This is a genomic window from Bilifractor sp. HCP3S3_D3, assembly GCF_052063915.1.
Classification (GTDB): Bacteria; Bacillota; Clostridia; order Lachnospirales; family Lachnospiraceae; genus Bilifractor.
This window is the reverse complement of sequence record NZ_JBQHWP010000017.1, coordinates 1-57,671: the sequence shown is the minus strand read 5'-3', so window position 1 is coordinate 57,671 and position 57,671 is coordinate 1. Positions and strand designations below refer to the sequence as shown.

General features: G+C 50.1%; 43 protein-coding genes and 2 pseudogenes (1 of these 45 running past the window's edge). 40 read left to right on the top strand and 5 right to left on the bottom strand.

Features of this window, described 5'->3' with window-relative positions; genetic code table 11:
- The 3 genes from ACTNDI_RS10740 to ACTNDI_RS10730 all read left to right on the top strand — a co-directional run.
- Nucleotides 1-951: the 3' portion of an acyl-CoA dehydratase activase gene (locus ACTNDI_RS10740; RefSeq protein WP_441100986.1), read on the top strand. Its footprint begins 786 nt before the window's first position; 951 of the gene's 1,737 nt are visible here — the last part of the coding sequence; its start codon lies off the left edge, out of view; the stop codon is at nt 949-951.
- 295 nt (nt 952-1,246) lie between these two features.
- On the top strand, nt 1,247-1,645 hold the full coding sequence (locus ACTNDI_RS10735; RefSeq protein ID WP_441100985.1) for a hypothetical protein: 399 nt from the start codon (nt 1,247-1,249) through the stop codon (nt 1,643-1,645).
- 338 nt (nt 1,646-1,983) lie between these two features.
- Complete coding sequence (locus ACTNDI_RS10730) at nt 1,984-2,841, top strand: tyrosine recombinase (protein WP_441100984.1); 858 nt, start codon at nt 1,984-1,986, stop codon at nt 2,839-2,841.
- A gap of 285 nt (nt 2,842-3,126) precedes the next feature.
- Here ACTNDI_RS10730 and ACTNDI_RS10725 read toward each other — a convergent pair whose 3' ends face one another.
- Nucleotides 3,127-4,161, bottom strand: coding sequence for a 3-deoxy-7-phosphoheptulonate synthase (locus tag ACTNDI_RS10725; RefSeq protein WP_441100983.1), 1,035 nt, complete (start codon nt 4,159-4,161; stop codon nt 3,127-3,129).
- A gap of 461 nt (nt 4,162-4,622) precedes the next feature.
- Between ACTNDI_RS10725 and ACTNDI_RS10720 the strand changes: the two are divergent.
- The 7 genes and pseudogenes from ACTNDI_RS10720 to ppdK all read left to right on the top strand — a co-directional run.
- Nucleotides 4,623-5,033 (top strand): annotated as a pseudogene (locus ACTNDI_RS10720) (RrF2 family transcriptional regulator); the annotation flags it as partial.
- Between the two features lie 169 nt (nt 5,034-5,202).
- The gene (gene nifS / locus ACTNDI_RS10715; protein ID WP_441100982.1) at nt 5,203-6,441 is read left to right on the top strand and encodes a cysteine desulfurase NifS; all 1,239 of its coding nucleotides are present in this window, start codon (nt 5,203-5,205) and stop codon (nt 6,439-6,441) included.
- Nucleotides 6,438-7,526, top strand: coding sequence for a tRNA 2-thiouridine(34) synthase MnmA (gene mnmA, locus ACTNDI_RS10710; RefSeq protein WP_441100981.1), 1,089 nt, complete (start codon nt 6,438-6,440; stop codon nt 7,524-7,526). Before nifS ends, mnmA begins: the two co-directional genes overlap by 4 nt.
- Nucleotides 7,527-7,658: 132 nt before the next feature.
- Entirely contained in the window at nt 7,659-8,672 is a 1,014-nt protein-coding gene (gap, locus tag ACTNDI_RS10705) for a type I glyceraldehyde-3-phosphate dehydrogenase (protein ID WP_441100980.1), read from the top strand.
- A gap of 283 nt (nt 8,673-8,955) precedes the next feature.
- A complete protein-coding gene (locus tag ACTNDI_RS10700) occupies nt 8,956-10,167 on the top strand; it encodes a phosphoglycerate kinase (RefSeq protein ID WP_441100979.1) in 1,212 nt (403 codons plus the stop codon).
- A 167-nt stretch (nt 10,168-10,334) separates the two neighbouring features.
- Entirely contained in the window at nt 10,335-11,087 is a 753-nt protein-coding gene (gene tpiA / locus ACTNDI_RS10695; protein ID WP_441100978.1) for a triose-phosphate isomerase, read from the top strand.
- Between the two features lie 235 nt (nt 11,088-11,322).
- Nucleotides 11,323-13,956 (top strand): pyruvate, phosphate dikinase, encoded by a 2,634-nt coding sequence (gene ppdK / locus ACTNDI_RS10690; protein WP_441100977.1) that lies wholly within the window; start codon nt 11,323-11,325, stop codon nt 13,954-13,956.
- 194 nt (nt 13,957-14,150) lie between these two features.
- Here ppdK and guaA read toward each other — a convergent pair whose 3' ends face one another.
- Together guaA and ACTNDI_RS10680 are read right to left on the bottom strand one after the other, a co-directional pair.
- Nucleotides 14,151-15,707 carry a glutamine-hydrolyzing GMP synthase gene (gene guaA, locus ACTNDI_RS10685; RefSeq protein ID WP_441100976.1) on the bottom strand — a complete coding sequence of 519 codons (1,557 nt, stop codon included), beginning with the start codon at nt 15,705-15,707 and terminating at the stop codon, nt 14,151-14,153.
- 572 nt (nt 15,708-16,279) lie between these two features.
- The gene (locus ACTNDI_RS10680) at nt 16,280-17,143 is read right to left on the bottom strand and encodes a helix-turn-helix domain-containing protein (RefSeq protein WP_441100975.1); all 864 of its coding nucleotides are present in this window, start codon (nt 17,141-17,143) and stop codon (nt 16,280-16,282) included.
- A 194-nt stretch (nt 17,144-17,337) separates the two neighbouring features.
- Between ACTNDI_RS10680 and ACTNDI_RS10675 the strand changes: the two genes are divergently transcribed.
- The 4 genes and pseudogenes from ACTNDI_RS10675 to ACTNDI_RS10660 all read left to right on the top strand — a co-directional run bounded on the left by ACTNDI_RS10675 (nt 17,338) and on the right by ACTNDI_RS10660 (nt 24,785).
- Nucleotides 17,338-20,376 carry a glycoside hydrolase family 2 TIM barrel-domain containing protein gene (locus ACTNDI_RS10675; RefSeq protein ID WP_441100974.1) on the top strand — a complete coding sequence of 1,013 codons (3,039 nt, stop codon included), beginning with the start codon at nt 17,338-17,340 and terminating at the stop codon, nt 20,374-20,376.
- A 166-nt stretch (nt 20,377-20,542) separates the two neighbouring features.
- Complete coding sequence (locus ACTNDI_RS10670) at nt 20,543-21,907, top strand: MFS transporter (RefSeq protein WP_441100973.1); 1,365 nt, start codon at nt 20,543-20,545, stop codon at nt 21,905-21,907.
- 99 nt (nt 21,908-22,006) lie between these two features.
- Nucleotides 22,007-22,210, top strand: a pseudogene (locus tag ACTNDI_RS10665) (helix-turn-helix domain-containing protein); the annotation flags it as partial.
- Nucleotides 22,211-22,436: 226 nt separating this feature from the next.
- Nucleotides 22,437-24,785, top strand: coding sequence for a hypothetical protein (locus ACTNDI_RS10660; protein ID WP_441100972.1), 2,349 nt, complete (start codon nt 22,437-22,439; stop codon nt 24,783-24,785).
- Nucleotides 24,786-24,921: 136 nt separating this feature from the next.
- Here the strand turns inward: ACTNDI_RS10660 and ACTNDI_RS10655 are convergent, their stop codons facing one another.
- Nucleotides 24,922-25,578, bottom strand: a complete 657-nt coding sequence (locus tag ACTNDI_RS10655; protein ID WP_441100971.1) for an SOS response-associated peptidase — start codon at nt 25,576-25,578, stop codon at nt 24,922-24,924.
- Nucleotides 25,579-25,817: 239 nt separating this feature from the next.
- Between ACTNDI_RS10655 and ACTNDI_RS10650 the strand changes: the two genes are divergently transcribed.
- The 5 genes from ACTNDI_RS10650 to ACTNDI_RS10630 all read left to right on the top strand — a co-directional run bounded on the left by ACTNDI_RS10650 (nt 25,818) and on the right by ACTNDI_RS10630 (nt 33,032).
- Nucleotides 25,818-27,566, top strand: a complete 1,749-nt coding sequence (locus tag ACTNDI_RS10650; RefSeq protein ID WP_441100970.1) for a TerB N-terminal domain-containing protein — start codon at nt 25,818-25,820, stop codon at nt 27,564-27,566.
- Nucleotides 27,563-28,894 (top strand): ATP-binding protein, encoded by a 1,332-nt coding sequence (locus ACTNDI_RS10645; RefSeq protein ID WP_441100969.1) that lies wholly within the window; start codon nt 27,563-27,565, stop codon nt 28,892-28,894. The genes ACTNDI_RS10650 and ACTNDI_RS10645 overlap by 4 nt, the downstream gene beginning before the upstream one ends.
- A gap of 13 nt (nt 28,895-28,907) precedes the next feature.
- Nucleotides 28,908-31,220: a DEAD/DEAH box helicase gene (locus tag ACTNDI_RS10640; protein WP_441100968.1), complete on the top strand. Its 2,313-nt coding sequence runs from the start codon at nt 28,908-28,910 to the stop codon at nt 31,218-31,220.
- Nucleotides 31,221-31,225: 5 nt separating this feature from the next.
- On the top strand, nt 31,226-31,447 hold the full coding sequence (locus tag ACTNDI_RS10635) for a hypothetical protein (RefSeq protein ID WP_441100967.1): 222 nt from the start codon (nt 31,226-31,228) through the stop codon (nt 31,445-31,447).
- A gap of 151 nt (nt 31,448-31,598) precedes the next feature.
- Nucleotides 31,599-33,032 (top strand): MATE family efflux transporter, encoded by a 1,434-nt coding sequence (locus tag ACTNDI_RS10630; RefSeq protein WP_441100966.1) that lies wholly within the window; start codon nt 31,599-31,601, stop codon nt 33,030-33,032.
- Nucleotides 33,033-33,214: 182 nt separating this feature from the next.
- Here ACTNDI_RS10630 and ACTNDI_RS10625 read toward each other — a convergent pair whose 3' ends face one another.
- Nucleotides 33,215-33,739, bottom strand: a complete 525-nt coding sequence (locus ACTNDI_RS10625; RefSeq protein WP_441100965.1) for a nitroreductase family protein — start codon at nt 33,737-33,739, stop codon at nt 33,215-33,217.
- 366 nt (nt 33,740-34,105) lie between these two features.
- On the opposite strand from ACTNDI_RS10625, the gene thiD reads away from it, so the two are divergent.
- The 21 genes from thiD to ACTNDI_RS10520 form a co-directional block, all read left to right on the top strand.
- On the top strand, nt 34,106-34,912 hold the full coding sequence (thiD, locus tag ACTNDI_RS10620) for a bifunctional hydroxymethylpyrimidine kinase/phosphomethylpyrimidine kinase (RefSeq protein WP_441100964.1): 807 nt from the start codon (nt 34,106-34,108) through the stop codon (nt 34,910-34,912).
- A 353-nt stretch (nt 34,913-35,265) separates the two neighbouring features.
- Nucleotides 35,266-35,517 carry a glyoxalase gene (locus ACTNDI_RS10615; protein WP_441100963.1) on the top strand — a complete coding sequence of 84 codons (252 nt, stop codon included), beginning with the start codon at nt 35,266-35,268 and terminating at the stop codon, nt 35,515-35,517.
- Between the two features lie 301 nt (nt 35,518-35,818).
- Complete coding sequence (gene tnpA / locus ACTNDI_RS10610; RefSeq protein WP_441100962.1) at nt 35,819-36,235, top strand: IS200/IS605 family transposase; 417 nt, start codon at nt 35,819-35,821, stop codon at nt 36,233-36,235.
- Nucleotides 36,216-37,355, top strand: coding sequence for an RNA-guided endonuclease InsQ/TnpB family protein (locus tag ACTNDI_RS10605; protein WP_441100961.1), 1,140 nt, complete (start codon nt 36,216-36,218; stop codon nt 37,353-37,355). The genes tnpA (ACTNDI_RS10610) and ACTNDI_RS10605 overlap by 20 nt, the downstream gene beginning before the upstream one ends.
- A 159-nt stretch (nt 37,356-37,514) precedes the next feature.
- Nucleotides 37,515-37,790 (top strand): hypothetical protein, encoded by a 276-nt coding sequence (locus tag ACTNDI_RS10600; RefSeq protein ID WP_441100960.1) that lies wholly within the window; start codon nt 37,515-37,517, stop codon nt 37,788-37,790.
- A 123-nt stretch (nt 37,791-37,913) separates the two neighbouring features.
- Nucleotides 37,914-38,870, top strand: a complete 957-nt coding sequence (locus ACTNDI_RS10595; protein ID WP_441100959.1) for a DMT family transporter — start codon at nt 37,914-37,916, stop codon at nt 38,868-38,870.
- A gap of 561 nt (nt 38,871-39,431) precedes the next feature.
- Nucleotides 39,432-40,958, top strand: coding sequence for a UDP-N-acetylmuramoyl-L-alanyl-D-glutamate--2,6-diaminopimelate ligase (locus tag ACTNDI_RS10590; protein WP_441100958.1), 1,527 nt, complete (start codon nt 39,432-39,434; stop codon nt 40,956-40,958).
- A gap of 25 nt (nt 40,959-40,983) precedes the next feature.
- Nucleotides 40,984-43,218: a replication restart helicase PriA gene (gene priA / locus ACTNDI_RS10585; protein WP_441100957.1), complete on the top strand. Its 2,235-nt coding sequence runs from the start codon at nt 40,984-40,986 to the stop codon at nt 43,216-43,218.
- A gap of 242 nt (nt 43,219-43,460) precedes the next feature.
- Nucleotides 43,461-43,970 carry a peptide deformylase gene (gene def / locus ACTNDI_RS10580; RefSeq protein ID WP_441100956.1) on the top strand — a complete coding sequence of 170 codons (510 nt, stop codon included), beginning with the start codon at nt 43,461-43,463 and terminating at the stop codon, nt 43,968-43,970.
- A gap of 73 nt (nt 43,971-44,043) precedes the next feature.
- Complete coding sequence (gene fmt / locus ACTNDI_RS10575; protein WP_441100955.1) at nt 44,044-44,982, top strand: methionyl-tRNA formyltransferase; 939 nt, start codon at nt 44,044-44,046, stop codon at nt 44,980-44,982.
- A gap of 201 nt (nt 44,983-45,183) precedes the next feature.
- A complete protein-coding gene (locus ACTNDI_RS10570) occupies nt 45,184-45,891 on the top strand; it encodes a zinc metallopeptidase (RefSeq protein WP_441100954.1) in 708 nt (235 codons plus the stop codon).
- Nucleotides 45,884-47,407 (top strand): 16S rRNA (cytosine(967)-C(5))-methyltransferase RsmB, encoded by a 1,524-nt coding sequence (rsmB, locus tag ACTNDI_RS10565; protein WP_441100953.1) that lies wholly within the window; start codon nt 45,884-45,886, stop codon nt 47,405-47,407. The genes ACTNDI_RS10570 and rsmB overlap by 8 nt, the downstream gene beginning before the upstream one ends.
- Nucleotides 47,408-48,478 carry a 23S rRNA (adenine(2503)-C(2))-methyltransferase RlmN gene (gene rlmN, locus ACTNDI_RS10560; RefSeq protein ID WP_441100952.1) on the top strand — a complete coding sequence of 357 codons (1,071 nt, stop codon included), beginning with the start codon at nt 47,408-47,410 and terminating at the stop codon, nt 48,476-48,478. It abuts the gene before it with no gap.
- Nucleotides 48,479-48,480: 2 nt separating this feature from the next.
- The gene (locus tag ACTNDI_RS10555; RefSeq protein ID WP_441100951.1) at nt 48,481-49,203 is read left to right on the top strand and encodes a Stp1/IreP family PP2C-type Ser/Thr phosphatase; all 723 of its coding nucleotides are present in this window, start codon (nt 48,481-48,483) and stop codon (nt 49,201-49,203) included.
- 25 nt (nt 49,204-49,228) lie between these two features.
- Complete coding sequence (gene pknB / locus ACTNDI_RS10550) at nt 49,229-51,334, top strand: Stk1 family PASTA domain-containing Ser/Thr kinase (protein WP_441100950.1); 2,106 nt, start codon at nt 49,229-49,231, stop codon at nt 51,332-51,334.
- 105 nt (nt 51,335-51,439) lie between these two features.
- On the top strand, nt 51,440-52,321 hold the full coding sequence (gene rsgA, locus ACTNDI_RS10545) for a ribosome small subunit-dependent GTPase A (protein WP_441100949.1): 882 nt from the start codon (nt 51,440-51,442) through the stop codon (nt 52,319-52,321).
- 1 nt (nt 52,322) lies between these two features.
- Nucleotides 52,323-53,006, top strand: a complete 684-nt coding sequence (gene rpe / locus ACTNDI_RS10540) for a ribulose-phosphate 3-epimerase (RefSeq protein ID WP_441100948.1) — start codon at nt 52,323-52,325, stop codon at nt 53,004-53,006.
- A 263-nt stretch (nt 53,007-53,269) separates the two neighbouring features.
- Entirely contained in the window at nt 53,270-53,965 is a 696-nt protein-coding gene (locus ACTNDI_RS10535; RefSeq protein WP_441100947.1) for a thiamine diphosphokinase, read from the top strand.
- On the top strand, nt 53,965-55,806 hold the full coding sequence (locus ACTNDI_RS10530; protein ID WP_441100946.1) for an InlB B-repeat-containing protein: 1,842 nt from the start codon (nt 53,965-53,967) through the stop codon (nt 55,804-55,806). The genes ACTNDI_RS10535 and ACTNDI_RS10530 overlap by 1 nt, the downstream gene beginning before the upstream one ends.
- A 200-nt stretch (nt 55,807-56,006) precedes the next feature.
- Nucleotides 56,007-56,408 (top strand): IS200/IS605 family transposase, encoded by a 402-nt coding sequence (gene tnpA / locus ACTNDI_RS10525; RefSeq protein WP_441100991.1) that lies wholly within the window; start codon nt 56,007-56,009, stop codon nt 56,406-56,408.
- Nucleotides 56,409-57,671: hypothetical protein (locus ACTNDI_RS10520; RefSeq protein ID WP_441100945.1), on the top strand; the 1,263-nt coding region annotated here is incomplete at its 3' end.

Sequence of the window (57,671 nt, the reverse complement as noted above, 5' to 3'; positions counted from 1 at the left end):
ATGAAGTTCTGTGATTATTACGGCTTTGAATATGCCGCACTTAAGAAGAATTCGGAGAAACCGATCCTGAAGATCGAGACTGACGGAACCGGGCAGAACAGCGGACAGATTTCTACCAGGCTTGAAGCTTTTGCAGAGAGCCTTCATCTGAAGACAGAGAGGAAGAGTATGAGCGGTACGGGAAATTATACGGCGGGAGTGGACAGCGGCTCGTCCAGCACGGACGCCGTTATACTGGACCAGAACGGAAAGATCGCGGGGTGGGCGATTGTGAGCACCGGGGCAGGCGCTTCATCCGGAGCAAAGAAGGCACTGGACGAGGCTCTTCGGAAGGCGCATCTGAGCCGGGAGGATCTGCGCGGCATCGTCTCTACAGGATACGGAAGGGAGACTATCGGAATCGGTGACGCTTCCGTCACAGAAATCACCTGCCATGCCAGGGGCGCGCATTATCTGGATCCGGAGGTCCGCACGGTTATCGATATCGGCGGGCAGGATTCCAAGGTCATCCGGATCGACGAAAACGGAACGGTTCAAAGCTTTGTGATGAATGATAAATGTGCTGCGGGAACCGGGAGATTTCTGGAGATGATGGCAAAAACCATGGAGCTTTCCATGGAGGACATGAGCAGAATCGGATTGAAGTGGAAGAATGAAACACAGATTTCCAGTATGTGCACCGTGTTTGCCGAATCCGAGGTAGTATCGCTGATCGCCCGCAATACAGCAACCGCTGACATCATTCACGGGCTGAATGTCTCGGTGGCGAACCGGACCGCCGGCCTTGTAAAACGCGTGCACGGGGAAGGCGCGTACATGATGACGGGAGGCGTTGCGCGAAACCGGGGAATTGTAGAGGCTCTGAGCGGGCGGATCGATGAGAAAATCCGCGTATCGGAATATGCGCAGCTCTGCGGAGCCATTGGTGCCGCCCTGATTGCGGCAGAATAATTCTGCAACTATGGGAGAATATCAGATACACGCGCAGCTCTGGTGATCTGCGAGGTATTTTTTTTAAAGGTGGCAAAAAGGAACGAAACGTTTTACAATATTAACAGCAGGGATATAAGCTTAGAAGCAGCGAAGCAGCGAAGCGGCGAAGTGTTGAGGTGTTGAAGTGTCGAAGCGGCGAAGTGACGCGCGGCTTATACCGTTTGCGCCCATCCCGCGGAGCATGGCGGCTTACCATGCATTGCAATAGCGATGCAGCATAAAATGATTTAGAATTAATCGGAGGTGTTTATCCATGGATATGAGCAGGGGCTCGAAATTTAAGGACGGGATACGGATCGCGGCTGCCGCGTACCTGATCTATCTCGGTGTAAAGGTAATCAGTGATGTGATGAAGGGAGCGACCGAAGGCCGCCAGATCCTTTTTGTGATCTTCGGAATCGTGTTTATTGCTGTCGGAATCTGGATCGGACTTTGGTCGGTGAAAAGCCTGTTAAAGGAGGCGGGAAAATCAGACGGTGGATCCGGGACGGAGGAAAATGACCGCAATATAGAGAAGTCGGAATCTGTAACCGCGAAGAAAGATCCGGAGCGGATCGAAGCGGACGCAGCAATGCCGGAGCATGGTGAATCAGAGCGGGTGGAACAGAAAGACGCTGAATCAGAGCAGTCGGATAAAAATCGTACAGAATAAGGGCACGTGCGGAGCGACGGCGGGCATACTGAGGCCGGCGAGTATAAGAACAGATGTTTCGACAAATCATATGGGAGAGGAAGTCCGCGTCGGATGTGCTATGTAGTTTTCGCACAAGAAAATAATAAAATTTTTGTGAAAAAATAATGTGGCACAAGATATGGTAGACATAACGAAACGGCGTGCGTACATCTGGTGCGAAGGCACGGGAAAAGCTGTGTTTGTGCCTGTTTCAGCGGTTTTCCGTGTTTGCATTTAAAATAATTTTTGCGTATAATTGATTTATTTTGAAGGGTGAATTGCTTTTATAATATTTTAAAACAGAAGGTTGAAGTATTATGATAAATGCAATTCAGGAAAGTGCGATAGAGGAATATATTTCGTATCTGCACAATGAGAGAGAGACCTCCTATAATACAGAGATCTCTTACGAAAGAGACTTGAAGAAAGCGGCGGATTATTTCTCGGAAAACGAGATCTGTGATTTCTGTCTGGTAACGGAGGTGAATCTGCATTCGTACCTGCTCTATCTGGAGGAAAATCATAAATCAGCCGCCACCGTATCGCGAAGCATTGCTTCGCTTCGCTCCTTTTTTCAGTACCTGGTGCGCAGCCGGAGAATCCAGAAGGATCCGACGGAGAATCTGAAACCGCCGAAGGTGGAGAAGAAGGCGCCGGAGATACTGACTGTTGATGAGGTTGACCGGCTGCTTGCGCTTCCGGACCGCAGAACGGCGAAAGGAATGCGCGACAGGGCTATGCTTCAGCTTCTTTATACGACCGGGATGCGTGTGAGCGAGCTGGTTCACCTGAAGATGGGGGATGTGGACCTGGAATTCGGTTATCTCACATGCAGTGATCATGACAGAGAGAGAAGAATACCGCTGGAGCAGGGAACGAGGATTATTGTCGAGGAGTATCTGGATTCCGCCCGTATGGAGCTGCTGAAAGGAAAGGAAAGCGAGTACCTGTTCTGCAATTGCTCCGGCACGCCGATGAGCCGGCAGGGATTCTGGAAGGTTTTGAAGAGCTATGCGTCGGGGGCGGGAATTGAAAAGGATATCACACCGCATACGATGCGTCATTCCTTTGCGGCGCACCAGCTCCAGAAGGGAACGGACCTGAAAAGGGTCCAGCAGATGCTCGGACATGCCGATATTTCAACGACACAGATCTATTCCAGAATCATCGGCTAGAGTATGCCGGTTAATTTTCAAATCGATACGTGAAATTCTTGAAGGGGAACAGGGAGGAAGGAACTGCCGAGGCAGTTCCTTCCTCCCTGTTCCCTGTAAAAAACTTCCGGAGGCACAGGAGATTCTGTGTATCGGGAGCAGAAGAGCCCGTCCATCAGGCACAGGAGATTCTGCGTATCGGGGCGGGGCAGAAGCTTCCGCCCTCCGGGCATAAGACATCCCTCCGGACAGAACCAGGAATGCCGCTTTCTCACCGGGATTCCGTCATATCTGCGCGAGGCATATTCAGCATAAAGCTGCGACTTCGTAAATCAGTCTTTCGGTTTCGTCCCAGCCGAGGCAGGGATCGGTGATCGATTTTCCGTAGACGTGTTTATCTGTTCCGATTGGCTGACATCCGGGTTCGAGATAGCTTTCGATCATCAGGCCCTTCACCAGCTCGCGCACACGTGGATCATACTTTCTGCTGTTCAGAACCTCCCTTGTGATTCTGGGCTGCTGGTCGTATTTTTTACCGGAATTTGAGTGGTTCGTGTCTACGATCACCGCGGGGTTCGCCAGAGTCGTTTCATTATAGAGTCTGAGAAGAAGTTCAAGGTCCTCGAAATGATAATTCGGAACGGACTCACCGTGTTTATTTGTCGCGCCGCGGAGAACACAGTGCGCCAGGGGATTGCCGTCCGTCTTGCATTCGGAGTTTCTGAAGATAAAGGTATGTCCGTGCTGTGCCGCGATGCAGGAGTTGATCATGACGGACATGTCGCCGCTGGTAGGGTTCTTCATTCCGACGGGGATTTCAATGCCGGAGGCTGTCAGACGATGCTGCTGGTTTTCTACGGACCTTGCGCCGATTGCGACATACGAGAGAATATCATCCACGTAGGACCAGTTCGCGGGGTAGAGCATTTCATCGGCAGCAGTCAGACCGGTCTGCTCCATGGAGTGGATGTGAATGTTGCGGACAGCGATCAGACCGGCTTCAAGATCCGGTTTGCCCTCCGGATCCGGCTGGTGCATGATGCCTTTATAACCCATGCCGGTGGTTCTGGGTTTATTGGTGTAGATTCTGGGGATCAGAAGCAGACGGTCTGCAACCTTGTCCTGAATCTTTGCCAGGCGCTCGGTATATTCCAGAACAGAATCTTCGCTGTCTGCAGAGCAGGGACCGATGATCAGGAGAAATTTATCGGATTCGCCGGTGAAAATTCTGCGGATTTCGTCGTCCCGGGCTGCCTTGATCTTCTTCAGATTCGCAGATACCGGAACCCGTTCCTTAAGTTCCTCTGGAGTGGGAAGGTTTTCCATAAATGTAAAGCTCATAGTGTCTTCCTTTCGCCGGCAGAGAGCTGCCGTTACAATGAAAACCAGCATAAAAAACTGGCCTCACAGAAATTATCTATAAAAGAAAATAGAAATTATCCATGAGAAGCAACTTAAAACAAAAACATAATACACCAAGCCGGCTGTGATGTCGAACAAATCTGAACCATTGCTTTTCATGCGGGAGAATATGATTCACTGCTGCTGATACGGAGGAGTCTGCAGCGCGGTGCTGTTGCCGATGCTGTTACAGGGGAATGCTCAGCGGCTGGGCTGCTACAGGGGAATGCTCAGGGATGTTGCCGAGGAATGATCCGCGGCTTGACGCAGGGCGCAGGCAATGCTATTCTAAGGACAAAAAACTGTAGTGTTTTAGTAGGCTTTTATATTCGCGGAGCCCAGCCTGCGGGGCATGGGCCTGTATATGAAAATAGTATCAGACAGGGTTTGGTGATTTATATATGAAATTATCGACGAGAGGGCGTTACGGACTGCGTGCGTTGATCGATCTTGCGTCCCACGAGGATGAGGGCGCGGTCTCCACACAGAGCATCGCTCAGAGACAGAACATATCCGAAAGTTATCTGGAGCAGCTGATTCGCATGTTGAAAAAAGGCGGGCTCGTCCTGAGTGTCCGCGGAGCGGGCGGCGGGTACCGGCTGGCAAAGAGGGCATCCGAGATCTCGGTCGGCGACATCCTGCGGTGCCTTGAGGGAAGTCTTGACGCGGTGGAATGCCCGGCAATTGAGGGAAGTGACTGCGACAGCGCAAATGCGTGCGTATCCAAGTTTGTATGGAAGAGGATCAATGACGCTATAGCACAGGCGGTCGATTCCGTATGGCTGTCTGAGCTGGTAGAGGAAAGCCATAAGCTGCAGACGGCGCAGGCAGAGGAAAGCCACAGGCAGCAGTCGACACAGATTAAGAAAAGCCACAAGCTGCAGACGGCGCAGAAGGAAAATAAGGGCAATTCAGCCGCTCGGGACGGCGATGAAATCAACGCACGGATCATACGCGAGATTCAGAATCGGGGGCTTTGATATGATATATCTGGACAATGCTGCGACAACGAGGACAGATCCTGAGGTAGCAGAGGAGATGCTGCCATTTTTTTCCGAGGATTACGGGAATCCCTCCGGGATTTACGGGATCGCGCAGAAAAGCCGGGCAGCAGTGACTGAAGCGAGAGAAAGAACAGCTCATGTACTGGGGTGCAGAGCGGATGAGATCTATTTTACATCCTGTGGAAGTGAGTCAGACAACTGGGCGCTGAAGGCAGCGTTTGAGGCATATAAGGACAAGGGGAGACACATCATCACGACGAAGATCGAGCATCCCGCAATCCTGAATACCTGTGAGTATCTGGAGAGAGAGCGGGGAGCAGAGATTACCAGACTGGATGTGGGCCCCGACGGGATGGTGGATCCTCGTGAACTGGAGAAATCGATCCGGCCGGATACGATCCTGATCTCTGTCATGACGGCCAACAATGAGATCGGAACCATTGAGCCGATACGTGAAATCGGTGAAATCGCCCGGCGGCACGGCGTGCTTTTCCATACCGACGCGGTACAGGCATTCGGACAGATTCCGCTGAATGCGGATGAACTGAACATCGACATGCTGAGTGCCAGCGCACACAAATTTAATGGCCCGAAGGGAGCCGGTTTTCTGTATATCCGGAAGGAAGTCGGAATCCGGTCCTTCCTGCACGGCGGCGCGCAGGAGCATAACCGAAGGGCCGGGACAGAAAATGTGCCGGGCATTGTGGGACTCGGAGCGGCGGCGAAAAAGGCGGAGGAAAATCTCGTTCAGAAGATGGAGAAGGAAACCCATCTCAGGGATTATCTGATCCGCAGAATCCGGGAGGAGATACCGAACGTAAAGCTGAACGGCCCGGATCCGGAATCGGCACTGGACGGAGATACACGAACTTCGGCGGGACGGCTTCCGAACAATGTGAATTTTAGCTTTGAATTTGTAGAGGGAGAATCCCTTCTGATCATGCTTGATATGAGACAGATCTGCGCGTCCAGCGGCTCCGCCTGTTCCTCCGGTTCCCTGAGTCCGTCTCATGTACTGAAGGCCATCGGGCTTTCCGACAGCCTCGCGCATGGCGCTTTGCGGCTGACGCTGTCCGCGGAGACAACGAAGGAAGAACTCGACACTACCGTTGAGGCAATACGGGAAATTGTGGAGAGACTGCGCGGTATGTCGCCAAGGTATGAGGCGTACCGGAACGGAACGCTGCAGGCGGAGACGGAGACAGGAAGAAAATGAGCAATAGAAAAACAGTAGTAGTCGGTATGTCGGGCGGTGTGGATTCGTCCACCGCGGCATATCTGCTGAAGGAAGAGGGATACAATGTAATCGGAGTCACAATGCAGATCTGGCAGGAGGAAAATGAGTGCCAGATGCAGGCAGAGGGCGGGTGCTGCGGCATCAGCGCTGTTGAGGACGCAAGAAGAGTGGCAGAGGTTCTGGACATACCTTATTATGTCATGAATTTCAGGGATGTATTCCAGGAAAAGGTGATCAATTATTTTACCGCGGAATATCTCGCGGGGAGAACACCGAATCCGTGCATCGCCTGTAATCGTTACGTGAAATGGGAATCGCTTCTGAAGCGCAGTCTGGAGATCGGGGCGGACTTCATAGCAACAGGTCACTATGCCAGAATCCGCCATCTGGACAACGGCAGGTACGCGATCGCGAATTCTGTGACCGCCGCGAAGGATCAGACGTACGCGCTTTACGGGCTTACGCAGGAGCAGCTGTCGCGAACCCTCATGCCGATCGGCGATTACAGCAAACCCGAGGTGCGGAAAATCGCGGAACGTGCCGGCCTTCCGGTTGCCCATAAGCACGACAGTCAGGAAATCTGCTTTGTGCCGGACGGGGACTATGCCGCCTTTATCGAAAGAGATACCGGAAGGAGGATGCCGGAAGGCAATTTTGTCACGAAGGACGGAAGAGTGCTGGGGCATCACCGCGGAATTACTCACTACACCATCGGCCAGCGGAGAGGCCTGGATCTTCCGATGGGCGAAAGAGTGTTCGTGACAGAAATTCGTCCGGAGACAAATGAGGTCGTCATCGGTACCGGCAGCGATGTTTTTACGGATACGCTGAAAGCAGATCATCTGACCTTCATGGGGATTGAAGATCTCCCAATGGGAGAAGAGGAACATTTCCTGGCAAAAATCCGGTACAACCACAGGGGAACCGGCTGCCTCGTAAAAAGAACGGGCGAGGACGAGATTACCTGCGTGTTCGATGAACCCGTCCGCGCCGTGACACCCGGACAGGCACTGGTCTATTATCGGGACGGCTATGTTGCGGGAGGAGGCATCATCGGGAAATGATGATGAATCCGAACAAATTCGGCCGCAGACAGGCAAAAGTACTTGAATTTTAGAGGTATATTCGTTATTATATATCCGAGGTTGTTAAACTTTAAACATAACAAACAACATTTTTTAGGAGGAAATTAAATTATGGCAGTAAGAGTTGCGATTAATGGTTTTGGACGTATTGGCCGTCTTGCATTCCGTCAGATGTTCCAGGCAGAGGGATATGAGGTAGTTGCGATCAACGATCTTACAAGCCCGGAGATGCTCGCATACCTTCTGAAATATGACACAACGCATGGCCGTTACAACGGAACCGTAGAAGCAGCAGACAACGCAATCATCGTAAACGGCAAGAAGATCACAATCTATGCCGAGAAGAACGCTGCAGATCTTCCTTGGAAAGAGCTTGATATCGACGTAGTTCTGGAGTGCACCGGATTCTACACATCCAAAGAGAAATCCATGGCACACATCAATGCAGGTGCAAAGCATGTAGTTATCTCCGCACCGGCAGGAAATGACCTGAAGACTATCGTTTACAACGTAAACCATAAGACAATCACAGCAGATGACCAGATCATCTCCGCTGCATCCTGCACAACCAACTGCCTCGCTCCTATGGCAAAGGCTCTGAATGACCTCGCTCCGATCGAGTCCGGATTCATGACCACCGTTCATGCTTACACCGGTGATCAGATGATCCTTGACGGACCGCAGAGAAAGGGCAACCTTCGCAGATCCAGAGCTGGCGCTCAGAACATCGTTCCGGCATCTTCAGGAGCTGCAAAGGCCATCGGAAGCGTTCTTCCGGAGCTGAACGGCAAGCTGAACGGCGCTGCACAGCGTGTTCCGGTAGCTACCGGTTCCACCACAATCCTTGACGCTGTAGTTGACGCTGAGGTTACCGCTGATCAGGTTAACGCACAGATGAAGAAAGAGGAGACTGAGTCCTTCGCATACAACACCGATGAGATCGTTTCTTCCGATATCATCAACAGCACTGCAGGATCCATCTTCGACGCTACCCAGACAAAGGTTCTTCCGATGGGCAACGGCAAGACTCTGGTACAGGTTGTTTCCTGGTATGATAACGAGAATTCTTACACAAGCCAGATGGTTCGTACAATCAAATACTTCGGTTCTCTTCTGAACAAGTAATTGAATTGACAGAATCTGACGCGATTGAATCATACAAAATATCCTCATAGAGGATTTTGTATGCCATATGCGTAAGACCTGAACGGGTCCGGTCTATAAAGGACCGGGCCCGTTTACTTTTTCGCGGAACCGGAACGCCGCCAGGAACAATCCGCGCGATATAATACGCATAACCGTGCGATGCGATTATCTGTAATACGCATGACCGTGCGATGTGTTTATCTGTAATATGCATATCCGGTGTCCGGCAACGCAGAAACATCTAGATAAAAGGAGAAAAATCATGGCATTAAACAAGAAAACAGTTGATGACATCAACGTAAAAGGCAAGAGAGTCCTGGTTCGCTGCGACTTCAACGTACCGCTGAAGGACGGAAAGATCACAGACGAGAACCGTCTGGTAGCAGCGCTTCCCACCATCAAGAAGCTGATTGCTGACGGCGGAAAGATCATTCTCTGCTCTCACCTTGGAAAGGTAAAGACAGAGGAAGACAAAAAGACAAAGACACTCGCTCCGGTAGCTGCACGTCTGTCTGAGCTTCTCGGCCAGGAAGTCAAATTCGTTCCGAGCCCGGTTGTCGTTGATGACAATGTCAGAGCGGCTGTAAACGAGATGAAGGACGGAGACGTGATTCTTCTTGAGAACACACGTTTCCGCAAGGAAGAGACGAAGAATGAGGATGCATTCTCCAAGGATCTTGCTTCTCTCGCGGATGTATTCGTAAACGACGCGTTCGGAACCGCACACCGTGCGCACTGCTCCAACGTAGGCGTCACAAAGTACATTGACACCTGTGTGGTAGGATATCTGATGGAGAAGGAGATCGCATTCCTCGGCAACGCCGTTGAGAATCCGGTTCGTCCGTTCGTGGCGATCCTCGGCGGAGCAAAGGTAGCGGACAAGCTGAACGTTATCAACAACCTGCTGGAGAAATGTGATACCCTGATCATTGGCGGCGGAATGGCTTACACCTTCCTGAAGGCAAAGGGGTATGAGGTTGGAAAATCTCTTCTTGACGAGACAAAGATCGACTACTGCAAGGAGATGATGGACAAAGCTGAGAAGCTTGGCAAGAAGCTCCTGCTTCCGATTGACACTGTAGTAATCAGCGAGTTCCCGGATCCGATCGATGCACCGATTGACACAGAGGTTGTCGACGCGGACAAGATCCCGGCAGACAAAGAGGGCGCTGATATCGGACCGAAGACCATCGCTCTGTACAGCGATGCAGTGAAGTCCGCTAAGACCGTTGTATGGAACGGACCGATGGGCGTATTCGAGAACCCGATTCTGGCAGCAGGCACAAAGGCAGTCGCAGCAGCACTTGCCGAGACCGATGCCACCACAATCATCGGCGGCGGTGACTCCGCGGCGGCAGTCAACCAGCTCGGATACGGCGACAAGATGAGCCACATTTCTACCGGCGGCGGCGCTTCTCTTGAGTTCCTCGAGGGCAAGGAGCTTCCGGGCGTAGCAGCGGCAAACGACAAGTAAGTAAGGTATAAGCTCTTCGAAAACGCGGACAGGATCGTCACGCGCGGAGCGTGTGTAAGAAAATGTAGGATTGCCAGAGTGCGAAGCACGAAGCAATCCGCAGCTTACACGGTTTACGACAGAATGCAAATAGAAAATACAGATTTTCATACAAGGAGGCCACTACAATGGCAAGAAGAATTCTGGCAGCAGGCAACTGGAAGATGAACAAGACACCTTCCGAGACGAAGGCACTTATTGCGGAGATGAGAAAGACATGCGCTTCCGACAGCGTAGATGTTCTGCTCTGCGTACCGGCAATTGACATCCCGGCGGCAGTAGAAGCAGCCGCAGGCTCCAATATCCAGATCGGCGCAGAGAACATGTATTTCGAGGAGAGCGGCGCATACACCGGAGAAATCTCTCCGGCTATGCTTGTTGACGCAGGCGCGAAATATGTGATTCTCGGACATTCTGAGAGAAGAGACTACTTCGGTGAGACATCCGAGGATGTCAACAAGAAGATGAAGAAGGCCTTCGAGCACAATCTGATCCCGGTTATGTGCTGCGGCGAGTCTCTGACACAGAGAGAGCAGGGCATTACCATGGACTGGATCCGTCAGCAGGTTAAGGTTGGTTTCCAGGATCTGACTGCAGATCAGGCAAAGACGGCAATCATCGCATATGAGCCGATTTGGGCGATCGGAACCGGAAAGACCGCTACATCCGATCAGGCAGAGGAAGTCTGCAAGGGAATCCGTGACCTGATTCGTGAGCTCTACGGAGCAGAGGTCGCAGAGGAGATCCGTATCCTTTACGGCGGTTCTGTAAAGCCGGCAAATGCAGCAGAGCTTTTCGCAAAAGAGGACATCGACGGAGGCCTCGTCGGCGGCGCTTCCCTGAAACCGGATTTCGGCGATATCGTTAATTACAGCAAGTAATATCCTCTGCGCAAGTCGTGGAAAATCAAGGACGGGCAAACGTCTTCGAAACGATATCATTGAATACGCGGACACTGCGCAGGCAGTGGAAAATTAAGGACGGGCAAACGGGCAGGAGCGGGTTTTCAACCTTGACTACCTGCTGTTTGCCATGTAAAATATATTCGTTAAGTAATGCCCCGCAAGCGGGGCATAAGGTTACATTATCATCAATATTTTAGGAGGAAATAAGTAAATGGCTAGAAAATGGGTCTACCTGTTCAGCGAAGGCAATAAAGACATGCGTGAGCTGCTCGGTGGTAAAGGCGCTAACCTTGCTGAGATGACAAATCTGGGACTTCCGGTTCCGCAGGGATTTACCATTACTACAGAAGCTTGTACCCAGTACTATGAGGACGGCCGTCAGATCAATGACGAGATCCTCGGACAGATCAGAGAGTACATGGGCAAGATGGAAGAGATCACCGGCAAGAAGTTCGGCGATATCGAGAATCCGCTGCTTGTATCCGTTCGTTCCGGAGCTCGCGCATCTATGCCGGGTATGATGGACACCATCCTGAACCTGGGTCTGAATGAGCAGGTTGTTGAGACAATGGCCAAAAAGTCCGGAAATCCTCGCTGGGCATGGGACTGCTACAGAAGATTCATCCAGATGTTCTCTGATGTAGTTATGGAAGTTCCGAAGAGCCTCTTTGAGAAGCTCATCGACAAGAAGAAAGCTGAGAAGGGAGTTAAGGACGATGTAGATCTGACCACAGAGGATCTGCAGGATCTTGTAAAGCAGTACAAGGTGCTTTACAACGAGAAGATCGGCAAGGACTTCCCGACAGACGCAAAAGAGCAGCTGGTTGAGGCAGTAAAGGCTGTATTCCGTTCCTGGGACAACCCGCGTGCAAACGTATACCGTCGTGACAACGATATCCCGTATTCCTGGGGAACCGCTGTTAACGTACAGATGATGGCATTCGGTAACATGGGACCGACTTCCGGATCCGGTGTTGCATTCTCCCGTGATCCTGCAACCGGTGAGAACGCATTCTACGCTGAGGTTCTGATGAATGCTCAGGGTGAGGATGTCGTTTCCGGTGCACGTACACCTATGAAGATCGACGAGATCAAGGTAAAGCTGCCGAAGATCTACGACGAGCTGATCGCCATCTCCAACAAGCTGGAAGATCACTACAGAGATATGCAGGACATGGAGTTCACCATCGAGGATGGAAAGCTTTATATGCTGCAGTGCCGTAACGGTAAGAGAACCGCAAAGGCAGCTCTGAAGATTGCCTGCGACCTTGTTGCTGAGGGCAAGATCGACAAGAAGAAAGCGGTTCTTGACGTTGATCCGCGTAACCTGGATACCCTGCTTCACGGTTCCTTCTCCAAGTCCGTTGTAAAGAACGCGACACAGATCGGCAAGGGACTTCCGGCTGCTCCGGGTGCTGCTTGCGGTAAGATTGTCTTCACCGCTGAGGAAGCAAAGAACGCTGCAAAGGACGGCGAGAAGGTCGTTCTGGTTCGTCTTGAGACCTCTCCTGAGGATATCGAGGGAATGAAGGCTGCTCAGGGTATTCTGACCGCTCGTGGCGGAATGACCTCCCATGCAGCAGTAGTAGCACGTGGCATGGGCGCATGCTGCGTAGCAGGATGCTCTGATATCTCCTTCGCTGAGGACGGAAAGTCCTTTACCCTTGGCGGAAAGACCTATCATGAGGGAGATGTGATTTCCTTCGACGGTTCCACCGGAAACATCTATGACGGCGCTCTTGAGGTTCAGGAAGGCGCAGTTGAGGATGAGGATTTCGCAAAGCTGATGTCCTGGGCTGATGAGTTCAGAACCATGAAGGTTCGTACAAATGCTGATACCCCGACTGACGCAAAGAAGGCTCGTGAGCTTGGCGCTGAGGGAATCGGTCTGTGCCGTACAGAGCATATGTTCTTCGCAGGCAACAGAATTGATGCCATCCGTGAGATGATCGTCGCTGACAACAAAGAGGATCGTGAGAAAGCTCTTGACAAGATTCTTCCGCTTCAGCAGGGCGACTTCGAGCAGCTCTTCGAGGCCATGGAGGGAGACCCGGTTACCATTCGTTTCCTGGATCCGCCGCTTCATGAGTTCGTTCCGAAGACAGAAGAGGACATCAAGAAGGTTGCAGATGACACAGGCAAGACTGTAGATCAGGTTAAGGCTGTAATCGCAGGACTGGTTGAGGCGAACCCGATGATGGGACATCGTGGATGCCGTCTGCCGATCACCTATCCGGAAATCGCAGTAATGCAGACAAAGGCTGTTATCCGCGCTGCCATCAAGGTTCAGAACGCGCACAAAGACTGGACCATTGAGCCGGAGATCGAGGTTCCGCTTGTTGGAATCGTAAAAGAGATGAAGTTCGTCAAGGACATCATCGTTAAGACTGCTGATGCTGAGATCAAGGCAGCAGGATCTGATATGAAGTACAAAGTCGGCACCATGATCGAGATCCCGAGAGCCGCTCTGACCGCTGACGAGATCGCAAAGGAAGCTGAGTTCTTCTGCTTCGGTACAAACGATCTGACACAGATGACATTCGGATTCTCCCGTGATGATGCAGGTAAGTTCCTTGAGTCTTATTATGACAATAAGATCCTTGAGAACGATCCGTTCGCAAAACTGGATCAGGATGGCGTCGGCAAGCTGATGAAGATGGCTGTAAAGCTTGGCCGTGAGACCAACCCGAAGCTTCCGATCGGTATCTGCGGCGAGCATGGCGGAGATCCGTCTTCCGTTGAGTTCTGCAACGAGATCGGTCTCGACTATGTATCCTGCTCACCGTTCCGTGTTCCGATTGCGCGTCTTGCAGCAGCACAGGCTGCCATCAAGCAGGCAAAGTAATCCGGTCTTTCACAGACTTTTAATTGAATCAAACCGGGTCTCTGCGATACGCAGAGACCCATAGCGTCCAAAAGCAGGGGCTGCTGCACTACGTGAGTAGTGCGGCAGCCCCTTAATATATGCGTCAGGCGTACAGAACAGAAAATCCCGGGAAGCCAGTAAATGAATGGCTTCCCGGGATTTATCTCGTTCTGTTATTCAAATTCGATGGTCCCCGGCGGCTTTGAGGTGATGTCATAGAATACTCTGTTGACGTGATTCACTTCGTTTACAATCCGGTTCGTTACTTTTTTCAATACCTCATACGGAATTTCCACGGCGTCGGCGGTCATGAAATCTACAGTGCTGACTGCGCGAAGGGCAATAGCATAGTCGTAGGTCCGCTCATCCCCCATGACACCGACCGATCTCATATTGGTCAGAGCGGCGAAGTACTGACTGGCGACCTTATTCATTCCGGCCTTGTCCATTTCTTCGCGGTAGATTGCGTCAGCCTCCTGAACAATCTGTACCTTCTCAGGCGTTACTTCTCCGATGATACGAATACCTAATCCCGGTCCGGGGAAGGGCTGTCTCATAACGAGTTCCTCCGGGATTCCGAGATGGAGGCCGACCTTCCGGACCTCATCCTTGAAGAGGTCGCGGAGCGGTTCAACGATCTCCTTGAAATCGACATACTCCGGAAGACCTCCGACATTGTGATGAGATTTGATCGTCGCAGATTCACCGCCCAGACCGGATTCCACAACATCCGGGTAGATTGTTCCCTGGACAAGGTAATCGACCTTTCCGATCTTTTTTGCTTCCGCCTCGAAGACACGGATGAAATCTTCTCCGATGATCTTACGCTTTCTCTCCGGCTCTGTCACGCCCTTGAGATCAGCAAAGAAGCGATCTCCGGCATTCACGCGTACAAAGTTCAGATCATAGGGGCCGTCAGGGCCGAAGACCTTCGATACCAGATCTCCCTCATCCTTCCGAAGCAGTCCGTGGTCCACGAACACGCAGGTCAGATTCCTTCCGATTGCCTTCGACAGCAGAACAGCAGCCACAGAGGAATCGACTCCGCCGGACAGGCCGCACAGAACCTTTCCGTCTCCAATCTTCTCGCGAAGCTCCCGGATCGTCTTCTCTGCGAAGTCATCCATTTTCCAGGTGCCTTTGCAGCCGCATACGTTCCATACGAAATTGCGAAGCATCTCTTTTCCGAACTGGCTGTGGAGCACCTCCGGATGATACTGAAAAGCATAGAGCTTTTTCGAGGTGTTCTGAACAGCAGCATACGGACAGTTCGCGGTATGTGCGATCACTTCAAAGCCGTCGGCGATTCTTGTGATATAGTCGTTGTGACTCATCCAGACAATGCTCTTCTCCGGAACCCCTGCAAATACAGGGGAATCCGGCCGGTCGATGATAAGTCCGGTTTTCCCGTATTCCCGCTCGGGCGCCTTCTGCACGTCGCCGCCCAGAACATACATCATGAGCTGTGCTCCGTAACAGAGTCCGAGAATCGGAATTCCCATCTCAAACAGTTCCTTCGATGCCGTAGCCGCACCCTTCTCATATACGCTGTTCGGACCGCCGGTTAGAATGATACCCTTCGGGTTCATTGCCTTGATCTGGTCCAGAGGCGTCCGGTAGGAATAAATCTCACAGTACACATTGCTCTCACGCACCCGCCGCGCGACAAGCTGATTGTACTGACCGCCAAAATCAATGACGATTACTTTCTCCTGATCTGCCTGTGCCATCTAAAATTCTCCTTATACCAAAATACATATGTCATCAATATTAGAATAATAATATCAAATGCCTGTATTTGACAATTATACCCCCTATACAATCTTCTGTCATTATAGAATTTCCATCAGCTCTTTTAGCATAGAATTTCCATCAGCTCCTCTTTTTCTGTATGGAGTGGCTCTGATGTCCCATCGGCTCCGGCGTTGTACGATTTATGTTTTTTTTATTTGAGGAGGCTCGGATTCAGGCATATCTCATCGGTCGGGATGAGAGTGAGTCCGAGCTTTTTTAATGTCTCCTCGCCGTATTGGAAAGCGAACACTTCGTAGGGACTTTTATCACCGAAAGTTTTTCGCTTATACGAATTGATATGGCTCATCATAAGAGATATCTTTTCCTGAGAATACGGTGTTATATCGGTGTGTTTTGGGATGATTCGGCAGATCATCTCATGACGGACTTCGCGCCGAGCCTTGATTCAGATAATACGGTAGTGTACTCATCCTGCGCCGATTCAGCATTATATGTACGCTTTTCAAGGTACGGATTGTTTACCGCTTACTTTATGACATTATAGATTTCATAACCTATTTCTTATTTTTCGGTATTCTCTTGGCGAATATCCTTTCAGCTTGTGAAAAAGCCGGCTGAAATAAAGCTGGTTATCATATCCGACAATCTTAGAAATCTCATTGATGGAATAAGTTGTTGTTTCAAGTAACATCTGAGCATTGTTGATGCGGATTCCCACAATGAATTGCATTGGTGTAGAACCGGTATATTTTTTGAAATTTCGGATAAACCAGCTGACACTCATGCCTCGTGAGGCAGCATAATCATCAATATTGATATTTTGATTGTAGTTTTCACGGAAAAAGATAACAGCATTATCCATCTCATGATCAAGATATTCATTTTTTAATATGTGCTCTCTTGTCAGTTCCCGGTGGAAACTAATCAGAAGATGACGTAGCAAAAGGACAAGCATTTCCTCATAATTATCCTGACAGCGTTGGAGCTCGATAATAATACGCTTGAAAATTTGTTCATATTCATTAGATGTACCAACTTGAAAGACATGTTCTTTATCTGGAAACCCATATTGACGTAAGATATTTTTTACATTGCTTCCTGTGAAGTGAATCCAGTATACTTCTGTCTTATCTTCTCCGTAATATTCATATTTTTGGAGTTCTTTCGGTCTGTACAGTACAATGTTGCCGGCTGGAACAATCGTTTCATTATTTACATTATCAAAATGAAAATGCCCACAACCAGCAGTGATATATATAATCTGATAATCCAGACGACCCCTTGGACGGTAGGTCGGAAGTTTGGGATATCTGGAAAGACGGTAAGTACCACAGCTACCGACAATCAGCGGACGACTTTTGTCTTTGAAATCCATATGTGAGTGGTTCAAATAACCGGTGTTCATATACATAGGGCAGCACCTCTTTTCATACTTTTATCATTGTATCATTTAGTGCATATTTTGTCTAATCCAATTCATAGATATATTTTGCGAATTAGGATAAGTTATATATAGCATAACTAAGGAACGTAAACAAAAAAGCATAAGGCTTGCTTTAGGAAAACAAAGAACAAAAAAGTGTATGTATTGGAGGAGAGCTGTTTATGATCGTACCACGTTATTATGAAAATCTAAGCGTACTGCACGAAAACACAATGCCAGCCAGAGCCTATTATATTCCGGCATCCAGAAGAATGGATAACTTGGTGGAACACAGAGAAGAGTCAGATCGTATGCAGTTATTGAATGGAACTTGGAAATTCAAGTATTTTAACAGCATCTATGACATTCAGGATTCTTTCTTTGAGAAGAATTATGATACAGAAAATTTTGATGAGATTCAGGTTCCAAGTGTATGGCAGATGGCTGGATATGATACACACCAGTATACAAACATCCGGTATCCATTTCCGTTTGATCCACCATATGTGCCACAGGACATTCCGTGTGGAGCCTATGTACATACTTTTGAGTACAGTAGAGATGAGAAAGCGCCAAAATCTTTTTTGAACTTTGAAGGAGTAGACAGTTGCTTTTACGTATGGATCAATGGCTCTTACATAGGATACAGCCAGGTTTCGCATATGACCAGTGAGTTTGATGTTACCGATGTACTTCAGGATGGAACGAATACGGTGGCAGTGTTGGTAATGAAGTGGTGTGATGGTTCCTATTTGGAAGATCAGGACAAATTCCGTATGAGTGGTATTTTCCGGGATGTGTACATTTTGAAACGGCCAAAACAGGCAATCAGTGATTATCATATTAAAACAAGAATTGAGGATAGTCTTGCGAAAGTAGAACTTGACATGAAATTCTACTCTCCCTTAAATGTAAAAATTTCGATTGAAGATAGAAACGGAGCAGTTGTAGCACGAGGAAGTATTGCTGAAGAAGGAACAGCTGTATTAGAAATCGCGAGTCCGGAACTTTGGAATACAGAAAATCCATATCTATATAAACTGATTCTTGAAACAGAGAACGAAGTAATTGTAGACCACATTGCATTAAGAAAGATAGAGATTCAAGACCAGGTTATTTATTTAAATGGACAGAAGATAAAATTCCGTGGTGTCAATCGACATGATTCCGATCCGGTTACTGGATTTACAATCAGTCTGGAACAGATTACAACCGATCTTACGTTAATGAAGCAGCATAATTTTAATGCGATCCGTTCCAGCCACTATCCGAACGCACCATTTTTCTATGAACTGTGTGACAAGTATGGATTCATGGTAATAGATGAAGCAGATATTGAAGCTCATGGTCCATTTATGATCTACAGAAAAGAAGACACTGATTACAATCGGTTCAAACGATGGAATGAGAAGATTGCAGATGATCCGGTATGGGAAGAGGCAATCGTTGATCGCGTAAAACTCATGGTGGAGCGTGACAAAAACCGTTTCTGTATTGTTATGTGGTCAATGGGAAATGAGAGTGCTTATGGCTGTAACTTTGAAAAAGCACTGGAATGGACAAAAAATTTTGATCCAGACCGCATCACACAATATGAGAGTGCAAGATATCGTAATTATGATAAAACATATGATTACAGCAATCTGGATGTGTACAGCCGGATGTATCCGGCGCTTTCCGAAATTCAGGAATATCTGGATAAAGATGGAAGCAAACCCTTCCTTTTGGTGGAGTACTGTCACAGTATGGGAAACGGACCTGGAGATTTTGAAGATTACTTCCAGATGATTCAGGATAATGATAAAATGTGCGGCGGTTTTGTCTGGGAATGGTGTGACCACGCGATTGCTCATGGAACTGCTGAGAATGGAAAGACTATATATGCTTATGGGGGCGACCATGGCGAAGAAATTCATGATGGCAACTTCTGTATAGATGGATTAGTATATCCGGACAGAACGGTACATACAGGGCTTTTGGAATACAAGAATGTTTATCGCCCGGCAAGGGTTATTTCCTATGATAAAGAAAGTGGAGAACTGGTGCTTCATAACTACATGGATTTTGATGACTTGAAAGATTATGTGAAGATCAGTTATGAACTGACGCAGGACGGGCTTGTAATCAGCAAAGGTAAACTGCCAGAAGTTTCAGCAGCACCACACAGTGAAGGAAAAACAAACCTGAAGATCAATGTGCCAGAGAGTGGAAAATGTTATTTAAAATTTATTTACCATCTGAAAAAGGAATTGCCACTGTTGGATGAAGACCATATTCTTGGATTCGATGAAATTGAGGTAAGCAAAGACGGTGCAAAATGTAAACTTGCTGAGAAATGGCTACAAAAAACAGCAATGGGCTCTGAATTACAGGTAAATGAAAATGATACACAGATTCATATCAAGGGGCGTGAATTTGCTTATACCATAGACAAACGTACTGCACTCTTTACAGAGATGAAATTCGCAGGGCGGGAATACTTGAACCATCCGATGGAATTAAATATTTGGAGAGCTCCAACAGATAACGATATGTACATCAAGTCTGAATGGAAGAAAGCTCACTATGATAAAGCTTATACAAGAGCCTACACGACAGAGGTTGTGCAGGGAAAACATGGTGTGACAATTACAAGTCGTGCATCCGTTGTGGCAGAGACAGTCCAGAAGATTCTTGATGTGACGATAACATGGAAAATAGAAGCTGCTGGAAAGATTGATGCAGATATTGCAGTAACAAAAGACGATGAATTTCCGGATCTGCCAAGATTTGGTGTGAGGATGTTCCTGGATAAAAATCTTTCATCTGCAAGATACTTTGGAATGGGACCACAGGAAAGCTATTGTGACAAACATCAGGCTGCGAGCCACGGCTTGTACCAGGCAAATGTAGACGATTTGCATGAGGATTATATTCGCCCACAGGAAAATGGAAGCCATTATGATTGTGAATATGTAGAGCTTCATAACAGCCGATATGGAATTGTGGTATCCGCGGAAAATGCCTTTTCATTCAATGCTTCTTATTATACACAGGAAGAACTTGAGAAGAAAACACATAATTATGAACTGACAGAATCAGATAGCGTAGTATTTTGCGTTGACTACGCATTAAATGGCATTGGTTCTAATAGTTGTGGTCCAGTTGTATTGGATCAGTACCGATTTGATGATGCATTATTCCGGTTCCAGTATACGCTGATACCGTATGTAAAGGGATAATAAAGTTTCATGTAACCCGTAAACAAAGAAGGATAATCTGATTGAGATGTAAAGTCCGGATATACAGAGCAATCAGACAAAAACAGAGAAAAATTAGAATTAGACATCATGCGGCTAGACATATTGAGATTCTAAGTGCGATAAAGATGAGGAGCAAAGAAATTCGATGGAAGAAAAAAAGTATTTGAAATGGTATAACAAAATTGGATATGGATCAGGTGATATTGCAGGCAATGTAGTCTATGCGTTCCTGACATCTTTTATGATGGTCTATCTGACGGACTCGGTAGGACTTGCTCCAGGTGTCGTGGGTACCCTGATTGCCATATCAAAAGTATTTGATGGTTTTACGGATATATTTTTTGGATCAATGATTGACAAAACACACAGTAAAATGGGAAAAGCGAAACCCTGGATGCTATACGGATATATTGGCTGTGCCATTACGCTGGTCTGCTGCTTTTCAGTACCGGTGAGTTTGGGAACAACGGCTAAATATGCATGGTTCTTTATTTCTTATACACTGTTAAATTGTGTGTTTTATACAGCAAACAATATTGCTTACTCAGCACTTACGTCACTGATTACAAAGAACAGCAAAGAGCGTGTGCAGATGGGATCTTGCCGTTTTATTTTTGCATTTTCAACAAGTCTTCTGATTCAGGCGATTACAGTTGGATTTGTAGATAAATGTGGTGGAGATGCTGCGGCATGGAGAACGGTTGCTATTATCTATGCAATCATTGGTCTGGTCGTAAATACGATTTCAGCACTTTCTGTTAAGGAACTTCCGGAGGAAGAACTTAATGAAGGAGAAGTAAAGAATGATAATGAAAAGTACGGAATGGTACAGGCATTCAAGCTTCTTGTCAAAAACAAATATTACATGATGATTTGTGGAACATATATTTTACAGCAGTTATATGGTGCCATGATTGGAGCTGGCATTTATTACATGACATGGGTACTGAAAAATAAGAATTTGTTTGGACAATTTGCATGGGCAGTAAATATTCCTCTGATCATTGCCCTGATTTTCACACCGACATTAGTTGGTAAGTGGAAAGGTATGTATAAACTGAACTTAAGAGGTTATGTCTTAGCAGTCATCGGTAGAGCACTTGTTGTTGTTGCAGGATATATGGGCAGTGTTCCGCTGATGATGGCATTTACAGCTCTTGCAGCCTTAGGTCAGGGACCATGGCAGGGAGATATGAATGCAGTTATCGCATCCTGCTCTGAATACACTTATCTTACACAGGGAAAGAGAATTGACGGAACGATGTACTCTTGTACTTCTCTTGGCGTAAAAATCGGTGGAGGTATTGGAACCGCTGTTGTTGGATGGATGCTTGAGTTTAGTGGATATATCGGAACAAATGCAACTCAGCCGCAGTCTGCACTTGATATGATGCAGTTTATGTATCTTTGGCTTCCGTTAATCTTTGATGCATTGATTATGTTTGTACTTTCAAGAATGAATGTAGAAGATGCAAATAAAAAACTGAAAGCAGAAAAAGGAATTAAATAAGAAACTGGCAAGGATAGGACTTGATGTGCCAGAAGAACATTTTTATGCCAGCGCATTGGCAACAGCCGCTTTTTTAAAGGAACAGGCGGCAGGCTGTTCAGCATGATTGATGCGCGGAACAGAGAAGGCTTAACGCAGAAGGAATTGTCTGATAGGACAGGTATCATTCAAGCGGATATCAGTCGTATTGAAAATGGCACCAGAAATCCTTCACTTGGAATGGTAAAACGGCTGGCAAATGGCCTTGGCATGAGATTAAAGATCGAATTCATCCCAGGAGGTACAGTAAAGCCCGCAGAATAAACCTGATTGGCGCATATACTTGCGGAGAGGCAGCACAGCAGTGATATCAATGATGTCATGAAGAATTTTCCTCGCACTGTAGCGGTATTTTCCCTGCAGATCAATCCACAACTCCTGCATTTCAGATACGCCAGAAGCAAGATAAAATAATACAAAATTTACTTGACAAAATAGTGCAATGTGCCAGTATAAATTGCGTAGACTACCATTAAGAAGAGGCTTGATAATGATGAAATTTCTGGGACGTATATTTTCTTTCGTGCTCTCAGGCATCACCGCATGTATGCTGGGATTTGCACTATTTTTTTCACTCATCACGGGGTTCGGAAAGGGACTTCCGGATATGGCGGTTGAGGGATTCATGCAGCGGTTTCCGGAGACCTGGTCTTCTGTTGAGATCCGTGTCTTTTTGATTGCGCTGATTCTTCTGTTTGTGGGATTCGTCTTCCTGGCATTTGCCTGGATTGATCGTGCGGGTCATAGGAAAAGGCTGCTGATGTTTCTGATTTTCGGCGGCGTATTTCTGATGATGCAGCTTTTCATCGCTTTCGGACTGCATACCATTCAGAATACGGATGCCTTTGAGGTTCAGGATCAGGCGCTTGCTATCGCGCGGGGCGTTCACCAGATCGTCGATTATACAAAATCCACGTATTTTGCCAAATATGGAAATAATGATCTATACCTGATTTTCTGCGTTCAGGTCTTCAGGGTCTGTATGTTGCTGCATATTCATGCGTATCGCACGGTGTTTGCGGTGCTGAATATGGCTGTCGTCGATCTTGGCATTCTCATGACCTGGCGAACGGTTTTTCTTCTGAGGGGGCCGAAGGCAGCGCTGAAGGTATTTGTGCTGAGTGTTTTCAATCCGCTGAATATTCTTCTGATATGCTGGCCCTATACCTGTACGCTCAGCATGCCGCTGATGATGCTGAGCCTGTGGATGGCTGCAGCGCTTCTGAAGGGGAAGGACAGCGGAGCACTGCATTTTGTGGAGTTTCTGGTGATCGGGCTGACGGCTGTGACTGCATATTATTTTCGTCCGACAGCCGCGTTTCCGGTAATCGCTCTCGTTCTGTGCGGTGTATGCGCAGGCGTGCAGAAGCTTTTCTGTCGGCCAGAGATGTCTTCCGGCAACTCGCAGAAATCCGCTTCAGGGTCCGGTCAGATGCCTGCTGGCACGCGGATAGCTTCTTCCGTTATGAAACAAACGAACGTTCAATCAAGAGAATCATCTCCCTATACAATGGGAAAGAGCCGGAAATTGCGGAATCTTGTCAGAAAGGGTATCCTTGCTGTCTGCGTGATTCTTCTGATGGCAGTGACATCTTCTGCGATCCGCAGCGCTTCCCTGCGTCTGGATCCGGTGACAGACACACAGTTTCCGACCGTATACTGGCTGATGCTTGGCGCTTCGGAGACCGGACGGGTGAATTCGGAAGATATGAATTATAACCGGCGCATGTACACCGAGAAAGAGAACAGGGAAGCGGACATTGCAGCAGTCCGGCAGATTCTGAAGGAACGGGGTCTGGCTGGCAATGTGAAGCACTATCTGGAAAAAACAGGGCTGACATGGTCGGATGGAACCGCGGAATATCTCAGCCGCAGCGTGGGATCAGAGAACAGCCTGCCGTGGCTGTATCAGCTCCTGAACGGACCGGGCGCCGGAATTCTTTCTCTGTGGTGTCAGGCATACCGTATGGTGATGCTTTTGATGGCTCTGGCCGGGATTCTGGTCTGGCTTTGTTCCGGGAGAAAATCGGGATGTGCCGGCAGTTTTATCTTCCAGGTATGCGTCATCACCCTGCTCGGGGGTTTTGTCTTCTATACATTCTGGGAAGGCAAGCCGGTTTACAGTTATCCCTTCCTGCCGTATCTGATCCTGGTCAGCCTGCCCGCCTGGGAAAAGGCGTGCCGCGTATATGAGGGGAAATATCAGGATGCGCCGTCTTCCGCGAAAACCATACGTCGGCTTGTACTCGTTCTTCTGCTTGCCGTTACCGGGCTCGGGCTGTTTCAGAAGTACGTCATCACAGCAGAATCAGGCGTTTTTGATGTTCCTTCCATTGTGTGTGACAGTACGGCTCTGGCCGACTGGGTCAGTGTTCCGGAAGGCCAGACGCTGACGCAGAGCTTCTATCCCTCGGGATCATTTAATACCATCCTGATCCGAGCAAGAACCGCAGGCAGGGGCAATACGAAGGACAAGTACCGGATTCTTGTGGTTTCCGAGGATTCCGGAGAAGAGGCCGATTCCGCCGCATATCGCCCGGAGGATGTCATCGCGGACAAAACAATTCAGGCTGGCAAGATAAAGGATCGAAGAATCATCCTGAATTTCCCGACGGTTTTTCCGGGAAAAAACGAAGCTTTCCGGATCATTGTCACAAACCTTTCCGCGGAGGGAAAGGGGGAAGATGGACTGCAGTCCACGGTACGTTTCGGGACCAGGCTCTGTTATGTGATGGATGAGTATAAGGGGAACTGTGTTGTCAAGGGCAGGAGGCATGCAGGTGATCTTCTGATTCGTGTAAGCCGGATAGATGAACCGGTTGTAAAGGAACGCGGGTAAGCACATGACGAACCGGTCCGGACGGAATGCGGGAAACCGGATAGATGAACCGATTCGGATGGAACGCGGGTAATCGCATAACGAACCGGTGCGGATGGAACGCTGGTAATCGCATAATGATCCGGTTCAGATGGAATCAGTCCGGACGAACCGGGGCATGGCGGGAAACAGGGGTGATCATCATATCGTCCAGCATTTCTGCGGCGATTTTCTCCGGATCTGAGTCCGGGCAAATCCAGTCCCCGATTGCCTCTCGAGGAAGGATGACAGGCATGCGGTTGTGAATACGCGCGAGTTCCGGGGTCGGCTCTCTTGTGAGAACGGTGAAGACCGGATATGTCAGGCCGCTCGTCTCTTCCATGTGGTACAGCCCGGCAAGGTAGGTCAGATCGGATGCTTCGGGACGGATTGCGTACTTTCCGCCGGTTTGCACCCGTCCGCCGGACGTACGGATATGTTCCCATTCGAAATAACAGGATGCTGGAATGATACAGCGATGTCGTATCCAATCGCGCGCGAATGAGATTTTCTCCTTCGCGGATTCAATTCTGGCGTTCACGACAGGCCCTTTCACACCGGGGATATGATATCCCCATATCATCGGATACACAGCTTTTTCTGCGGAAGCGGAGGGCGCAATTACGGCGGCAATATCGGTCGGACGGATTTCTCCGGATGTTCTGAATTCTCTTCTCAGCCGATCGGTCATTCTGCGCAGAAGCGCCGTGCTGCCCGCTGCCTCCGTGTATTGATTCATTTCTTCAGAAGGTTCGATAAAAAATCGCGTACACATATTCGTTTGAACTTCCTTTTTTTCATCAGGTATAAAGCGTCTGCTCGTCTCCTATACAATACCACACAGAGTCAAAACAGATCCCGCAATAATCGAAAATTTGTTCTTTTTCATTGCAGCTGATATAATAACTGAGAATATAAAGGGATCGGATTTCAGGACTTACGATCGTAAAGAATCGTGTTCCGGATTTTGAGATTGGAAAAGTATCGGATTGTGGATTTGTTGAAGGAAATGCCATGGAGAGGTCGGGATTGACTGCCAGTATTGTGGTGGACAATACAGGGAAGGAAAAAAATAAAGGAGAAGACGTATACCGGGATACACCGCTTCCATTTGCGGGCAGCATTTCCGGGCAGTTCCCGCGCAAGGAAAGAGCAGCCAGGTGCAATGCAGAAGCAAAACAGGGTGCAGAAGCAGAAGGAAGCCTTTCAGCAGGCCGGGGTTTTTCGGCGGAAGAAAGTCATTCAGCGGGCCGGGGTTCTTCGGTGGAAGGAAGTCATTCAGCGCGGCGAGGTTCTTCGGTGGAAGAAAGTCATTCAGCGGAACGGAACGGATACTCCTCTGATGTACCCGGACAGATTCTGGAGATGATCCGTCTGTATGAGTTCGGGGACGGTTCGCCCGAACACCGTGCCAGGATGTTCTGCAGGCAGGGAAAATTCATGGAGAAGTATGAGGATGATTTCCCCTGGAAGGGTGATTTCAGACGTTATTTCACGACTTATCATGATCTGAATATCCGTCAGCTGCGCGGCTATTTTACCTGGAGAACCGGAATACGAAACGGAGAATACCGCCCGATCTCCACGTCGCTGGCATATATGTACCTATACGAGCTTCTGTGCGGCATCGGCGCGTCATCGGTTGACGATGTGCTTCAGAAGATGGAGACATTTGAGGAAAACTATGTGAATGCCGGCATCAGTGATCCGGGGATGCGGAAAAATATCCGCCGGTGGATGTTTGAATATGCGGTGCTTCATGGCCTGCCGGCAGAGAGGGTTCGCTCATACGCAAATCCGGAAGCTTTGGATTTTGATCATTCTCTTGTGATCCTGAAAAACCCGAAGAATCATTCGGATGAGGAGATTTTTCATGCGATGAGCCGCTTCACAGGACAAACGATTGAAAAATCCGCCGTTCTGACCCGCAATAGAAAAAGGGGCATTCATCTTCTGGCCGGGATGTGGAGGTATCTCTCTGAACATTTTGAGGATAACGGGAGGGATATTTTTATGGTGTGTTTCGGCACACGGAAATGTTATCCGTGGCATCCGCTCTCAAATGCGGTATACTGGGAGGAAATGGAACTTCCGGACATGGATTTCGAGATGGATGAATGCAGAACATTTCATCTGCGGGACGGGAAGTGGCAGGAGGAGCGGTACGGCGGTCTTGGATTGCATCTGGACTGGTTCCGTTCCCTGCTTCGCGCCTCGGACAGGATTTTGCGCAGAAAGCTGAGAACGGGACATTATCTTCGGGAAAGAATGGACGAGCAATGGGCGGTTCCTTACATCGAAGCTGCGCTTCGGGAGATGGAGGCGGAAGAGCAAAGAGCAGCGATGCCCGTGATTGAAATAGATTATGCGGGTTTGAAGCAGATCCGGGAGGATGCCGCGATCACGCGGGACAGCCTTCTGACCGATGAAGAGATAGAGGAAAGCCGGGAGCCGGAGACCGATTCTGTTGTGAAGAAGATCCGGCAATCACCGGGTGAAGCAGATAGAGAGGCAGGAGAAAATAAGGAAACCGGTGCGGACAGCCTGTACCGCCGGATTTTGCTCATGCTTCTCGACGGGCAGCCCATAAACGATGTGGTAAGAGAAAATCATCTGATGCCTGCTGTTGTCGCGGATGCGATCAACGAGGCGTTTTTCGATGAAATCGGCGATAGTGTCGTCGAATGCGACGGGGATGAGATCTGTGTCGTTGAGGATTACAGAGAGGATATAGTTCAGGCGTTAGGGGAGATCAGCTTATGAGTGATGAGCACAGAAAAGTACCGAAGAGAATCGCGCAGACGGTTCTGAATTCGCTGAAGGGCGGCGTGGTTCCGAGGATCGGACTGCCCTATATCGCAGTCGGCAGAAAGAACGAGATTGAGGCGCTTTTACATGATGTAGACATTATCTCAGAGGGAGGCGCATCCTTCCGGTTCATCGTCGGAAGGTACGGATCCGGCAAGAGCTTTTTGATTCAGACGATCCGGAATTATGTGATGGACCGCGGCTTTATCGTGGCGGATGCGGATCTTTCGCCGGAGCGCCGTCTTCAGGGAACGCGTGGACAGGGCCTCGCGACGTATCGGGAACTGATTGGAAATCTCTCCACGAAGACAAAGCCGGAGGGAGGGGCTCTTACACTGGTTCTGGATCGGTGGATCAGCGCGGTGCAGGCGGAGGCCTCAGGGGAGACGGGACGGATGCCGGGCGATCCTCTGCTCACGGAGGCGGTAGACCGGAAAATCGTCGCTGTCACCTCGCAGATCAGCGAGCTGGTGCACGGATTTGAGTTTGCTTCCCTTCTGTCGCGCTATTACCATGCTTACATTGATGGGGATGACGAGACAAAGGGAAAGGTTGTCCGCTGGTTTCGGGGCGAATACGCGCTGAAACGCGAGGCGAAGGAGGAGCTCGGCGTAAATATCATCATCACGGACGATGACTGGTACGATTACCTGAAGCTCTTCGCCGTTTTTTTCCGCCTGGCGGGCTACTCGGGGATGATGATCATGATCGATGAGCTGGTGAATCTGTATAAGATCCCGAATGCCATCACCCGACAGTACAACTATGAGAAGATGCTCACCATGTATAATGACACCCTGCAGGGGAAGGCAAAATACCTTGGCATCATCATGGGAGCGACGCCGCAGGCGGTGGAAGACAGGCGCCGCGGGGTGTACAGCTACGAGGCGCTTCGGTCCAGACTTGCGGAGGGGAAATTTTCGAAGCCGGGGGCGCGAGATCTCCTCGCGCCGGTCATCCGGCTTGATCCTCTGACTCCGGAGGAAATGCTGGTCCTGTGTGAAAAATTGTCTGACATGCATGCCGGACTGTATCAGTACGAGAGAAGAGTTACGACGGAAGAGCTTGGCGATTTCATCAAGCTTGAGTATGGACGGATCGGAGCGGATCAGAACATCACGCCCAGAGAAGTGATCCGTGATTTTATCGAGCTGCTTGATCTGCTGTATCAGAATCCGTCCCTCGACATGGAGAAGATGCTTGCATCGGACGCATTTACGTACACGAAGTCGGAAGCTGTATCGGATCAGACAGACAGCAGCTACGCGACCTTTACGATCTGAAAGAGAGCAGGGAATGAATGTATTCGCAAGGTATGCACCATTTATTCAGGATTATATTTACCGCTCCGGCTGGCAGACGCTTCGGGGCGTTCAGAACGCGGCGGGAGAAGCGATCTTCGGCTCTGACCAGAATGTTCTTCTGACTGCGCCGACTGCCTCGGGCAAAACCGAAGCGGCTTTCTTTCCCGTCCTGTCTCTATTGGATGAGGAACCATCCCGAAGTGTCGGTGTTCTGTACATCGCGCCGCTCAAGGCTTTAATCAATGATCAGTTCGGGCGGCTGAATGAACTGTGTGAAGAAGCCGGGATCGCTGTCACCCGATGGCACGGAGACGCGGCACAGTCGGGGAAGCGAAGGCTTCTGAAGAAGCCCTCAGGTATTCTGCAGATTACACCCGAATCTCTGGAGTCTCTGATGATCAATAAACATATGGAGATTCCTTCTCTGTTCGGCGATCTGCGATTCATCGTGATTGATGAGATTCATTCGCTTCTGCGGGCGGACCGGGGCCTCCAGACCTTCTGTCTGATCGAACGGCTCTGCAGACTGGCTGGGTGCAATCCGAGGAGAATCGGGCTGTCCGCCACTATCGGGAATCCGGAGGAAGCGGGGAAATTCCTGTCGGCCGGCAGCGGAAGAGGCTGCATCATTCCGAAATTCGAGGGCGCGAAAGAGGTCTGGCATCTCTCGATGGAGCATTTTTTTAACACCGCTCCGCAGGCGGATGAGGGGAAAACGATTCCGGAGAAGCCACCGGCTGCCGGAATAACAGCCGGTGCCGGACCGAAGGCTTCGACAATGGAAGAGGCAGCCGGTGCCGGGCCGAATGCCACAGCAATGGAGGAGCCGACCGATTCCGCGCCGAAGGCAGCCGATCCCGGAATCGGGTATATTTTTGAACACACCCGGGGAAAGAAATGCCTGATTTTCACAAATTCACGTGAGGAATGCGAGGCGGTCTGCCAGCACCTGAGGCAGTACTGCGAGGCGGTGCACGAGCCTGACCGTTTTCTGATTCATCACGGAAACCTGTCGGCATCCTATCGGGAGAGTGCGGAAGAGGAGATGAAGGAGGAGAATTCCCTGATGTCGGTGTGCGCCACGGCAACACTCGAGCTCGGCATCGATATCGGAAAACTGGAGCGCGCCTTTCAGATCGATGCGCCGTTTACGGTGTCCGGTTTCCTTCAGAGAATGGGAAGGACAGGCAGAAGGGGCAATCCTTCAGAGATGTGGTTCGTGATGCGTGAGGATCACCCGGAACCCAGAGCCATGCTGCCGGAGATGATCCCGTGGTATCTGATACAGGGGATTGCCCTGGTTCAGCTGTATCTTGAGGAACGGTTTGTCGAACCGCCCCGCACGGGCCGGCTCCCGTTCAGCCTGCTGTACCATCAGACCATGAGCACACTTGCGTCCTGCGGAGAGATGACGCCCGGAGAGCTTGCGTCGCGTGTGCTGACACTCTCGGCCTTTCATCGGATCACGGCTGACGATTACCGTGTGCTTCTGCGGCATCTGCTGGAGATCGACCATATCAACCGGACCGAAAACGGAGGGCTGATTGTGGGAATAGCGGGCGAGAGGATTGTCAACAACTACAAATTTTACGCCGTCTTTCAGGAAAACATCGAATACACCGTGCGCTCCGGATCCGAGCAGATCGGAACCATCGTGAAACCGCCGCCTGCAGGGGACAAAATTGCCATCGCCGGCCGCGTCTGGGTGGTGGAGGAAGTGGATCATAAGCGCAGAGAGGTGTATTGTACGCTCGTCAAGGGAAATATCCCCGCCTATTTCGGTGATGTGGCCGGAGATATACACACCCGCATTCTGGAACGGATGTACGGGGTGCTCTGTGAGGAAAAATCATATCCGTATCTCATGTGTCACGCCGTGGGAAGACTTTCCGATGCCAGAGAGACATTCCGGAAATCCGGGATGGCGGAGCATCCGCTGGTCCATCTCGGAGGAAACATGTGGGCGCTTTTTCCCTGGCTCGGAAGCTACGCGTTTCTTGCGCTGGAGCGTTTCCTGAAAATCCGGTGCGCAGGGCGGCTGGGTCTGAAAGGGCTGAATGCGTCCAGACCGTATTACATGCAGTTTACCATGAAAACGGACGAGACGGAGTTTTACCGGATCATATCTGAGGAGGCCGGGAAAGATATCGACCCGCTTGAACTTGTATATCCGAAGGAGGTTCCGGTTTTTGAAAAATATGACGAATACGTTCCGGAAGAACTGGTCCGGAAAGGGTTTGCGTATGGAGTGCTTGATATCGAAGGAATGCGGGATCGTGTGCTCTCCTGGAGCAGGGAGGTGTAGAAAAAATGTTTGGTCTTTTGCTGCTGATATTGATCGTGATCGGACTTTTTAAGCTGACAGGCATTATCTTGCATGCTGTCGGGAAGATCCTTGGCGGAGTTCTGGGCATTTTCGGCTGGCTGGTTCTGGCGGGACTTGCGGCAACAGTATTCGGATTTGGATTGTTTATGTTCGCGATTATCCTGATTGTCGGGGCGATCGCATTGATTATCAGTGTGATGACATAAAGAAGATGAGAGGTTAATTGAATTGCTTTGAGAAATCATACCCAAAACCTATACGGTAAACGGCCATACGATAAGTCGTGCCACATTCTGTATAGAGGCAGGAGGACAAAAATGACAGGATTTGATGTGATTGACGGGGTGTGGAGGAATCATGAGAAGTGAAGGCGGATCGGCGCTGAGCAGTGAGAAGAAGGATGCGGGCTTCTTTCTGCACAGCAAAGAGTTTTATAAATCTTTTTTTGTCATGATGGCACTTCTCGTCTTCCAGAATATCATTACCTATTCGGTAAATGTGGCTGACAACATCATGCTTGGCGGTTACAGTCAGACAGCGCTGTCCGCCGCTGCTGCCTGCAATCAGATTCAGTACATTCTGCAGCAGTTTACGGTTATGGGACTCGGCGAGGGAATTGTTATTCTTTCCAGCCAGTACTGGGGAAAAAAGGACACGGAGATGATTCAGAGAATCTCCGGCACGGCGATGCTGTGCGGGATACTCGCGGGAGCGGTCCTTACGGCGGCTGCGTTCGTCGCGCCGGACCGTATGGTCGGTATCTTTACTGATGATCCGGATATCATCCGGATGGGAGTCTCTTATCTGTCGATCATCCGGTATACGTATCTGATCTTTATTGTGACGAATCTGATCCTGTCAACGCTGCGCAGCGTTCAGGTTGTAAGGATTGCGTTTCTGCTTTCCTGCCTGGAGCTTGTGATCAATGCGGGAATCAATTACTGCCTGATCTATGGAAAATTCTGCTTCCCGGAGATGGGAATTCATGGCGCGGCGATCGGTACGCTGATCGCGAATCTGACGGGGCTTGTGGTGCTTGTGTTCTATTGCCGGTTCAGCCGGAACGTCCCGCTTCGTCTGGATCTCCGGAAGATGATGCGGGTGAACGGAGATATCCTGAAGAATTATCTGAAGGTGGCGCTTCCGTGTGTGGTTTCCGCCATTGTGTTTGCCAGTGCGGTGGCGATTCAGACCGTGATCTTCGGTCATCTCTCCAGTGATGCGTTGGCAGCCTCCGGAGTCGCTGGAACCTTTTTTCAGTATGTCAAGATGATACCGGTCGGCGCTTCGTCTGCCGCTGGCGTGCATGTGGGCAAAACCGTTGGGAGCGGGAAACTCAGAAAGCTCAGACAGATGGTGCATTCGCTCCAGGCAATTTTCCTGGTGGTCGGCTGCATATCGTGCGTGATTCTTCTGGCGCTCCGGTATCCGGTACTGTCTCTGTATAAGCTGACCGATACGGCATATTCGTATGCGCTGACACAGATGACGATACAGGCCTTCATTGCGATCGGCATGTCTTTCCAGATGCCGGAGCAGATGGGAATCATCCGCGCCGGCGGGGATACCCGTTATTCCATGATCAGCGATATTGTGTACAGCTGGATTGTCGTGATTCCGATGGGCCTGGTCGGCTGTTTCGTGCTCGGCTGGCCGTTCTGGGCGATGGTGCTCTGGCTGAACATGGATCAGATCCTGAAATGCTTTACCGTGACGCACAAGGTCTCCACCTATTCGTGGATCCGGAATCTTGCGGGCGCGGAAACTGCGAAAGACGTAAGCGGACTTTGATTTACGCGAACAGTGAGCCGCAGCCGAATGCGAAGCATTCGTGTGCGGCGAGCGTCGCGATAGCGAGATAAAACTCGCGCAGCGTGTTTTATCTCGTTTGCTGCCGGCAGATGTCATCCGTCGGCTGTGCTTCTGGAAAATACTGTGTCCGGCCGCTTTGGAGAAACTGCCGGCAGCTGGCTTCAGTCGACGGTGTTGCAGGAGAATTTATGCTTCTCCGGAATTTCACGGTCGGAATATCCGGCTTCGGTCTGGCCGAGAATAATGGAACCGGTGGGAGTGAAGCCTTCCGGCAGGTTCAGCTTCGCGACGATCGCCGGATCCTGGGAGAGTGCGTAAGTAGCACCGTAGATATCGCAGTGACCAACGCCCTCCTCTACGGCGGCGAGGGACATGTTCTCGATAATCATGGCTACGTTGGCACTTGCCACATTGCCCTGATCGCTGGAGGAAACGACGATCAGCATCGGCGCGCCGTAGAGCGGATGCATGGACGGATTCCCGAAGAATTTTGCGCCCGCCTTGTCGATGGCGTCCAGAAGCTCTTTGTTTGTCACGATGGTGAGGTGGATGCTGTCATATTTTCCCATGCCGATTGGTGATTCATATGCAGCTGTAAGTATAGATGCAAGCTGAGCGTCGGTAATGGGTTTTCCGTTATAGGAGCGGATTGATTTTCTGTTGTTCAGTGCTTTCTTTAGTTCCATGATGGATACCTCCTTGTTCTACATTGAATGTGCCATCGGTATGCGGGGGTAAAGCCCGCATGACCGTTTGCTGCGGTATGGTCCGGATACGCATAATCGCTGTGATCCGGATGCGCATAACCGTTGTGATCGGTATGCGTATTACCGTTGCTATTATAGCATATTGCAGAGAGCATTACGATAAGGGGGTCTGCGGATAGTATGGGGATCCTGCGGATATTCCTGGGGTTTTGCGGATAGTATGGGGATCCTGCGAATATTCTGGGTTCTGCGGATAGTCTGGGGATTCTCTGGATATTCTGGGGAAAGACGAAGAGATGGCTGACATTGGCAGAGAAACAGCGAATCAAAGTGGAGGTTGAGCATATGAAACGAAGAACAGCTTTATCGATTGCGGGAAGTGACTGCAGCGGGGGTGCCGGCATTCAGGCGGATCTGAAGACGATGACGATAAACGGTGTTTATGCCATGAGTGTGATCACGGCGATGACGGCACAGAATACCACCGGGGTGAGAGCGGTTCAGGAGGCAGCTCCTGAATTCCTGAAAGAACAGATCGATGCGGTTTTTGAAGATATCTTTCCGGATGCCGTGAAGATCGGAATGGTTCCGTCGGCCGCGCTGCTGCACGTCATCAGTGACAGGCTCCGGTACTACGGGGCGCGAAATGTGGTTGTAGATCCGGTCATGGCAGCAAGCACCGGGTCTCTTCTGACGAACGAGAATTCGGTAAAGGCAATGACAGAGGAATTGCTTCCCGTTTCTTCCCTTGTCACGCCGAATATTCCGGAGGCACAGATCCTGTCGGGCATTTCCATTGAAAACAGGGAAGATATGGTCCGTGCCGGGAGGGAGATCAACAGCCGTTGTCATTGTTCTGTGCTGGTGAAGGGAGGACATATCGCGGGGAACGCGGATGACCTTCTGATTGATCAGGGTGAGATCTACTGGTTCAGCGGAAAACGGATTGAAAATCCGAACAGCCATGGAACCGGCTGCACGCTGTCGAGCGCGATCGCGTCGAATCTTGCGAAGGGAAGCACAATGTATGACGCGGTGCAGAAGGCGAAGGACTATCTGACGGGCGCGCTTTCTGCCATGCTTGATCTTGGAAAGGGAAGCGGCCCCCTGGATCACGCATTCTGTCTGAAAAAAACTGCATTTTTTCCATAAAAAGGCAGAAAAAATCTTGACATGAGGAGTCTGATTCGATACGTTTGTAATATAAATTATGTGTTGTATCCGGCTATAAATTACATGTTGTATCCGGCCCTGATAGGTTACGGAATTTATCCCGTTCATACCGGGTAGAGAGATGAGCGTGAAGCCATGTGAAACAGGGCGAAAACGTGAATATGCGCGGTCAGTGAGCCACATCCGCTCACTCAAGGGGTGAAGCAGTGAGGCGAACGCCGCGACAGACCGACAAAGTCGGTCACATGTATGATTGCAGGAGCGCAAAGCACGGAGCAGTCCGTAGCTGATACAGTCTGTGGCGCCCCGCTTGCGGGGCATGGGGGTTTATTATGCAGGATTATGATGAGGCAGTGTTGAAATGCTTTCTTGAAAATCAGGACAGATTGTTCCCGGAACCGGTAGCTTCCTCAGAGGAAGAGGCGGAGTACTTTCTGGAGGATGTCTGCGCGGTTGTTGTAGATTCCAGGGATGAGGTTCGCCAGTATTTTGAGGAGGAGGGCATTGATCTTGAGGGAGATCCGCTCGAAGAGGCGGAGGTCTTCAATATCGGTGACGGCAGATTCCTGATTGTAGAAGGATGAGAGTTTCAGTATACCGGAGAGACACGATCTTCGGAATACCGGAGACGTGGAACTTAAGTATATCGGGAAATTGTAATAACAGAAGATGATATGCAGCAGACAGTCCTGTCCGACGGTTTATTATGCCGCGATGGGAATGTCTTTTTTGTGCCTTTAACACTCCGTAAGCAAGAAATCCCCCACCTCTATAGGTGGCGGGATGAATTGCGATAAACACGGCGTTTTTGACTTTGGTGTCTTGCTATGTTATAATCTGATTATAAATAGGTCAGTCGTACTTATCATAAGGGTTATAAATACAATGCAATTAGACACAAATAATCATTCGGTATTCATGCTGCACTATCATCTTATCATGTGCGTAAAATACCGGAATAAGGTAATCGATGACGAGATTTCTATACGTCTGAAAGAAATATTTGTGAGGATCGCTCCTACATATAACATAACATTGGAAGAATGGAATCATGATATCGATCATGTTCATATTCTTTTTAGAGGACAGCCAAATACAGAGATCAGTAAATTTATCAATGCCTATAAATCTGCAAGCAGCCGTATCATAAAGAAAGAATTTCCTATGATACGTAAATCCCTTTGGAAAGAGATGTTTTGGTCACAAAGTTTTTGTTTGCTGACTACAGGAGAAGCTGCTGTAGACATTATTAGGCAATACATTCAATCTCAGGGTAAGAAAGATGGCAAACAGGGCAATTAAGTATCGGTTATATCCTACAACGGAACAAAAGATCATGTTTGCAAAAACCTTTGGCTGCTGCCGTAAGGTTTATAATCTCATGCTCACCGATAAGGTGGAAGGCTATAAAGCAACTGGTAAATTTCCAACGGTTACACCAGCAAAGTATAAGAAAGATTATCCATATCTCAAGGAAGTCGATAGCCTTGCTCTCGCCAATAAGCAGCTGGATCTGCAGGCAGCTTTTCACAATGCTTTTAGCAAAACCCGTAAGAAGAAAAATGGTTTTCCAAAGTTCAAATCCAAAAAACATAGCCGAAAATCTTATACGACAAACAACCAGAAAGGTACGGTTGCGATTATAGACAACAGGTATATCAAACTTCCAAAGGTTGGTAAAATCAAAGCTGTGATCCACCGCATTCCTGATAGCAGATGGATCATAAAATCTGCTACGGTTTCCCAGGAATCAGATGGAAAATTCTATACTTCTGTTCTTTTTGAATTTGAGCTGGTCGAAAACGGTTATATAGCCGACAAGACAAATGCGATCGGACTTGATTATGCGTCGGATGGCTTATATGTAGACAATAATGGTATTGTCGGCTCAAGCCACAAATACTATCGTGAAAGTCACAGAAAACTGGCAAAAGAACAGCGTAAGCTATCACGAAAAGCAGGCTCTAAAAAGAATGAGATAAAGTCGAATAATTATCTCAAACAACTCCGTAAGGTGAATAAGGTTCATAGACATATTGCTAATCAGCGGCTGGATCATCTACACAAAACATCTACTAAGATAGCCAATCAGTATGATGTTGTTTGTGTGGAGACATTGAATATGCGATCTATGGCAAATCATGGGTTCGGTAACGGAAAAGCCACTCTCGACAATGGATATGGAATGTTTCTTTCGATGCTTAAATACAAGCTGTCTGATAGAAATAAGTATCTTGTCAAAGTAGATAAGTGGTTTCCTTCCTCGCAGCGATGTCATTGTTGCGGTAAGATACACCCGGATATGAAAAGTTTGCAGACACGTATCATAAAATGCGATTGTGGGCTCACTATGAGCCGTGACCAGAATGCAGCAATCAATATCCTTCATGAGGGATTACGATTACTTGCTGAAACAGCCTAAACAAAATATATAGTAGGGATGGAATAGACCGAACTTATACGCCTGTAGACATTGTGTAAGACATTGAGTTACGTACCATCGTAGCCAACGCAGTAGTGGTTGAAGCAGGAAGCTCCGACTTCTATAAGTCGGAGTAGTTCACGGATCAGGAGGTAAGCCATGCAGAGGAACAGGAAAGAAAAACAGTCCGGAAAGAGAAAAAAGGATCACCTGACCCGCGCGCAACAGCTGCGGCGTCTGAGTCTCTTGTTCCTCCCGGTCGGCATTGGCCTTGGTATCGCGGGAGCATTTGCGGGAATCATGGCGGGCAGGCTGATCTACGTGCTTGCTTTTACAGCACCGGCAGTTTCCTTTCTGGTGATGGGGATCTTCTTCCGCGAGTTTCCGGTCGGCGAGGATATGCCGGACAGAGAAGAAGACAGAGATAAAGAGTAAGGAAAGACGGAATGACGATTACTGGCACAAATGAGGAAGGAAAGGCGGAATGACGATTACTGGCACAAATGAGGAAGGAAAGACAAATGAGGATAACTGCGATAAAGAGGAAGGAAAGACGGAATGAAGACAACTGACACAAAGAGAAGACTGGATCTGACATCGGTTCCGGCAATTATCCTCCTGGCATTTATCAGCTGTTTTTTGTGGGGAAGTGCTTTTCCGTGTATAAAAATCGGCTACCGGATGTTTGACATCGCCGCCTCGGATACCGCGGGGCAGATTTTTTTTGCGGGAGTACGATTTGCTATAGCGGGGCTGATGGTTATCCTGACCGGGAGCCTGCAGCAGAAGAAGCCGCTGCGTCCGAAAAAGGAGATGATCGGGCCTGTGATGTTTCTCTCTCTGATGCAAACCATCGGGCAGTACTTTTTCTTCTACATTGGTCTCGCCCACTCAACGGGGGTGAGTTCGTCTATCATTGAGGGGGCAAATACCTTCTTTACGATCCTGATTGCCGCGCTGATTTTCCGGACGGAGCATCTTACCTGGAATAAGATACTGGGATGCGTGGCTGGGTTTGCAGGGGCTCTGCTGATTCAGCTTCCGTCGGGAGGCGGAGCGAGGCTTGGGTTCACCTTCGTCGGAGAAGGCTTCATCCTGATTTCAACCATCCTGGCCGCGTTTTCTTCTTCCTATATTAAAAGATGTGCCCGGAGAGAAAATCCGGTCACGATGTCCGGCTATCAGTTCCTTTTTGGAGGCGTTGTACTTGCGGCAGGCGGATTTTTTGCGGGAGGCAGACTGAGGGTTCATCCGGCGGGGATTCTGCTGCTTCTGTATATGGCTTTCATATCTGCGGCTGCGTATACGATATGGAGCATGCTCCTTGCCGCCAATCCGGTCAGCCGGATCGCGGTCTTCGGCTTTTTCAACCCGGTCATCGGTGTCCTGCTGTCAGCGGTTCTTCTCGGAGAGTCGAATCAGGCATTCAGCCTCCGCGGGCTGCTGGCCCTTGTGCTGGTCAGCGTTGGAATCGTGGTTGTGAACCATGCGTTTTCCGGCGGAGATCAGGCGTGATGAGATGGTTTGCCAGATGCCGCCGTACAGCTCCCTGCGCTGGCAATGGGATATCAGGCGATTCTTATGCGTAAAAAAATAGAGAGCGGAGTTTATACTTTTTTATGAAGACGATCACAGATTGTACACATCTGTTCCGTATGATGAGACACAGATAGTTGATTAACCACTCACTATCTCCCCCTCATTTAAAGAAGCACTGGCAGGATTTTTCTGATGAAACGGAATTCCGCCGGTGCTTCTTTACGTATCGGACGCAATATGGTATTCTTTAGTTTGAGTTTTTGTGTCCTTCACATAAACCGGGATGCTCTGCAAGGACGTCACATATGGTGTAAGCTGCGGATTGCTTCGTGACCCGCACTCTCGCAATCCTGCAGGTGTGAGATGAAAAGTGTTTTTTATTTACGCGAACAGTGAGCCGCAGCCGAATGCGAAGTATTCGTGTGCGGCGAGTGTCGCGATAGCGAGATAAAACTCGCGCAGCGTGTTTTATCTCGTTGCGGTAAATATCCGGAACATCACGCGGATATTGCTGGTTTAATATAAGGAGAGTGAAGAATGGAAAAGAATCTGAGACAGCTGCTGGCCGGGCTGAAATATGAGGTGATTCAAGGCAGTGAAGACAGAGAAATTATGGGGGTTGCTTATGATTCCCGGAAGGTGGAGGAGAATTTCCTGTTTGTCTGCATCAAGGGCGCAGTATCTGACGGTCATAAGTATGCGTCGGTTGCTGCACAGAAGGGCGCGTGCGCGATTGTGGCGGAGGACGCGGTTGAAGTTCCGTCTTCTGTGACGGTGATCCGGGTCGAGAATTCCCGGTATGCACTGGCCTTGATTTCCGCGGAGTGGTTTGATCATCCGGCGAAGAAGCTGACGACGATCGGTATCACGGGAACGAAGGGGAAGACGACCACCAGTTACATGATTCAGTCGATTCTGAACGCGGCCGGCCACAAGTGCGGCCTGATCGGAACGATTGAGAGCATCACCGGAAAGCGTGTGATTCCTTCGGAGAATACGACACCGGAATCATATCTGATCAATGAGTATTTCTCGGAGATGGTTGAGTCCGGGTTTGACAGTGTGGTGATGGAAGTGTCGTCTCAGGCGCTGATGCTGGACCGTGTGGCGGGAATCTATTTTGACTTCGGTATTTTTACCAATATCGCGCCGGATCATATCGGCCCGAATGAGCACAAAAGCTTTGAGGACTACATGGAGTGCAAGAAAAAGCTTCTCCGGCAGTGCCGGATCGGTATCGTCAACCGTGATGACCGCCATTATGAGCGGATCGTCGAGGGCAATACCTGCGAGAAGCTGGAAACTTACGGATTTGACAGCAATGCCTCGCTCAGAGCCTCCAATGCCATGATGCTCAGCAAGAGAGGAAGACTGGGAATACGCTATGAGGCGAGCGGAATCGTCAATATTCCGGTGGAAATCGATATTCCCGGCAAGTTTTCCGTGTATAATTCTCTGGCGGCTATCGCCGTCTGCCATCATTTTGGCGTGACACCGGACGCAATCATGGACGCTCTGACCCATGCGAAAGTGAAGGGCAGGGTGGAGATGGTACATGTATCTGACAATTTTACCGTCATGATCGATTATGCGCATAATGCGATGGCGCTGGAAAGTCTGCTCTCGACATTGCGTGAATATCATCCGTCGAGACTGATCTGTCTGTTCGGATGCGGCGGAAACCGCGATCCCGAGAGAAGATTTTCCATGGGAGAGGTTTCCGGCAGAATGGCGGATCTGACGATTATTACGTCGGATAATCCGCGAAATGAGGAGCCGCAGGCAATTATCGACAATATTGTGACCGGTATCCGGAAGACAGATGGCCGGTACGTGACGATCATTGACCGCCGGGAGGCAATTGCGTGGGCGATTCATCACGGAGAACCCGGAGATATCATCGTCCTCGCGGGTAAGGGTCATGAGGACTACCAGATCATCAAGGGGAAAAAATATCCCATGGACGAGCGCGTCATCATCCGGGAGATTCTGGACAGAGATGCGGAAACGCTGAAGGCAGGCGGAGAGATCAGGGACAGAGAGTATACTATTCATCAGGGCTGAGACGTTTGATCAAGGGGAGCAGCAGGTGAGTTTAGAGAAGGAAAGATACGCGGATGTGATTGTGGATGTCACACAGGCGAGCATGGATCGTTCCTACCAGTACCGGATTCCTCCGGAGCTTGAGAATAAGGTCCGGGTCGGGTGCGTCGTGAGGATTCCCTTCGGAAACGGAAAGCGGTCGGCGGAGGGATATGTGCTGAATATCGGAACAGAACCGAGGATCGCAAGGGATCGGATCAAGCCGATCCTTGAAGTGCCGGATAACCGGGTTACAATTGAGTCAAAGCTTATTGAGCTGGCGCTCTGGATGAAGACGACGTACGGCTCCAGTCTGAACAATGCCCTGAAGACGGTTCTTCCGGTGCGTGAGAAGGAAAAACACGCGGTCCGGGAAGAAGTATCACTGGTATGGCCGGAGAAGAAGACAAGACTTCTTCTGGAACAGTATACAAGACGCCATTACGCGGCGAAGGTCCGGCTGCTGACGGCGTTGCTGAAGACAAACGAGCTTGAGAAGAGCTATGTGACAGGAACGCTGAAGATCACTCCGGAGAGTCTGAGAAGCCTGGAGCGTGAGGGCGTGATTTCCGTGAGAAGCGCGGATCTTACGAGAACTCCGGATGATCTGCAGGAACCGGAGGAGAAGGAAGAACCCTGCATCCTGACACCGGAGCAGAGCCGGGTGTGCAGCGGTATTCTCAGAGAGTGGGAGGGCGCGAACCGCCCATGTCTGATCCGGGGAGTGACCGGGAGCGGAAAGACCCTTGTCTATATGGATCTGATGGAGAAAGTGCTGAAAGAGGGAAGGCAGGTGATTCTGCTTATTCCGGAGATCGCGCTTTCCTGGCAGAATGTGAAGAGGTTTCGCAGCCGTTTCGGGGATGCCGTTACGATTCTGAATTCGAAGATGTCAAAAGGGGAACGGTATGACCAGTTCGAACGGTTGAAGAAGGGGGAGGCGCAGATCGTGATCGGTCCGAGGTCTGCCCTTTTTACTCCGTTCCCGAAGCTTGGCCTGATCATCATCGATGAAGAGCAGGAGTCTTCTTACCGCAGCGAGAATGCGCCAAGGTATGACGCGAGGGCGACCGCGCTGGAGAGAGCGAGGATCGAGAACGCCCATGTGGTATTCGGGTCCGCGACTCCTTCGGTCGATTCCGTCTTCCGGTGCAGAGAGGGCCGTTACGCCGGTTTTCTTCTGGAAAGCCGTTACGGAAATGCCGATCTGCCGGCGGTCCATGTGGAAGACATGCGAGAGGAACTCAGGCACGGAAACCGTTCCATTCTGAGTGCGGCTCTTCGCGAGGCGGTTAAAGAGCGTCTCGAGAGAAAGGAGCAGACGATTCTGTTCCTGAACCGGAGAGGATATTCCGGTTTTATCTCCTGCAGATCCTGCGGGGAGGTGATCAAATGTCCGCACTGTGATGTCTCCCTGACATTTCACACAAACGGCAAGCTGGTGTGCCATTATTGCGGCTATGAAATCGACCAGGTGAGCCGCTGTCCTTCGTGCGGATCCCCGTATATCGGGGGCTTTCGGGCGGGAACAGAGAAGGTCGAGGCGGAGCTTCACCGTTTTTTCCCCGAGGCGCGGATCATTCGTATGGATGCGGATACCACCAGAAAAAAGGACGGCTATGCCAGAATTCTGCGTTCCTTTGCCTCCGGCGAGGCGGATATTCTGGTCGGAACCCAGATGATCGTGAAAGGACATGATTTTCCAAGGGTTACTCTGGTGGGCGTTCTCGCAGCCGATCTCTCGCTGTTTGTCAGTGACTACAGAGCAGCGGAGCGGACGTATCAGCTTCTGGTACAGGCGGTGGGCCGCGCCGGGAGGGGCGATCTTCCGGGAGAGGCTTATATCCAGACCTACCATCCGGATCACTACAGCATCCGGGCAGCGGCGAAGCAGGACTACGATGCATTCTATGACGAAGAAATGCTTGCGAGGGAGATGATGCATTATCCGCCGGCATGCAATCTTCTGGCGATTCACGGATCCTGTGCGGACGAGCAGAGACTCGTTGTCGCGATGGGGCACCTTAAGAGGTACCTGATTCGCAATCAGGGCAGGGATACGGTGATTACCGGACCGGCTCCCGAGAATATCCGGAAGATACAGGATATTTACCGGCAGGTACTTTATGTAAAGGAACCAGATGAGGAGCGGATTATCCGGCTCAGAAGACTGGCGGAGAAGTTCATTGAAATCAATTCCGGGTTTAACCGGATGATGTTTCAGTATGATCTGAATGCGTAGGCGCAGGGCATCGACCGCGTTTTCCGGCAATCATGCGTTGACTGCACGCCGGTGAGAGGCAGGAGCCGAGCTGGCTTTTGTGTATGAGCTGTCTGCCGGCGGGAAGTGGGAGCAGTGCAGGTTTTTATCCATGGGCTGGCTGCCGGCTGAAAGCAGGAGCGGGGCAGGCTTTTATGTATGAGCTGTCTGCCGGCGGGAAGCGGGAGCACAGCAGATTTATATATATGAAGGAGAAATAGATTATGGGTATCAGAAAGATCAGAGAAGAGGGAGATCCGATTCTCACAAAGAAATGCAGACCGGTTGAGAAGATGAATCTCAGGACAAAGATTCTGATTCAGGATATGTTTGAAACGATGTATCATGCGTACGGCGTCGGCCTTGCCGGCCCGCAGGTCGGGGTTCTGCGACGGCTGTGTGTTATCGATGTGGACGGTGAGCATCCCTACGTGTTCATCAACCCTGAGATCATCGAGCAGTCCGGTGAGCAGACCGGTGAGGAGGGATGCCTGAGCATTCCCGGAATGTGCGCGCTTGTCACGAGACCCGAACATGTAAAGGTAAGGGCGCTCGATATCAATATGGAGCCGTTTGAGCTGGAGGCTGACGGCCTCCTTGCCCGCGCCTGCTGTCACGAGTTTGATCATCTTGACGGCATCATGTATCCGTCACGCGCACTCGAGCCGATTCACCCGGTGGATCAGGGAGAGGACGAAGAGGATGAAGAGGAAGCGCCAGAGGATGAGCTTTAATCCGGCTGCCGGCGGATTGAGAAATTGCAATCTGCGCTGTGTATGACGCAGACAGAAAGTGATGAGGTGATTTATGAGAGTTGTATTTATGGGCACGCCGGATTTTGCGGTCGGTACACTGAATGCGATCGCGGATGCGGGCTATGAAATAGCGGGTGTTGTCACCCAGACGGACAAGCCGGTGGGAAGAAAACAGGAACTGAAGCCTACCGCCGTCAAGGCAGCAGCTCTGAAGCTCGGATTGGAGGTATTCCAGCCGCGAAAGCTGCGAAACAATCCGGAGTTTCTGGAGACGCTGAAGCAGCTTGCGCCGGATGTCATCGTGGTGGCAGCATACGGAAAGATTATTCCAAAGGAGATCCTGGAACTGCCGAAATACGGATGTCTGAATGTACACGCGTCTCTGCTTCCTAAATACCGTGGAGCGGCGCCGATTCAGTGGGCGGTCATCGACGGCGAGGAAAAGTCCGGTGTAACGATTATGCAGATGAACGAGGGACTGGATACCGGTGACATGCTGGCGTCGGTCGAGGTGGCGATCTCGAAAGAGGAGACCGGCGGCTCGCTGTTTGACAAACTCGCGAAGGCAGGCGCGGAGCTTCTGGTGGAAACGCTTGCGAAGCTGGAGAAGGGTGACCTTCATCCGGTGAAACAGCCGGCGGAAAGCCCGACCGCATACGCACGTATGATCAGCAAGGCGGACGGAAGGATTGACTGGTCGCTTCCCGCCAGGAAGCTTGAATGTTTCATCAGAGGAATGAATCCCTGGCCAGCCGCGTACACCTACATGCAGGGGAAAGGGCTGAAAATCTGGAAGAGCCGGGTTGAAACAGGAGAATCCGGAGAAAAGCCCGGCACGGTACTTGCCGCTGATGAGAGCGGCCTGCTTCTTCAGACCGGTGAAAATGCGCTGCGGATCACGGAACTTCAGCTGGAAGGAAAGAAGCGCATGAAGGCTTCGGATTTTCTGCGCGGACACAGTGTGAAGAGGGGGACCGTTCTCGGGGAATAGCAGGGTGTTATACCGGGTATAATACAGAGACATATTTTCCCGGGGAATAACCGGGTTTCATACAGATACAGACGGTTCCCGGAAAATTGCCGGGATTCCTATTAACGAGAGGATTCCCGGAAGACAATCGGGATTCCTATTTACGAGACGATTCCCGGAAGACAGCCGGGATTCATTCGCATCAAGAGAGGAGGCTCTCCAATGTACTACGGCGGTTACGGATTGTATTTTGACTGGACCTATATTCTTGTCATTCTTGCGTTTGTACTCTCGCTGATTGTTCAGACGACCATGCAAAGCACTTTCCGGAAATACAGCAGGGTTCGAAGCTCATATGGCATGACCGGTGCGGAAGTGGCGCAGAGAATTCTTGAAAGCGAGGGTATTTACGGAGTTCAGGTGCGTCGCGTCAGAGGAAGTCTGACGGATCATTATGATCCGAGGTCGAAAACGGTGAATCTGTCGGAATCGATTTATGGAAGTACATCGGTAGCGGCGCTTGGAGTCGCCGCACATGAATGCGGTCATGCGATTCAGGATGCGAAAGACTATGCGCCGTTGCGTATTCGTTCGGCACTAGTTCCGGCTGCTGATTTCGGCTCGCGTTTTTCGTGGATCCTGTTCTTCATCGGCCTTGTATTCCAGTCCGGTATTCTGACGGAGATTGGCATCCTTTTGTTCTGCCTCGCACTGCTGTTCCAGCTTGTGACGCTTCCGGTAGAATTCAACGCGTCTCACCGGGCTATGCAGAAGCTGAAAACGATGGGAATGGAAGAGGGACGGGAACTCTCCGATACGAGAAAGGTTCTCATCGCGGCTGCGATGACCTATGTTGCCGCAGTATGCGCGTCCCTTTTATATCTGCTGAGGATGATCATTTTGTCAGGAGGAAGCCGTAGACGTGACTGAGAGAATCAATATCAGAGAACTGGCGCTTGAGACTCTGCTCGCCATCCGGGAGGATGGCCGGCAGAGCCATTTCGTCATCCGGGACGTTCTGCAGCGCTACGGGTGGCTGTCGGATCAGGAGCGGGCCTTTTATCTTCGTCTGACGGAGGGAACGCTGGAATATCAGATCCGTCTTGATTATATTCTGAATCTCTTTTCCAAAACAAAGACAGACCGTATGAAGCCGGTGATCCGGGAGATCCTGCGGATGGGCGTGTATCAGCTGCAGTTCATGGATTCGGTGCCGGATTCCGCTGCGGTAAACGAGAGCGTACGTCTTGCGGGAAGAAAGGGATTTTCCGGTCTGAAGGGATTCGTGAACGGGGTGCTGCGGAATATTTCGAGGCATCCGGAGAGGATCGTTTATCCCTCGATGGAAGAGCCGGTCCGGTGTCTGTCGGTCCGGTATTCGATGCCGGAGCTTCTCGTGTCAGACTGGATCAATGCATTCGGCATTGATAAAACAGAGGACATCTGCCGCGGATTCCTTGAGCAGAACGAGGTAACCATCCGTGTCCGGAAACGGAAGGAAGACGGATTATATGCCGGGGCAGACGATGTCGTGAGAGAACTGAAGGCAGAGGGGGTGGAGCTGGAGAAGGCTCCTTATGTGCCGGATGCCTGGTATCTCAAGAATGCAGGAAATCCCGCGGAGCTTTCGTCATTTGAAGATGGCGGGTTTCTCATGCAGGATGTGAGCTCACAGCTTGCGGTCCGCTGCGCGGGGATCCGTCCGGGGGATCTGGTTTTCGATCTTTGTGCAGCTCCGGGAGGGAAAAGCCTGCTTGCGGCTGATCTGATGGAGGGCACGGGGAAGGTGATCTCCGGTGATCTCACGGAAGCGAAGGCAGCTCTCATACGGGAGAATGTGGATCGCTGTCGGGTGAAAAATATTGAAATTGAGGTGCAGGATGCCTCCGTTCCACTTCCGGAGCGCTTCGGGACAGCCGATGTGGTCATCGCGGATGTGCCCTGCTCCGGCTACGGTGTCATCGGCAAGAAACCGGATATCAAATACCGTGCTTCTCATAAGAAGGAAATGGAGCTCGCTGCTCTTCAGAGAAAAATTCTGACAAACGCTGTGTCGTATGTGCGTCCGGGGGGAATTCTGCTGTTCAGCACCTGTACCATCGCCAGGACCGAGAACGAGGACAATGTAAGATGGCTTCTGGACAGCTTTCCGCTGGAGAGCGTCGGACTTACGGATATTCTGCCGGACGAGCTGCTCGCAGACGAGAGCTTGAGAAAAACGGCAGAAAGGGGCTTTGTGCAGCTGCTTCCGGGCATTCATCACTGCGACGGATTCTTCTTCGCGAGGTTCCGCAAACTGGAGGGAAGCCGGAAGCAGGAGAAGAAGCAGAACGCTGCGGATGCCGCAGGCGAAGCAGGTACCGGGAAAACATTTGCAGCCGGCGGAGAAGAAATCGGCTGGGAGAGTTGTTCGGCCGGCGGAGAGACAAGGGTCGGGAGGATTTAAATGATCAGCAGTGAGGAAAAATTGCAGGGCGTGACAGATATTAAATCAATGCTTCCGGGGGAACTGGAGGAGTGCATGCAGAGCCTCGGGGAGAAAAAGTTCCGGGCGGCGCAGCTTTTTTCCTGGATGCATCAGAAGCGGGTGGAGAGCTATGACGAGATGACCAGCCTTTCTCTGAAGCTCCGTGAGAAACTGGGACAGGAGTATCCGCTGACGAGACTGAGAGCGGTCCGGGAGCAGGTATCAGCAATTGACGGAACGAGAAAGTATCTGTTTGCATTAAATGACGGGAATGTGATAGAAAGCGTCTGGATGAAATATCATCACGGAAATTCTGTCTGCATTTCTTCCCAGGTCGGATGCAGGATGGGCTGCCGTTTCTGCGCATCCACCCTGGACGGTCTGGTGCGTTCGCTTACAGCGTCGGAAATGCTCGAGCAGGTCTATCAGATCCAGAGGATTACCGGAGAGAGGGTTTCTAATGTCGTCATTATGGGAAGTGGAGAGCCCATGGAGAATTATGACAGCGTGGTCCGCTTTGTACGTCTAGCAAGCGCAGAGGAGGGGCTGAATATCAGCCAGCGGAATATCACGGTGTCGACCTGCGGAATCGTTCCGAGAATACGTCAGCTGGCGAAGGAGGATCTTCAGATCACCCTCGCGATTTCCCTTCATGCTCCGAACGATGAGAAGAGAAGGAAGCTGATGCCGGTCGCGAACAAGTACAGCATAAGGGAGCTGATGGACGCCTGTCGTTTTTATTTTGCGGAAACAGGACGCAGGCTGACATTTGAGTACGCGCTTGCGAAAGGTCAGAACGATTCGGAGGAGGATGCCGCAGAGCTGGCAGGCCTGCTTACAGGACTCAATTGTCATGTGAATCTCATCCCGGTCAACCCGGTAAAAGAGCGCCATTTCGCCCGTTCCGGCCGTCAGGCGGTTTTGAATTTTCAAAATAAACTTGAAAATTACGGGATTAATGTTACTATAAGAAGGGAAATGGGCGCTGATATCGACGGCGCCTGTGGACAATTGCGCAAGAGTTATATTGACAGTAACCAGGAGAATTAGGCATGAGGGTATTTTCTGCAACCGATATCGGCCAGAAAAGACATATGAATCAGGATTTTATCTTTACTTCAGAGGAGTCGGTGGGAAATCTGCCGAATCTTTTTGTGGTTGCGGATGGAATGGGCGGACATAATGCCGGCGACTTTGCATCACGATATGGGGTGTCGGTGCTGGTCGAGACCGTTCGCAAGGACAAGAATTTCAATCCTGTAAAGGTCATGAGGAATGCGATTGAAGCGGCAAACCGTGAGGTTTTTTCCCAGTCAAGGAATGATCCGTCTATGGCTGGCATGGGAACGACAATGGTGGTATGCACCGTCGTCGGCGGATACGCGTACATCGCAAATGTCGGAGACTCCAGGCTTTATCTGGCGGGAAGCGATTCCATGACACAGATCACACAGGACCATTCGCTGATTGCTGAAATGGTCCGCCTTGGAGAACTGACACCGGAGGAGGGCAGAAATCATCCGGACAAGAATATAATTACAAGAGCGGTCGGAACCAATGAGGATGTCAAGATCGACTTCTTCGATGTAAAGCTGGAGACGGGGGACCAGATCCTGATGTGTTCGGACGGCTTATCCAATATGGTCGAGGATCAGAGAATCTTCGAAATTTTGAAGGGTGAAGATACAGAAGAAGATAAGGCGCAGGTTCTGGTTGATGAGGCTAACGCAAATGGCGGACGGGACAATATCGCTGTCATTGTGGTAGAGGCATGAACAGAGCAAACGAGGTGAGAGTGTTATGTTAAAAGAGGGAGTTATACTGGGCGAGCGCTACGAGATCATATCCAGAATCGGATATGGCGGTATGGCGGATGTTTATAAGGCTCAGGACAGAAAACTGAATCGTCTCGTCGCGGTCAAAGTCATGAAGGCGGAGTTCCGTGAGGACAGCAGTTTTGTAGCGAAATTCCAGAAGGAGGCTCAGGCGGCAGCCAAGCTTTCTCATCCGAATGTTGTAAATGTCTATGATGTCGGTGAGGACAGGGGCCTTCAGTATATCGTCATGGAGCTGATTGAGGGGATCACGCTCAAGAATTACATTGCAAAGAAGGGAAAGCTGAGCGTAAAGGAAGCAACCAGTATCGCGATTCAGGTTTCTCTGGGTCTGGAGGCTGCCCATAATGTGGGAATCGTCCACAGGGATGTCAAGCCTCAGAATATTATGATTTCAACCGACGGGAAGGTGAAGCTTTCCGATTTCGGTATTGCCAAGGCAATTAATTCAAATACCATCACGGCGAATGTGATGGGATCCGTGCACTACAGCTCTCCGGAGCAGGTCCGCGGAGGCTACTCCGACGCCAAGAGCGATATCTATTCGCTTGGCATTACGATGTATGAGATGGTCACCGGAAGGGTTCCGTTTGACGGGGATACAACGGTTGCGATTGCGATCAAGCACCTGCAGGAGGAGATTGTTCCGCCGTCAATATACACGCCGGATCTTCCGTATTCCCTGGAGCAGATCATTCTGAAGTGTACACAGAAGAATCCGGAGCGCCGATATCAGAATGTCGGGGAGCTGATCGATGACCTGAAGCGTTCGCTGATCGACCCTCAGGGCAATTTTGTTCAGATTGCGCCTCTGGCTTCTCATGCGGCAACCGTGAAGATGACCGACCATGAAATGAATGAGATACGGCGCGGAATGAACAATGGAACGCTTCGCGGCGATAACGACGATGATGACGACGACAGATATGAGCGTCGCAAGAAATACCTGGATCATTATAACGATGATGACGATGATGACGATGAGGAGGATGGCGGAAGCACGAAGCTGGAGAAGGCAATCACGATCGGCGGATTTATCGTCGGCGCGATCATTATCGTGATTCTGATTCTTGTCATCGGCAATATGGCAGGGGTATTCCATTTCGGAGGATCTTCCTCCAAGAACAGCAGTTCCTCGGCAGCAACTTCAACGAGCTCTTCAGCGGAGAGTTCCTCTTCGTCCTCGGATGCTCAGGTAGAGGTTCCGAAGCTTCTCGGCATGACGCTGGAGGAGGCACAGCAGGCGACAAACAAGCTTGGAATCGGTGTGAGTGAGACCGATGAGCAGACCTCGGAGGATTATTCCGAGGGCCAGATCATGGCGCAGTCGATCGAGGCGGGTACGAAGGTTGATCCCGGAACAACGATTAATGTCACGGTCAGCACAGGAAAAGCGGATGTCAAGGTGCCCGGCGGTATTACCGGAGCTACACAGCAGCAGGCGACGGATCTGCTGACGGGAGTGGGCCTTCAGGTAGAGGTTTCTCTCGACTACAGCGATTCCGTTGACGTGGGCTATGTCATCTCATGTGATCCCGCAGAGGGAACCAGCGTCGCTGCAGGAAGTACTGTGACACTGACCGTCAGCAAGGGTGAGGACGACTCGAACAAGGTTCAGGTTCCTTCTATTGTCGGATGGTCGAAGGAGGATGCGGAATCCACACTGGATTCGATGGGGCTTTCCTACAAGGAAAAGGAATCGGAGGATAAGACACAGGCTGACGGCGTTGTACTTTCGGTGAGCCCGGATGTCGGGACATCTGTGGACGCCGGATCAAGTGTGACACTGACGATCAATAAGCTGAGCAGCACCAGCAGCACGTCCGCGAAGAAATATGTGTGCTACAGTCCGCTGTCCCAGCCGTCCGGATACAATGGCGGAACCGTTAAGCTCGAACTGGTGCAGGGAGACCAGACCACAACAATTTACGAGGGCTCGGATCCATGGAATGGAGGAACGTACAGTACTCCGATCGAGAGCACATCCGGTGAGACCGGTGTGATCAATGTATATGAGGACGGTACGCTGATCGCGAAGTATCCGAATGTAACGTTTCAGGAGGAGAGCTGACAGACAGAAAAAAGATACAGGCTGATGCGCTGACCGGGAGAGATCTCGGACTGCGTACAGCCTTTTTCTGTTCCCGGCAATCAGAAAAACAGCAGGATGTGAGGTATGACAGGGAGAATCATTAAAGGAATCGCCGGATTCTATTATGTAGAAACCGAAAAAGGCGAATACGAATGCAAGGCGAAGGGAATATTTCGAAAAGAGAAGATGAAGCCCCTGGTCGGGGATCGGGTGGAGATCGAGGTGCTTGATGAGACGAAGCGGACGGCGAATGTGGTGAGGATTCTTCCGCGTAAGAATTCGCTCATTCGTCCCGCGGTGGCGGGTGTGGACCAGGCCCTGGTTTTTTTTGCCCTGAAAAGTCCGGATCCGGAATCCGGGCTGCTGGACCGTTTCCTGATTTCGATGGAGAGGCAGCATATTCCGGTGCTGATCTGCTTCAACAAAAAAGACATTGCGGACAGCACGGAGGCGGCACACTGGCGGGATATCTATGTGTCCTGCGGGTATGAGACTTTTCTGATCAGTGCGGAAAGACAGGAGGGGACGGAGGAGGTGATCCGCCGTCTGAAGGGGAAGACGACCGTTGTGGCGGGCCCCTCAGGTGCCGGAAAATCAACGCTCACCAATCTTATGCAGAGTGCAGTCCATATGGAGACCGGGGAACTTAGCCGAAAGCTTGGAAGAGGAAAAAATACCACCCGGCATTCGCAGCTCATCGCTCTGGGAGAGAACACCTATTTCTGTGACACACCCGGCTTTACCTCGCTGGATCTTCCGGAGATGGAACCGGAGGAGCTCCAGAAATATTTCCCGGAATTTGAACAATATGAGCCGTACTGCCGTTTCCAGGGATGTTCTCACATACGCGAGCCGGACTGCGGCGTCCGGGAAGCTGTGGAGAATGGAAAAATTTATCAGGAGAGATATGACAATTACTGCAGGTTTTATGAAGAACTGCGTGAGATGAAGAAAAGGAGATACTGACATGACTAGAATTTACCGACTTAGCCCCTCTATTTTATCTGCGGATTTTTCTAAACTCGGCGAGCAGGTACGCATCCTGGAAGACGCCGGAGCACCATGGCTTCACATTGACGTGATGGACGGTCAGTTTGTGCCGCCGGTTTCCTTCGGCGATGTCGTGATCCGTTCGGTCCGGCCTGTTTCGAAAATGTTCTTTGATGTTCACCTGATGGTGACCGAGCCGGACCGCTTCGTGGACGACTATGCGAAGGCAGGCGCGGATATGTTCACTGTTCACGCAGAGGCATGTGCGCACCTGGACCGGACGCTTCAGCATATCCATGAGAGCGGGATGAAGGCCGGGGTTGCTCTGAACCCGGCGACACCGCTGCAGGTGCTTGATTATGTGCTGGATAAGGTGGATATGGTTCTGATCATGACCGTGAATCCGGGATACGGCGGACAGAAATATATTCCGTCGATGACCGCAAAGATCCGCGATCTGCGGCGGAAGCTGGACGAAGCCGGATATTCGGATCTTCCTATTGAGGTTGACGGCGGTATCAATGCTTCCACGATTGATACCGTTTTGGACGCAGGCGCTTCTGTGATTGTGGCCGGCTCGGCTGTCTTCCGCGGCGATATCGCGAAAAACGCTACGGATCTGATGAAACGGATTCAGGAGAGGGAAATGTCCGGCAGGTGAATTGTGGGCTGAAACGCGCACCGAATGCAGGAGGCTTGCGGGTATAAATTTTTGAGGTAAGAAATCCAAACAGAATACCGCATATTAAGAAGCCGGAATAGTGCTGCAGGCATTAGAATCCGGATATAAGAAGCCGGAACAGGGCTGCAGGCATTAGAACCCGGATATAAGAAGCCGGAATAAGCCCGCAGTTATAAGGCGGGAATGGATGAGAGCGGAACAATACGCGGGGATAAGAAAGAGCGAGAGGAAAGAAGAAAAACGTGCGGAAAGTAGTTGTTTTTTCCGGGGGAAGCATCGATAAAAGGGCTGCCCTGGATTATCTGGATAAGGAAAAACCGGAGATCTGCATCGCGGCGGACCGTGGCGTGCGGTTCTGCTATCAGAACCAGATCACGCCGGATTATATCGTGGGAGACTTTGACAGCCTTTCTGCGGGAGGAACGGCACTGTCATCGAAGGAGAGAGCGGATGCTGCCCCGGAGCTTGCCGCATTCCGTAGGGCAGGTGTCCCGATCGATGAATACCGTCCGGAAAAGGATATGACAGATACCGACATTGCTCTCGAGAAGGCTGTATCCGTCGGCGCGGATGCCGTCTGCTTTTTCGGGGCTACGGGTACAAGGCTGGATCATGTCTTCAGCAGTGTGTTTGACCTGTATAAGCTCTATGCACAAGGGATTGAGGGCAGTATTATCGACGGAACGAACCGGATCTCCATGCCTGTGGGGCGAAGAATCGTGATCCGAAGATCAGAGCAGTACGGAAAGTATGTCTCGGTCTATCCGTTTCGCGGAGAGGCTCACGGGGTCAGCCTCACAGGATTCCGATATCCGCTGAAGGACGCGGACATCATCCAGGGCGACGGAGGACTTACGACAAGCAATGAGATTGTCGCAGATGAGGGTATCATCGAGTGCAGGGAAGGAATTCTGATCGTCATGGAGACAAGGGACTGATGAGGGATCATACATTCGGACAACACTCAAATGACGGATCCGGCCACAGACGACCTCGTCCGCATCTGCGGTTTGGCGGCGTACTTTTCTGCGTCTTTGCTGCCATGTTCCTGCTCCCCGTACTTCCTGCCGCCGGAGCGGAAAATTCCGGGGCAGTGAATGCCGCAGAAAAAAGTTCTGGCGCGGAAAATTCCGGGGCGGTGAATACCGCAGGAAAGAGTTCCGGTGCGGAAAACACCGAGACAGTGCGTACGGTTAAAACGGATGGCGCGGCTGCGGGGGCGGCAGATGAGAACCGAAGAATTGTCTTTGTAGGCGATTCCAGAACGGTCGGCATGTACATCACGCTTTCCGGGTCCGGCTACAGCGAGGACATTAACGCATCTCTGGGAAATGAGGTTTATATCGGACGTGTAGCCATGGGCTTTGACTGGTTTGCCGGAACAGGCATGGCAGAGGCAGAGCCCTGGATGGAACAGGGGAATACAGATCTTGTTATTCTCATGGGCTGCAATGATATGGGTTCCCCTGTGAGCAGCGCGAACCGTTATGCGGAATATGTAAATGCGAATGCAGACAGCTGGAGCAGGGACGGCAACCGCGTGTTCTTTGATTCCGTGAATCCGGTCGGCCACCGGAACGGAGGAGCGGAGACGTCCTCATCGGTTTATTCCAATGATGGCACCTGCGCGCCGTTCAATGATACGCTGAGGAACGCGCTGAGTGACAAGGTTACCTGGATCGATTCCTACAGCAGCCTCCTGTCGGGAGGCTACACCACAGTGGATGGAATTCATTATGATGGCGGCACGTATCAGGCCATTCATGATTACATCCGGAATGCGGTGTCGGAGGCGGAAAAGAGAGAATATACGGCTGTCTTCGACGCGGCGGGCGGCACCTGCACTGTAAAAGAGAAAAAGATCCGGGAGGGTGAATCCCTGACGGATCTGCCGGTACCTGAAAAAAAGGGATATGTTTTTGACAGCTGGTGTCTGAACGGAAGCAGAGTAACGGATCAGACAGAGATGCCGTCTGAGAATATCACCCTTACGGCATCGTGGAAGGCATCGGATCACACACCGTATCAGGTGATTTTTCACTGCGGGAGCGAAGCGGATGATGTGGAGACGAGATATGGGACGACCGGGGAAAAAATAACGGTGAATCCGCCGGCAAAAGATGGATACAAGACTCCCGATGCGCAGACCGGCGTCATTTCCGCAGACGGTGCCGCAAAATTTGAGTTCACTTATACTCCGCTATCGTACAAGCTGACGATTCACGCCGGAAAGGGAGTCAGTCTCAACGGGAAATCGGTTCCGGGAAGTCAAAGATCCGGCGGGAGGGAACGAAGCTTTTCGACCCGCTGCACGTTTGGGGATGAGGTCAGTCTTCTCGTGTCGGAGGAGAGGGGATACAAGGATCTGAAAATTACCGGAGATCTGCCGGATATGCTGTCGGGCAAAGAGGCGGGCGTCACTGACTTCCGGATGCCTGATCATGATGTGGAAATCACCATGAGTGCCGAACCCGTCGTCTATCATATCCGGTACACTCCGGGGGTATACAGCATTGCGGGGCTTCCGGAGACGTACACCGTTGAGGATCTTCCGCTCCGTCTGAAAAAACCGGCCACGCCTTTTTTGGCGTCTTTCGGATTCTGGACCGATGAAAATGGACGTGAGGTTCGGACGATTACTGAGGCGGAGAGAGGAGATCTCACACTCACAGGGGAAGTCTTTGATTATCGGGCTGCTGTTGCAGCAGATGTTGCAGGAATTCTTCTGATGGTCATCCTGGGCGTCCTGATTCAGATGAAAAAACGCAAAAGAAAATGAAGAGGAGGCTGCTGCATGAAAGGTGCGGCGGCTTTTTTTACGCGAACAGTGAGCCGCAGCCGAATGCGAAGTATATTTCAGATGATTGCCAGTTACAAATAATTTAGCGAGAAAGCCCACGGTTTCAACCGTGGGATGATAGCGTCAAAGCGCAAATTGTTTTGATTGAATATGTGTACAAAATACTGTATTATATACACATGAAGAATGAATATAAACACACCAGAACAACCGTATCCTTGATTCACTATCACTTGGTGTTCTGTCCAAGATACCGTCGAAAGATCTTTAATATTCCAGGCATAGAAGAACGTTTCAAGGCATTAACTTCTGCGGAATGTCAAAAACATCATATCGATATTCTTGCAATGGAATGTCACATTGACCACGTTCATATGTTTGTTAGCGTATATCCCCAGCAGAGCATTCCTGATGTGGTAAAACAGATCAAAGGAGCGACTTCCCATCAACTGAGGGAGGAATTTCCCCAGTTAGCAAAAATGCCGTCCTTATGGACACGTTCTTATTTTGTAAGCACAGCCGGAAATGTAAGTTCTGAAACTATAGAATGGTACATCCACACGCAAAAGACGAGGGATTAGATGCACACCGTAAGATTACTGTTAGCCACAACCAGATACGACGAAACGGTCATAGAAAAGCGTTTTCATGCCATTAGCCATATCCATAACGTAATCGTCAAGCATGCCCAAAAACGTCTGAAAAGACTGTCATATGATGCCGAATATCAATCTCTAAAAGCAGAATATAAGAAGCTCCTGAAAAAGGATACTCTCTCAATAGAGGAAAAGACAAGGCGAAAACTGATCTCCAGGCAAATGGCAGAAATCATTCGGACTCACGGTTTGTCTGAGTATGCTTTTCAGTCATATATCAAAGTCTGCGGAAAACAGTTTCGGAAATGTCTTTCCTCACAGCAGATACAAAAAGAAGCCACCCGTGTCTGGAAGGGCGTCGAAGCAGTCCTCTATGGAAACGGGAAAGAACTTCATTTCAAAAAATACAGAGATTTTCATACGATCTGTGGAAAGACGAATACCAATGGCGCAAAATTTCAAAAAGAGTCTTGTTCCATTCAATGGCTTGGGCTGAATATCAAATGTAAACTTCCAAAAGATCAAGATTATCTTCTGGAAGCCTTGGATTCGGAAATCTCCTATTGCGAAATGGCACGAAAGATGTTTCCAAATGGCTGGCACTATTATGTTGTTGTGTATCTGAAAGGCGATGCCCCGCATAAAATAAAAGCCGTGGGAAGAGATGATGTTGCCGGTATTGATATCGGAACTTCTACCGTAGCCTGTGTATCTTCCCGGTCGGTCACATTACAAGAACTTGCTCCCAAATGCAGGGAATACAATCAGAAGATTGATCGTTTATTAAGACGCATGGATCGTTCCAAACGGATCTTAAATCCGAATAAATATCGGGCAGACGGCACGATCGAGCCGGCCAATCATGAAAAATGGAAATTTTCCAAAGCCTACCGAAAGAATCAGAATCGGTTGAAATCTTTGTATCGACAAAAAGCAGCTTATGTCAAACAGTCACATGAAGAAACGATCAACAGACTTTTGCACGAATCTGTCTGTTTTATTGTCGAGGATATGTCTTTCACAGGTCTGCAAAGAAAGAAAAAAACGACAGAACGCAGGGATCAGGTATCTGAAATCAAGCAAAAGGATGGTTCTGCAAAGCGGATTCATAAATATAAGCGCAGGAAACGTTTTGGCAAGTCGATAACTGACAGAGCACCGGCAAGTTTTGTCACGATTCTGGAACAAAAGGCAAAACTTTACGGCGGTAATGTATCGAAAGTAAGTACGAAAGAATATAAAGCCAGC

Coding starts and splice junctions, on each gene's coding strand:
- ACTNDI_RS10735 (WP_441100985.1), top strand. CDS start 1,247: ATGGATATGAGCAGGGGCTCGAAATTTAAGGACGGGATACGGATCGCG.
- ACTNDI_RS10730 (WP_441100984.1), top strand. CDS start 1,984: ATGATAAATGCAATTCAGGAAAGTGCGATAGAGGAATATATTTCGTAT.
- ACTNDI_RS10725 (WP_441100983.1), bottom strand. CDS start 4,161: ATGAGCTTTACATTTATGGAAAACCTTCCCACTCCAGAGGAACTTAAG.
- nifS (WP_441100982.1), top strand. CDS start 5,203: ATGATATATCTGGACAATGCTGCGACAACGAGGACAGATCCTGAGGTA.
- mnmA (WP_441100981.1), top strand. CDS start 6,438: ATGAGCAATAGAAAAACAGTAGTAGTCGGTATGTCGGGCGGTGTGGAT.
- gap (WP_441100980.1), top strand. CDS start 7,659: ATGGCAGTAAGAGTTGCGATTAATGGTTTTGGACGTATTGGCCGTCTT.
- ACTNDI_RS10700 (WP_441100979.1), top strand. CDS start 8,956: ATGGCATTAAACAAGAAAACAGTTGATGACATCAACGTAAAAGGCAAG.
- tpiA (WP_441100978.1), top strand. CDS start 10,335: ATGGCAAGAAGAATTCTGGCAGCAGGCAACTGGAAGATGAACAAGACA.
- ppdK (WP_441100977.1), top strand. CDS start 11,323: ATGGCTAGAAAATGGGTCTACCTGTTCAGCGAAGGCAATAAAGACATG.
- guaA (WP_441100976.1), bottom strand. CDS start 15,707: ATGGCACAGGCAGATCAGGAGAAAGTAATCGTCATTGATTTTGGCGGT.
- ACTNDI_RS10680 (WP_441100975.1), bottom strand. CDS start 17,143: ATGTATATGAACACCGGTTATTTGAACCACTCACATATGGATTTCAAA.
- ACTNDI_RS10675 (WP_441100974.1), top strand. CDS start 17,338: ATGATCGTACCACGTTATTATGAAAATCTAAGCGTACTGCACGAAAAC.
- ACTNDI_RS10670 (WP_441100973.1), top strand. CDS start 20,543: ATGGAAGAAAAAAAGTATTTGAAATGGTATAACAAAATTGGATATGGA.
- ACTNDI_RS10660 (WP_441100972.1), top strand. CDS start 22,437: ATGATGAAATTTCTGGGACGTATATTTTCTTTCGTGCTCTCAGGCATC.
- ACTNDI_RS10655 (WP_441100971.1), bottom strand. CDS start 25,578: ATGTGTACGCGATTTTTTATCGAACCTTCTGAAGAAATGAATCAATAC.
- ACTNDI_RS10650 (WP_441100970.1), top strand. CDS start 25,818: ATGGAGAGGTCGGGATTGACTGCCAGTATTGTGGTGGACAATACAGGG.
- ACTNDI_RS10645 (WP_441100969.1), top strand. CDS start 27,563: ATGAGTGATGAGCACAGAAAAGTACCGAAGAGAATCGCGCAGACGGTT.
- ACTNDI_RS10640 (WP_441100968.1), top strand. CDS start 28,908: ATGAATGTATTCGCAAGGTATGCACCATTTATTCAGGATTATATTTAC.
- ACTNDI_RS10635 (WP_441100967.1), top strand. CDS start 31,226: ATGTTTGGTCTTTTGCTGCTGATATTGATCGTGATCGGACTTTTTAAG.
- ACTNDI_RS10630 (WP_441100966.1), top strand. CDS start 31,599: ATGAGAAGTGAAGGCGGATCGGCGCTGAGCAGTGAGAAGAAGGATGCG.
- ACTNDI_RS10625 (WP_441100965.1), bottom strand. CDS start 33,739: ATGGAACTAAAGAAAGCACTGAACAACAGAAAATCAATCCGCTCCTAT.
- thiD (WP_441100964.1), top strand. CDS start 34,106: ATGAAACGAAGAACAGCTTTATCGATTGCGGGAAGTGACTGCAGCGGG.
- ACTNDI_RS10615 (WP_441100963.1), top strand. CDS start 35,266: ATGCAGGATTATGATGAGGCAGTGTTGAAATGCTTTCTTGAAAATCAG.
- tnpA (WP_441100962.1), top strand. CDS start 35,819: ATGCAATTAGACACAAATAATCATTCGGTATTCATGCTGCACTATCAT.
- ACTNDI_RS10605 (WP_441100961.1), top strand. CDS start 36,216: ATGGCAAACAGGGCAATTAAGTATCGGTTATATCCTACAACGGAACAA.
- ACTNDI_RS10600 (WP_441100960.1), top strand. CDS start 37,515: ATGCAGAGGAACAGGAAAGAAAAACAGTCCGGAAAGAGAAAAAAGGAT.
- ACTNDI_RS10595 (WP_441100959.1), top strand. CDS start 37,914: ATGAAGACAACTGACACAAAGAGAAGACTGGATCTGACATCGGTTCCG.
- ACTNDI_RS10590 (WP_441100958.1), top strand. CDS start 39,432: ATGGAAAAGAATCTGAGACAGCTGCTGGCCGGGCTGAAATATGAGGTG.
- def (WP_441100956.1), top strand. CDS start 43,461: ATGGGTATCAGAAAGATCAGAGAAGAGGGAGATCCGATTCTCACAAAG.
- fmt (WP_441100955.1), top strand. CDS start 44,044: ATGAGAGTTGTATTTATGGGCACGCCGGATTTTGCGGTCGGTACACTG.
- ACTNDI_RS10570 (WP_441100954.1), top strand. CDS start 45,184: ATGTACTACGGCGGTTACGGATTGTATTTTGACTGGACCTATATTCTT.
- rlmN (WP_441100952.1), top strand. CDS start 47,408: ATGATCAGCAGTGAGGAAAAATTGCAGGGCGTGACAGATATTAAATCA.
- ACTNDI_RS10555 (WP_441100951.1), top strand. CDS start 48,481: ATGAGGGTATTTTCTGCAACCGATATCGGCCAGAAAAGACATATGAAT.
- pknB (WP_441100950.1), top strand. CDS start 49,229: ATGTTAAAAGAGGGAGTTATACTGGGCGAGCGCTACGAGATCATATCC.
- rsgA (WP_441100949.1), top strand. CDS start 51,440: ATGACAGGGAGAATCATTAAAGGAATCGCCGGATTCTATTATGTAGAA.
- rpe (WP_441100948.1), top strand. CDS start 52,323: ATGACTAGAATTTACCGACTTAGCCCCTCTATTTTATCTGCGGATTTT.
- ACTNDI_RS10530 (WP_441100946.1), top strand. CDS start 53,965: ATGAGGGATCATACATTCGGACAACACTCAAATGACGGATCCGGCCAC.
- tnpA (WP_441100991.1), top strand. CDS start 56,007: ATGAAGAATGAATATAAACACACCAGAACAACCGTATCCTTGATTCAC.